At 53.6% G+C, this 57,671-nt stretch carries 54 protein-coding genes and 1 pseudogene (1 of these 55 running past the window's edge); 38 read left to right on the top strand and 17 right to left on the bottom strand.

Going from position 1 to position 57,671, the window contains the following annotated elements; genetic code table 11:
- From BFP99_RS15065 to BFP99_RS15040, 5 genes are all read right to left on the bottom strand, one after another.
- Window positions 1-421, bottom strand: the start of a protein-coding gene (locus BFP99_RS15065) for a phosphorylase family protein (RefSeq protein WP_065947587.1). 1,553 nt of this gene lie to the left of the window's left edge; 421 of the gene's 1,974 nt are visible here — the first part of the coding sequence; the start codon lies at window positions 419-421; the stop codon falls past the left edge of the window.
- A 196-nt stretch (window positions 422-617) separates the two neighbouring features.
- The gene (locus tag BFP99_RS15060; RefSeq protein ID WP_065947586.1) at window positions 618-947 is read right to left on the bottom strand and encodes a hypothetical protein; all 330 of its coding nucleotides are present in this window, start codon (window positions 945-947) and stop codon (window positions 618-620) included.
- A gap of 1,090 nt (window positions 948-2,037) precedes the next feature.
- Entirely contained in the window at window positions 2,038-2,883 is an 846-nt protein-coding gene (locus tag BFP99_RS15050) for a DNA/RNA non-specific endonuclease (RefSeq protein WP_065947584.1), read from the bottom strand.
- Between the two features lie 213 nt (window positions 2,884-3,096).
- A complete protein-coding gene (locus tag BFP99_RS15045) occupies window positions 3,097-3,828 on the bottom strand; it encodes a hypothetical protein (RefSeq protein WP_065947583.1) in 732 nt (243 codons plus the stop codon).
- Between the two features lie 130 nt (window positions 3,829-3,958).
- A complete protein-coding gene (locus BFP99_RS15040; protein WP_065947582.1) occupies window positions 3,959-4,240 on the bottom strand; it encodes a hypothetical protein in 282 nt (93 codons plus the stop codon).
- Between the two features lie 377 nt (window positions 4,241-4,617).
- On the opposite strand from BFP99_RS15040, the gene BFP99_RS32065 reads away from it, so the two are divergent.
- From BFP99_RS32065 to BFP99_RS15005, 9 genes are all read left to right on the top strand, one after another.
- Complete coding sequence (locus BFP99_RS32065) at window positions 4,618-5,058, top strand: PFGI-1 class ICE element type IV pilus protein PilL2 (protein WP_083221190.1); 441 nt, start codon at window positions 4,618-4,620, stop codon at window positions 5,056-5,058.
- Window positions 5,055-5,717, top strand: a complete 663-nt coding sequence (locus BFP99_RS15035; protein ID WP_065947581.1) for a hypothetical protein — start codon at window positions 5,055-5,057, stop codon at window positions 5,715-5,717. Before BFP99_RS32065 ends, BFP99_RS15035 begins: the two co-directional genes overlap by 4 nt.
- 16 nt (window positions 5,718-5,733) lie before the next feature.
- Window positions 5,734-6,453 (top strand): TIGR03759 family integrating conjugative element protein, encoded by a 720-nt coding sequence (locus tag BFP99_RS15030; protein ID WP_065947580.1) that lies wholly within the window; start codon window positions 5,734-5,736, stop codon window positions 6,451-6,453.
- Window positions 6,438-6,998 (top strand): lytic transglycosylase, encoded by a 561-nt coding sequence (locus BFP99_RS32060; protein ID WP_083221189.1) that lies wholly within the window; start codon window positions 6,438-6,440, stop codon window positions 6,996-6,998. Before BFP99_RS15030 ends, BFP99_RS32060 begins: the two co-directional genes overlap by 16 nt.
- Window positions 6,995-7,510, top strand: a complete 516-nt coding sequence (locus BFP99_RS15025) for an integrating conjugative element protein (protein WP_065947579.1) — start codon at window positions 6,995-6,997, stop codon at window positions 7,508-7,510. The genes BFP99_RS32060 and BFP99_RS15025 overlap by 4 nt, the downstream gene beginning before the upstream one ends.
- Window positions 7,511-7,512: 2 nt before the next feature.
- The gene (traD, locus tag BFP99_RS15020) at window positions 7,513-9,681 is read left to right on the top strand and encodes a type IV conjugative transfer system coupling protein TraD (protein ID WP_065947578.1); all 2,169 of its coding nucleotides are present in this window, start codon (window positions 7,513-7,515) and stop codon (window positions 9,679-9,681) included.
- Between the two features lie 14 nt (window positions 9,682-9,695).
- Window positions 9,696-9,938, top strand: coding sequence for a hypothetical protein (locus tag BFP99_RS15015; RefSeq protein ID WP_256098143.1), 243 nt, complete (start codon window positions 9,696-9,698; stop codon window positions 9,936-9,938).
- Window positions 9,939-9,951: 13 nt separating this feature from the next.
- A complete protein-coding gene (locus tag BFP99_RS15010; RefSeq protein WP_065947576.1) occupies window positions 9,952-10,701 on the top strand; it encodes a TIGR03747 family integrating conjugative element membrane protein in 750 nt (249 codons plus the stop codon).
- 406 nt (window positions 10,702-11,107) lie between these two features.
- A complete protein-coding gene (locus BFP99_RS15005; protein ID WP_065947575.1) occupies window positions 11,108-13,627 on the top strand; it encodes a DEAD/DEAH box helicase in 2,520 nt (839 codons plus the stop codon).
- Window positions 13,628-13,848: 221 nt separating this feature from the next.
- On the opposite strand, the gene BFP99_RS32830 is transcribed toward BFP99_RS15005, so the two are convergent.
- Together BFP99_RS32830 and BFP99_RS15000 are read right to left on the bottom strand one after the other, a co-directional pair.
- Complete coding sequence (locus BFP99_RS32830) at window positions 13,849-14,814, bottom strand: hypothetical protein (protein ID WP_141690777.1); 966 nt, start codon at window positions 14,812-14,814, stop codon at window positions 13,849-13,851.
- A gap of 493 nt (window positions 14,815-15,307) precedes the next feature.
- A complete protein-coding gene (locus BFP99_RS15000; protein ID WP_043205926.1) occupies window positions 15,308-16,330 on the bottom strand; it encodes an AraC family transcriptional regulator in 1,023 nt (340 codons plus the stop codon).
- 209 nt (window positions 16,331-16,539) lie between these two features.
- Here BFP99_RS15000 and BFP99_RS14995 point away from each other — a divergent pair, with 209 nt between their 5' ends.
- The 6 genes from BFP99_RS14995 to BFP99_RS33290 all read left to right on the top strand — a co-directional run bounded on the left by BFP99_RS14995 (window position 16,540) and on the right by BFP99_RS33290 (window position 23,200).
- The gene (locus BFP99_RS14995; RefSeq protein ID WP_065947574.1) at window positions 16,540-18,201 is read left to right on the top strand and encodes a GMC family oxidoreductase; all 1,662 of its coding nucleotides are present in this window, start codon (window positions 16,540-16,542) and stop codon (window positions 18,199-18,201) included.
- Complete coding sequence (locus tag BFP99_RS14990) at window positions 18,188-20,620, top strand: flavin-containing monooxygenase (RefSeq protein ID WP_065947573.1); 2,433 nt, start codon at window positions 18,188-18,190, stop codon at window positions 20,618-20,620. The genes BFP99_RS14995 and BFP99_RS14990 overlap by 14 nt, the downstream gene beginning before the upstream one ends.
- Complete coding sequence (locus tag BFP99_RS14985) at window positions 20,617-21,462, top strand: SDR family NAD(P)-dependent oxidoreductase (RefSeq protein WP_015371099.1); 846 nt, start codon at window positions 20,617-20,619, stop codon at window positions 21,460-21,462. The genes BFP99_RS14990 and BFP99_RS14985 overlap by 4 nt, the downstream gene beginning before the upstream one ends.
- Window positions 21,463-21,581: 119 nt before the next feature.
- A complete protein-coding gene (locus BFP99_RS14980) occupies window positions 21,582-22,202 on the top strand; it encodes a tyrosine-type recombinase/integrase (protein ID WP_065935688.1) in 621 nt (206 codons plus the stop codon).
- Window positions 22,203-22,399: 197 nt separating this feature from the next.
- Window positions 22,400-22,756, top strand: coding sequence for a hypothetical protein (locus BFP99_RS14975; protein ID WP_003192646.1), 357 nt, complete (start codon window positions 22,400-22,402; stop codon window positions 22,754-22,756).
- Window positions 22,757-22,915: 159 nt separating this feature from the next.
- A complete protein-coding gene (locus BFP99_RS33290) occupies window positions 22,916-23,200 on the top strand; it encodes a hypothetical protein (protein WP_032900782.1) in 285 nt (94 codons plus the stop codon).
- A gap of 802 nt (window positions 23,201-24,002) precedes the next feature.
- Here the strand turns inward: BFP99_RS33290 and BFP99_RS32045 are convergent.
- Together BFP99_RS32045 and BFP99_RS14965 are read right to left on the bottom strand one after the other, a co-directional pair.
- Window positions 24,003-24,611, bottom strand: a complete 609-nt coding sequence (locus tag BFP99_RS32045; protein WP_003192641.1) for an RBBP9/YdeN family alpha/beta hydrolase — start codon at window positions 24,609-24,611, stop codon at window positions 24,003-24,005.
- 836 nt (window positions 24,612-25,447) lie between these two features.
- Window positions 25,448-26,086 (bottom strand): TetR/AcrR family transcriptional regulator, encoded by a 639-nt coding sequence (locus BFP99_RS14965; protein WP_003192639.1) that lies wholly within the window; start codon window positions 26,084-26,086, stop codon window positions 25,448-25,450.
- A 116-nt stretch (window positions 26,087-26,202) separates the two neighbouring features.
- Here BFP99_RS14965 and BFP99_RS14960 point away from each other — a divergent pair, with 116 nt between their 5' ends.
- The 3 genes from BFP99_RS14960 (at window position 26,203) to BFP99_RS14950 (ending at window position 28,774) form a co-directional block, all read left to right on the top strand.
- Window positions 26,203-27,753, top strand: a complete 1,551-nt coding sequence (locus tag BFP99_RS14960) for an MFS transporter (protein WP_015885950.1) — start codon at window positions 26,203-26,205, stop codon at window positions 27,751-27,753.
- A gap of 80 nt (window positions 27,754-27,833) precedes the next feature.
- Window positions 27,834-28,436 carry a hypothetical protein gene (locus BFP99_RS14955; RefSeq protein WP_003192635.1) on the top strand — a complete coding sequence of 201 codons (603 nt, stop codon included), beginning with the start codon at window positions 27,834-27,836 and terminating at the stop codon, window positions 28,434-28,436.
- A gap of 29 nt (window positions 28,437-28,465) precedes the next feature.
- Window positions 28,466-28,774 (top strand): hypothetical protein, encoded by a 309-nt coding sequence (locus BFP99_RS14950; RefSeq protein WP_015885952.1) that lies wholly within the window; start codon window positions 28,466-28,468, stop codon window positions 28,772-28,774.
- Window positions 28,775-29,110: 336 nt separating this feature from the next.
- Here the strand turns inward: BFP99_RS14950 and BFP99_RS32040 are convergent.
- From BFP99_RS32040 to BFP99_RS14935, 4 genes and pseudogenes are all read right to left on the bottom strand, one after another.
- Window positions 29,111-29,320: pseudogene (locus BFP99_RS32040) on the bottom strand (tyrosine-type recombinase/integrase); the annotation flags it as partial.
- A 60-nt stretch (window positions 29,321-29,380) separates the two neighbouring features.
- Window positions 29,381-31,486, bottom strand: coding sequence for a hypothetical protein (locus tag BFP99_RS14945; RefSeq protein ID WP_218064740.1), 2,106 nt, complete (start codon window positions 31,484-31,486; stop codon window positions 29,381-29,383).
- 355 nt (window positions 31,487-31,841) lie between these two features.
- Window positions 31,842-32,255: a hypothetical protein gene (locus BFP99_RS14940; RefSeq protein WP_065947640.1), complete on the bottom strand. Its 414-nt coding sequence runs from the start codon at window positions 32,253-32,255 to the stop codon at window positions 31,842-31,844.
- A 100-nt stretch (window positions 32,256-32,355) separates the two neighbouring features.
- Window positions 32,356-32,784: a hypothetical protein gene (locus BFP99_RS14935; protein ID WP_065947571.1), complete on the bottom strand. Its 429-nt coding sequence runs from the start codon at window positions 32,782-32,784 to the stop codon at window positions 32,356-32,358.
- Between the two features lie 396 nt (window positions 32,785-33,180).
- On the opposite strand from BFP99_RS14935, the gene BFP99_RS14930 reads away from it, so the two are divergent.
- From BFP99_RS14930 to BFP99_RS14885, 10 genes are all read left to right on the top strand, one after another.
- A complete protein-coding gene (locus BFP99_RS14930; protein ID WP_083221188.1) occupies window positions 33,181-33,510 on the top strand; it encodes an integrative conjugative element protein, RAQPRD family in 330 nt (109 codons plus the stop codon).
- Complete coding sequence (locus BFP99_RS14925) at window positions 33,507-33,746, top strand: TIGR03758 family integrating conjugative element protein (RefSeq protein WP_065947570.1); 240 nt, start codon at window positions 33,507-33,509, stop codon at window positions 33,744-33,746. The genes BFP99_RS14930 and BFP99_RS14925 overlap by 4 nt, the downstream gene beginning before the upstream one ends.
- Window positions 33,747-33,785: 39 nt before the next feature.
- The gene (locus tag BFP99_RS14920) at window positions 33,786-34,148 is read left to right on the top strand and encodes a TIGR03745 family integrating conjugative element membrane protein (protein WP_065947569.1); all 363 of its coding nucleotides are present in this window, start codon (window positions 33,786-33,788) and stop codon (window positions 34,146-34,148) included.
- 12 nt (window positions 34,149-34,160) lie between these two features.
- Complete coding sequence (locus BFP99_RS14915) at window positions 34,161-34,562, top strand: TIGR03750 family conjugal transfer protein (RefSeq protein ID WP_065947568.1); 402 nt, start codon at window positions 34,161-34,163, stop codon at window positions 34,560-34,562.
- On the top strand, window positions 34,559-35,230 hold the full coding sequence (locus tag BFP99_RS14910; RefSeq protein WP_065947567.1) for a PFL_4703 family integrating conjugative element protein: 672 nt from the start codon (window positions 34,559-34,561) through the stop codon (window positions 35,228-35,230). The genes BFP99_RS14915 and BFP99_RS14910 overlap by 4 nt, the downstream gene beginning before the upstream one ends.
- The gene (locus tag BFP99_RS14905; RefSeq protein ID WP_065947566.1) at window positions 35,230-36,114 is read left to right on the top strand and encodes a TIGR03749 family integrating conjugative element protein; all 885 of its coding nucleotides are present in this window, start codon (window positions 35,230-35,232) and stop codon (window positions 36,112-36,114) included. Before BFP99_RS14910 ends, BFP99_RS14905 begins: the two co-directional genes overlap by 1 nt.
- A complete protein-coding gene (locus tag BFP99_RS14900; protein WP_065947565.1) occupies window positions 36,104-37,585 on the top strand; it encodes a TIGR03752 family integrating conjugative element protein in 1,482 nt (493 codons plus the stop codon). Before BFP99_RS14905 ends, BFP99_RS14900 begins: the two co-directional genes overlap by 11 nt.
- On the top strand, window positions 37,566-37,985 hold the full coding sequence (locus BFP99_RS14895; protein WP_065947564.1) for a TIGR03751 family conjugal transfer lipoprotein: 420 nt from the start codon (window positions 37,566-37,568) through the stop codon (window positions 37,983-37,985). The genes BFP99_RS14900 and BFP99_RS14895 overlap by 20 nt, the downstream gene beginning before the upstream one ends.
- Window positions 37,985-40,756 carry a conjugative transfer ATPase gene (locus BFP99_RS14890; protein ID WP_083221187.1) on the top strand — a complete coding sequence of 924 codons (2,772 nt, stop codon included), beginning with the start codon at window positions 37,985-37,987 and terminating at the stop codon, window positions 40,754-40,756. Before BFP99_RS14895 ends, BFP99_RS14890 begins: the two co-directional genes overlap by 1 nt.
- Before the next feature lie 139 nt (window positions 40,757-40,895).
- Window positions 40,896-42,377 (top strand): Hsp70 family protein, encoded by a 1,482-nt coding sequence (locus BFP99_RS14885; protein ID WP_065947562.1) that lies wholly within the window; start codon window positions 40,896-40,898, stop codon window positions 42,375-42,377.
- 91 nt (window positions 42,378-42,468) lie between these two features.
- Here BFP99_RS14885 and BFP99_RS14880 read toward each other — a convergent pair whose 3' ends face one another.
- From BFP99_RS14880 to BFP99_RS14870, 3 genes are all read right to left on the bottom strand, one after another.
- The gene (locus BFP99_RS14880; RefSeq protein WP_256098142.1) at window positions 42,469-43,776 is read right to left on the bottom strand and encodes a hypothetical protein; all 1,308 of its coding nucleotides are present in this window, start codon (window positions 43,774-43,776) and stop codon (window positions 42,469-42,471) included.
- A 787-nt stretch (window positions 43,777-44,563) separates the two neighbouring features.
- Window positions 44,564-45,544: a hypothetical protein gene (locus BFP99_RS14875; RefSeq protein ID WP_065947560.1), complete on the bottom strand. Its 981-nt coding sequence runs from the start codon at window positions 45,542-45,544 to the stop codon at window positions 44,564-44,566.
- 45 nt (window positions 45,545-45,589) lie between these two features.
- Complete coding sequence (locus BFP99_RS14870; RefSeq protein ID WP_065947559.1) at window positions 45,590-45,835, bottom strand: hypothetical protein; 246 nt, start codon at window positions 45,833-45,835, stop codon at window positions 45,590-45,592.
- Window positions 45,836-46,204: 369 nt separating this feature from the next.
- Here BFP99_RS14870 and BFP99_RS14865 point away from each other — a divergent pair, with 369 nt between their 5' ends.
- From BFP99_RS14865 to BFP99_RS14825, 9 genes are all read left to right on the top strand, one after another.
- A complete protein-coding gene (locus BFP99_RS14865; protein ID WP_065947558.1) occupies window positions 46,205-47,299 on the top strand; it encodes a hypothetical protein in 1,095 nt (364 codons plus the stop codon).
- A 12-nt stretch (window positions 47,300-47,311) separates the two neighbouring features.
- Window positions 47,312-48,895 carry a hypothetical protein gene (locus BFP99_RS14860; RefSeq protein WP_065947557.1) on the top strand — a complete coding sequence of 528 codons (1,584 nt, stop codon included), beginning with the start codon at window positions 47,312-47,314 and terminating at the stop codon, window positions 48,893-48,895.
- A gap of 124 nt (window positions 48,896-49,019) precedes the next feature.
- Entirely contained in the window at window positions 49,020-50,321 is a 1,302-nt protein-coding gene (locus tag BFP99_RS14855; RefSeq protein ID WP_065947556.1) for a hypothetical protein, read from the top strand.
- Between the two features lie 355 nt (window positions 50,322-50,676).
- Window positions 50,677-51,624, top strand: coding sequence for a TIGR03756 family integrating conjugative element protein (locus BFP99_RS14850; RefSeq protein WP_065947555.1), 948 nt, complete (start codon window positions 50,677-50,679; stop codon window positions 51,622-51,624).
- Window positions 51,625-51,710: 86 nt separating this feature from the next.
- Entirely contained in the window at window positions 51,711-53,048 is a 1,338-nt protein-coding gene (locus BFP99_RS14845) for an integrating conjugative element protein (RefSeq protein ID WP_256098147.1), read from the top strand.
- The gene (locus BFP99_RS33285) at window positions 53,045-53,389 is read left to right on the top strand and encodes a hypothetical protein (RefSeq protein ID WP_065947553.1); all 345 of its coding nucleotides are present in this window, start codon (window positions 53,045-53,047) and stop codon (window positions 53,387-53,389) included. The genes BFP99_RS14845 and BFP99_RS33285 overlap by 4 nt, the downstream gene beginning before the upstream one ends.
- Before the next feature lie 170 nt (window positions 53,390-53,559).
- Entirely contained in the window at window positions 53,560-53,892 is a 333-nt protein-coding gene (locus BFP99_RS32825) for an IS66-like element accessory protein TnpA (RefSeq protein WP_003173944.1), read from the top strand.
- Window positions 53,889-54,224: an IS66 family insertion sequence element accessory protein TnpB gene (gene tnpB, locus BFP99_RS33620; RefSeq protein WP_003177794.1), complete on the top strand. Its 336-nt coding sequence runs from the start codon at window positions 53,889-53,891 to the stop codon at window positions 54,222-54,224. The genes BFP99_RS32825 and tnpB overlap by 4 nt, the downstream gene beginning before the upstream one ends.
- A gap of 81 nt (window positions 54,225-54,305) precedes the next feature.
- On the top strand, window positions 54,306-55,835 hold the full coding sequence (locus BFP99_RS14825) for an IS66 family transposase (RefSeq protein WP_042944682.1): 1,530 nt from the start codon (window positions 54,306-54,308) through the stop codon (window positions 55,833-55,835).
- Between the two features lie 17 nt (window positions 55,836-55,852).
- Here the strand turns inward: BFP99_RS14825 and BFP99_RS14820 are convergent, their stop codons facing one another.
- On the bottom strand, window positions 55,853-56,311 hold the full coding sequence (locus BFP99_RS14820; protein WP_003429427.1) for a winged helix-turn-helix transcriptional regulator: 459 nt from the start codon (window positions 56,309-56,311) through the stop codon (window positions 55,853-55,855).
- A 96-nt stretch (window positions 56,312-56,407) separates the two neighbouring features.
- On the opposite strand from BFP99_RS14820, the gene BFP99_RS14815 reads away from it, so the two are divergent.
- Window positions 56,408-57,355, top strand: a complete 948-nt coding sequence (locus tag BFP99_RS14815; protein WP_065947525.1) for an aromatic alcohol reductase — start codon at window positions 56,408-56,410, stop codon at window positions 57,353-57,355.
- Window positions 57,356-57,671 lie beyond the last annotated feature (316 nt).

Below are 57,671 nucleotides of genomic sequence, written 5' to 3'. Positions count from 1 at the left end.
GTAGTCGCCGGGAAGTCAAAAAGTGATTTCCCGAAATTTGGAAGTTCCAACTGCCTTCTTCACCATGTGTAGCGGAGTTAGCGAGATATTCGTTGATGCTATCCGGGATAAAGACGTCCCCCGGCTCCATTTCGTTAGTGAGTGATCCCGCGATTCCGATTACAACTACGTCGGCAGGCTTAAATTCTTTGATCAGAAATGAGACCGTGCCAGCAGCGTGAGTGTTCCCCATCTTACCAGCGGGAACCATAGCCACGTTGAAGTCACGGCCTAGCGTCGGCGCATGGATCCCCCCGAAGAAAGCAGTAAGGTTGGCATCCTTGAGCTCCCTAGCTTCAAATTGGTCTCCCAGCACTTCAAGCACTGAATCAGCTTCTTCGCTGAGAGCTACATAGAGGAGAATATCAACGCGGTTAGTCATGTCTTTCGAGGGCCCGGAATAGATGGTTCTTCAACCAAGCAACCATGGAATATTAACAAACAAGCGAGAAGTTTTTCACGTCTCAGCCATATCGCGATCGAATTGCGAACTTTCACTTTGAGTCGATAGCGTTCAGCCAAGACCGGCAGCTATCGGAAAACAGCAGACCGGCTTGGAGCCTGCAGTGAAACATGATTTACATCGATTTGACCGATATCACTTCTACATATCGGAATTTTTTCCTGGCTGCTTTGGTGGCTTCCTGCTCTGCCAGCAGCGTACTCAGAGTGTCTGCCTCATGAACGACCTCAAGCGTCTTTCCTTCAAACTCATTGCTCACACGCAGAGTCACCAGAATCCTTGGGGTGAAGGCGTTTGGGACCTTCTTTTTCGGCACTTTTGATACGGGCACGGCTGCGACGTCTGGCTGGATTTCTTCCACCGGGGCGGCGCTCATTGGCGCAGTTACTATGGCATTGCCGAACAACGCTTTGCGCATCTCTTCTTCAGTCCATTCTTTGTTCATGCTGCTTCTCAAGGGTCTGATCACCAAACCAGTGCAATTCTAACAGCTAGTCTTGGCGAGGCGGTTTACAGCATCAAATGTGTTCTGAGCACTACTCTCCGGTGGAGAACAAGGCTGGTCAGTTTGCATCGGTACGCCCCACATCTCAAATGAACAGATGCAGCGAATCAGCCACAAACACTAACAAGTGTTGAATTGATAGCCAATAGGATCGACCACTGCTTTGTCAACGTAGGTAAAAGCCAGCTTTTGGCCGTCTTTTGCCTGCCGCCAAGGGCTGCAGTCAATTCTATAGGCGTTAATTCGTGATAGGAGGAAATCGGCCAACAGCAGGTGTTAAGAACAAAAAAATAGATGCTTCGTATTTCTTCCCGGTTTGACGATTTCTCGACGTCCGTGTCCCCTGGGCTGGCAAGTGGAGTCGACAAATCAACCAGTCCCTTTTTTCTTAAGTATGCGCAAATGGAATCTCCCATCGTTCTTCAGGATTTTGATGTTGGAGGGCTCGCTACTGACGCGGTCGGGCATGTTGCGCTCTTCACTACGGGTGATCGGGGGCCTATTACTGACTCCGCACTTCCCCCCGTCGAGAACTCCGAAGAATTTTTCCTTTCATTGCCGGAGGTGTCGGATGTAGATCTAGTCACTTCCACGCTTCCCGCGAACGCTTTCGTTGCATTTGCCAAGCGTGAATTCTTTGCATACGACTGGTCGCACGTTCATCGCGATACGTGCTAGGCCTTGAGGGGATATGAGCTGCAATACCGGCCAACGAGTCCACTGACGCTTACCAACGTGCCAGCACCCTTACGAGCATTGGCTGAGGTTACCCGGCTACCTGACGTAACGTTCGGAGCATCTATCATAGCGATAGGTGATAAGGTTTCTTAACCCTTATTCGGCGGCTAGGACGCTATTGGCCGTTTCGCCGATGAACGATAAGTACATGCTGGTCATATCCCATGCAATCGGTGGTCAGAGCGAACGCAAACGCCTGCTCGAGTGAAGTGTAATTTCGCCACGCCCTCCCCTCGTCGCAAGGCTGAAAAAAGGCTGCCAATACAGCAGCCAGCGATCGGATCAGACGCACTCACTTACATCCTATACGGCTAGGCAATTGCCCCTGCTTCGACTTCAGAACGTCCTGAACGGGCTGTGGCAGATTCCCCCAGAAGGTAAGTCCTGATCGTTCCTCGATCTGGGCAACCGTCACCTGATAGGCACAAAAGCTTGCGTCACGAGGGGTCTCTTGATTCATCACGAACGATGCATAAAGCCCATTTTCTGGTGAGCTGCCTACGAAGATGATCTTCCAGTATCCACTAGGGATCGTATGCACCTTGTTCGTTCCGGGTAGCGTCCCTACGAAATGTTCATAGAGCGGCCCCGTGACGACGTATACCTGGGCGATAGAAGGATCTTTGCTGAGATTTCTCTCCTGATCCTCAAGGCGTGCCCAAGGTCCTTGGTTAAGGTCGGATTTCTGAGGGGTGATGTTCGACTGGTAGTTCAGGGTTTGCCAGTCAGGAACACCGCCCATGGAAGCAAGGTTGGCTTGATGCCCGCGATCGATCTTGAGCGCAACATTGGCGCCGTTATAGTCCACGGGATCAAGCGTTTCGCCTGCAGGGACGTCGGGGTCTGTCTTCCAGTTACGTGGACGGCCGCTTGCTGGCGAGTCCTTCGTGATCTTGTACGACACCCAGTTTGCAAACTTGGTCGAGCCATTATTGTTGAGCGTATACGCCTGGCGGTTCAGCGTCAGAGGACTGCCGCCTGTAGGGCACCCCACTGAACAGTTATCAAACTGCAAAGGCTGCTCGGGCGCCATGCGGCTATAAACTTCAGACTCCCGCGACCTGTCAGGTGTAGTACAGGCAGCAAAAAGCGGTAAGAGCAGAAAAGCCAAGTGCCTCAGCTGTATATGTCCTTTCATGATGTTTCTCCTTGGTGTGAATGCGTGAGGCTAGCTAAGTGGAAAAATTCCCCATTCAGGTTCCATAAAGAACTGATCCCTTCACAGAACAAACTAGCGCTTCAGAATGACGATCGTAGCGTTTGAAGCGTTGAACCGCATGACTTGGAAAAGCTATCGTTGGGAAAGGGCCTCATGGCAGGGCGTCGCGCCCTCCCATGCTGCGTTGCCCCACTATCGAAGCGAAAGGTCAATCAACTCAACCTGGTACCTGTACCGGGCAGCAATGTGTTTGATAAGAACGGCGCCGAGCGAAAGTCCAAAAATCAAAGCCGCAGCGTAAAGCAGCACAGTGTCTCCAATATTGCTAAGTCCTGGGCCGGCACGAAGGGTTCTCTGGATCCAAGGAAAACCACCGAACTTTTCTGAGAATACGTAAGCCGTTGCGAACAAGCCTAGGGCAGCCGTCTTATCCCCAAAAAACCACGTCACACGCGCCTCAATGCGCTTGATCTTGAGCTCAAGCCACATTTTAGCTTCGGTGAGCGCATTGACGCCGTGTCGCCGCAAACGGTTTGCAATGCTTTGCTCATGAATAATGTCGCCCCGCAGGTTTTCATATGTCACTGCCTCCCATCGGAAGAGTACCCACGCTGAAGCAAAAATCGGAGCAACGAACGACAGCAGCGTGAGTGACATAGACAACGCTATCGCCACCAGAGCAGCATTCTGTACCACTTCCGACAACGCCTTTGCTGGATCCTTGAAATAGCCAAGCAACGCGGGCGGAGCCAACAACACCCCGGATAAAATCAGGCTCCATTTGGAAAGCAGTTCTGCTTTTTTCTCCAAGCCCGTACGCCGCTCTGATGCTCTTCGAGGCTTACAAGTACTGAGCTCTTTTAAGACGGCGAGCGTCTTCACCAATGTCGTTGAAGGCTTACCTTCAGCTTCCTTTTTTTTCATTATGCAATCCATGTTGATGAGGACTAAAGAGCAACAACAGCCGGTTCTTTAGCCCGGTGTGTTAGCGGGTTAAAATTTCTGACCACTACGTATTCACTGGGCCATCGTCTGCTTTTTTCGACAGCAATGCCTAACGCGTCAACCAGTTATTGCTGTGTCTCTCCAATCTCTGCACGCGCTTATATTGTTTCCAGAAAAGGTAAACACCACCGATAAGAATGGTTGTTGCTCCCGAGAGGACGAACCACCTCGGATAAAAAATAGGCTCGACCGCCCATTCCTGCGTCGCGGCCCAAGAGCGTACGAAGGTTTGTCCAACTCCGTCGAACGCGCCCTGGCTAAGGAAATACCCGAGCAACGTGCAGACGATGCCGGGGACCCAGTGGTTTAGAAACGTAATCAGCTTGGTCATTGGAAATGTCATCCGTGGCGGTGGGAGAATTCAACAGCATGTCACCCGGCCAATTTTGGTTCCACTCAACTGAATGCACTTTGATAGGCCTGACCGAAGCCGAAGTCAGAATCACAAAAATCGACTCATCCTCAAGGCTCGCCATCACCCGAAACCGCCCCTTGCCATACCAGTTTCCTTGCAGCACTCCTCCACCGCATTTGCAAAGGTAAGGCCTCGATTCTTATGAGGCCACAGGGATGCCCCTTCCGCGAAACAAGACAAACACAGCGAGTCTCCATCTCTCACTTTTCCTGGTCGTAGCCCTTCTTTCCGGCTGTACTTCAACGCCCTATAAAGATCCGGCTGTCATTGCATTGAACGTCAGGGAAATCCCCATGGCTGCTCAGCCCCCTGCAATTGCGTTACAGGTTGAGCACTCTTCAGATATTCGTCTTGGACGATACACGAAGGCCAGCACATCACCCCGACCAGACCAATTGGACCTGCTGAGCCAGGTGGTCAACATCCAAATACCTCAAAGCCTTACGCCAACCGTCCAGAACGCACTGACCTACGTATTACGCTACTCGGGCTACAGCTTGTGTCCAGCGACAAGCGAGTTACGCCAACTCTACGCACATCCCCTGCCTGCCTCGCACTATCGTCTGGGCCCCATCACCTTGCGCAGTGCATTGGTGACGTTAGCGGGATCGGCCTGGCAGCCAACGGTTGACGAGAAGGCGCGGCGCATCTGTTTTGTCTCGCGGATGGCACCTGCCATTCCCGCGCGTCTCATATCAAATCCAGAACGCTCGTTGACGGAGATGAAGCAATGAATCGGCCTTCCCTCGCGACTCTCCAAAATGGAGCGCTGGTGCTGCTCAGTGCGACGTCGCTGTACCTCATGAATGAAGTGGCCGGGCTCTCTACAGCCATAGGAGGACGTCCCTCAACAGACCAGCTTGAGGCCTTGCAACTTCAACTCGACAGACTGGACAGTGACGTTAACGACGCAAAACAGCCAGGCTTTGTGACACTGGAAGATTTTGAGCTCAATCAACAGACGCTCACCGAGCGTCTGGACGCCTTGGATCAAGCCCCTGACCATTGCGAAAGCATCGAGCAATTGCAGGAGGAGCTTGCAGCGTTATCGAAAGATGTCATGGGCGCGAAGACTCAGTTGCTCCGCCTAGAAACGGCTGTTGAGAACCGTACAGTCGCCGCGCCAAAACTTGTTGAGCCACACCTCACCAAACCAGCAGCCCCCCTTGCCGCTCGTAAACCAGCTTCTTTGCCTTTCAACATCCTAGGGGTCGACTCAAGAGGCACAGAGATTTTCCTGGCCGTTGCTGCCTTCGACCTATCCCACCTGGCCGATGTCGTCCTGATGCGGCCTTCCGCCTCATTCATGGGCTGGAGGCTGAACTCTCTCCTCCCAGATGAAGCCCACTTCATACGACCTGATGGTTCTTCACACCTCGTGACGATCAGATAGGCGAACGACATGAAAATTGATCACTAAAGTCGTTTTGCTTGGCGCCCCACTTCTGACGACCTGGCTGACAGCAGTTGCCGAAGATCATCAATCCGCACTCGAAAGAAGCCGTCTGCAAGAGCACCTCACCTCCTCCCTGGAAGAGTCAAAAGCCAGGGCATGGAATCTGCAACCGGAGGAATGGCAACGCTACAAGCTTTTGATGGAAGGACCTTTGGGCCTCTACTCACCAGGTATCGATCCACTGACGGCGTTAGGCATCGAAGCACGTACCCGCGAGGAGCAGAAGCGATTCACGGAGATGCAGGCGCATGCGGAATACAACCGCGTCACGAAGCTGTTCGCTTATCAGAACGCGTACAACGAAACCTTCGCCCGCCTTTATCCCAATCTGCTCCCGGTGGACCTACTCAGCGCCTCCCCCACCGTTCAGTCGCCACCCGTGACGCTGCCCGCAAGACTGGCCGTTTTCGTGTCTATCGACTGCAAGGGTTGTGTTGAACGGGTTCAACGCTTGCAGAGCGCCAACCATCCCTTTGATCTCTACGTTGTCGGTACGAAAGGCAAAGATGAGTTGATCCGCGGCTGGGCAGACAATGCCCGTATCGACATCCAGAAAGTCCGCAATCGCGACATCACCCTGAACCACGACGCGGGTCGCTGGAACAGTGTCGGCGATAAGGGCAGCTTTCCCGCCGTGATGCGCCAGGTGAATGGCCAATGGCAACGGCAGTGAACTTCAGCGGGATGCTGCTCAGTGGGTGTCTTGGCTTTACCTGCACCACTGCCGCTGAAATTCCTCCCCCTGCCTATCAGCTAGCGACCTATGGCAGTGATGTTCCAGCAGAGGTTCTTTATGCGCTTGCCGTGCAAGAGAGCGGAGTCCTATTACGCGGGACGCTGATTCCCTGGCCCTGGACCTTGAACGTCGCAGGCAAGCCCTATCGATTTGCACATCAAGATGACGCGTGCACCGCGCTTTTACAGGCCTTGAATCGGGTGGGCGCTAAAGCGGTTGATGCAGGCTTGGGCCAAATCAATCTCGGCTGGAACGGCAGTCATTTTGTTCATCCGTGCGAAGCGTTGAACCCGTATCGAAACCTCCAGGTCGCCGCCGCTCTCCTCCAGCAGCATAAGACCCCAGACACCACCTGGATCACCGCCGCCGGACGTTATCACCGCCCTGCGGGAGGTCCACCGGCCGCCCGCTATCGCACGTCTTTCGCCAATCACCTTAGTCGTATCACGCAACCATCCCTTCAAGGAACGAAGTCACCATGAAATGCACACTTTCACTGGGCGCCCTCTCGCTGGCGTTTTCAACCCTTTCCTGGGCAGCGCTGAATGGGGTCGAAGACTCGGATTGGAACTCGACTGTGCCCGACTACCGCATCCTGAATCCCCCAACTGAGCGCACGTCGACGAAAGCCACTGCGCTCCCACTGGTACGCCTGGATCCTTACAGTGAAGCGGACATGTTGCCGGTGAAGTCGGAGCGACTCAGCCCAGGCACGGTCGAAAGCCGAGTGACCAACCACCCAGGACTGGCTCCCATTTTCCTGATTGGGGACGACGACCTTTCGCGACGTTGGTTATCGTCACGCAAGGAGGTGCTGCTGAAACTCAATGCCGTGGGCCTGGTGGTCAACGTTCAACAGATAGGAGCCCTCACAGCGCTACGCGACCTCGGCACAGGATTGGAGATGGTGCCGGCATCCGCTGACGAGCTTGCAGAGCGCTTGGGCATTCAACACTACCCCCTGCTGATAACGGCATCCGGTATAGAGCAGTAGCCATGGCCAACTCTCATACCATCGAGGCACTACTGCGCCCTGCCGTTGAGCTTTTCACCGTGACCGTCTGCGCTATTGGGGCATTTTTAAGTCTCTTTGCCCCCTGGTCGTTAGCACTTACGCCATTGTTTGGAATGGCGGCAGCCGCCTTCTTTTTGATCTTTGGTTGGATACGCCTACAGCAAGCGCTATTCGTCCTGCGTTATCGCCGGAACATTCGCCGCCTGCCTCGCTACATCATGACCAGCAAAAACGTCCCCGTGAGCAACCGGCGTCTGTTCATAGGCATAGGCTTTAAGTGGGAGCAACGTCACACCCAGCGCCTGACACAAACCTATCGACCAGAGTTTCGCAGGTACGTGGAGCCCACAGCACTTTTCCAGGCTGCCAGACGCATGGAGGAGAGAATGGAATATGCCCGCTTTCCAATGAATGTGCTTCCCAAACTCACGTCTTGGGACAACCCACTCAACCCCGTACGCCCCCTGCCCCCCGTTGGTGGCTCTGCGCGTCTACATGGGGTTGAGCCAAACGAGGTTGAGGTGTCGCTGCCCCTCGGCGAACGCGTAGGTCATAGCCTGATTCTGGGTACTACCCGAGTGGGCAAAACCCGTTTGGCTGAACTGTTTATCACCCAGGATATTCGCCGAGTGAAGTCTGTTGGCGGTCTAAGAGAGTTCGAGCCGGTGATCGTATTTGACCCAAAGGGTGATGCTGATCTACTCAAACGCATGTATCTCGAAGCCCAACGAGCAGGTCGCGAGGGGGAGTTCTACGTCTTTCATCTGGGTTGGCCGGACTTCTCTTCTCGATACAACGCCATTGGGCGTTTCGGCAGAATCTCAGAGGTAGCCAGCCGGATTTCAGGACAGTTGTCGGGGGAAGGTAACAGCGCAGCCTTCCGTGAGTTCGCCTGGCGTTTCGTCAACATCATCGCACGTGCCCTGGTGGAGCTTGGCGTTCGGCCCGACTACCTGAAGATCCAGCAGCATGTGATCAACATCGATGCGTTGTTCATTGAATACAGCGGCCACTACTTCGCCAAGCACGACGCCAAAGCGTGGGAGGTGATCGTAACGATAGAGGGTGCGCTGAACGAGAAGAACACACCCTTCAACATGCGCGGTCGCCAAAAGCGTGTGGCCGCGATCGACCATTATCTCTCCAAAACCCGCGTGGCCGATCCCGTCATGGATGGGCTGCGTTCAGCAGTGCGGTACGACAAGACCTACTTCGACAAGATCGTTGCGTCCTTGCTGCCCCTTCTGGAAAAACTGACTACCGGCCGTATGGCAGAGCTGATATCGCCCAACTACACCGACCTGAATGACCCCCGTCCCATCTTTGATTGGATGCAGGTCATTCGCAAACGCGCGATCGTCTACGTTGGGCTCGACGCGCTGTCAGATCCAGAAGTCGCTGCGGCGGTGGGCAACTCAATGTTTTCCGATTTGGTGTCGGTCGCTGGCCACATCTACAAGTTCGGCATTGACGACGGTTTACCCGGGGCTTCGAGCGATCAGAAAATCCCGATCAACCTGCATGCTGATGAATTCAACGAGTTGATGGGGGATGAGTTCATCCCGATGATCAACAAGGGCGGTGGTGCCGGCATCCAGGTCAGCGCGTATACACAAACCATCAGTGACATCGAAGCGAAGATCGGCAACCGAGCCAAAGCAGGCCAAGTCGTCGGCAACTTCAACAACCTGTTCATGCTAAGGGTGCGAGAGACCGCAACGGCTGAATTGCTGACCAAACAATTGCCCAAGGTAGAGGTGTACTCAACCACCCTGGTGAGTGGTGCGACAGACAGTTCAGACCCCTCTGGCAACACAGACTTCACGAGCAACACACAAGACCGAGTGAGTTCTACGAGCGTGCCATTGATTGAGCCAGCTCATGTGGTGAGCCTACCCAAAGGGCAAGCCTTTGCACTCCTAGAAGGGGGAAATCTCTGGAAGATCCGGATGCCCTTACCCGCCCCTGACCCTGATGAGCTGATGCCCAAAGACTTACGAACCCTCGCCGAGAATATGCGCAACAGCTATGTAGATGGCGGCGGTGAATGGTGGACCAGTAGCGGAACTCGATCGCTGGATGAAACGTTACCTAGCGAGCTTCTCGACGATGAGGCTATCCCCGACGCGCTCGAGGCAACAGACTCATGAGATGGCCGTCGCGCATGGAGCTGCGTTTCATCACTCTAAGGGCGTTGGCACCGGCCGTTCGAGAGATATCAGGCGAGCTGGAGCTTCTGCTGGGCTACGCCAAGCTGGGGATCTACGACGGGCACGCACTTTTCGATCAGTTGCAAGACCAAGGTCTCAAACCGCATTGGAAGAGCCCAAGCCACATTCAAATCGAAGACCCTGTGGCGGGGTCCCTTCTGGTGTGCTTTCAACACTGCCACATGACCATTCACTGACCTGGACGAGACCATGGCAAGCACCGCTGAAACTGCCAAGCGCCAGCAGCAGTACCGTGAAAAGGGTTGGATCCGCAAAGCGTTGAGCGTGCCTTTCTCCCTGCTGGGCATCCTTCTGGTCTCACTGTTTTTTAGCATCGTGACGGAGTGGATTGGACTGTATTTCTTCTGGCGCGAAGAAGGCTGGCACCACTCGCGGGGTATGCTCAACAACGAGCTGGACTGGTTGTCCACCTCATTCACCCAGAGCCTGTTGATCCAAGATCCTGACCACTTCGTCCGGAACACGATTGGCTTGGCCTACGAATGGGGCTTCGAGAAAACAGGGATCGTCAACTGGATCAGGCTTGCATCTGAGCAAGCCAGGCAGAACAGCGCCAGTGGTGCAGATCTGCAGCACTACATCAGTGTTGCCTATGTGCAGATTGAGAATTTCGGCCTGACCGCCGTGTATGCAGCGCTGACGTTTCTGACCAGGCTGTTGATTCTGACGCTAAGCCTTCCACTTTTTTTGATGGCGGCACTCACAGGTCTGATAGATGGACTGGTGCGTCGCGACCTTCGCAGGTTTGGCGCTGGGCGCGAATCCGGGTTCATTTACCATCGGGCCAAGATGTTGATTGTGCCGTTACTGGTTTCGCCCTGGATAATTTATCCAGCACTTCCCATAAGCATCAGTCCGCTTCTAATTCTGCTCCCAATGGCAGCAACCTTCGGGATAACGGTTAGCATTTCAGCAGGCAGTTTCAAAAAGTACCTTTGAGTGACGATTTCGTCGGCGCTGAATGGAAATATCCGAGTGATCATCATCGAGAGCATTCGATGTTTTATCAAAAATTCTGGGTACCAGTTTTACGTAGTCGAAACGTAAAAACCTCCACCGACAAACGTGAATCGCCTTTGGTTTCGTAGACATGTCGAACGGCTTCGAAGGGTCGATTGATGCCTGTCATAAGGGGCAGAAATCGGCCAAAAGCAGACGGAAGTGATAGTGAGAAACCGCGAGAAAATTTCGTCGACGTAGGAATGAGGAACCGAGGTAGTTTTCAAGCAAGATTGGCAGTAATCTGCATATCACTCAACGGCTTTCGCCCTAAGGTTGCGCGAAAGTTTCATCCACAGATAAAGCCAAAATGCTTAAAAGTTTTATCAATTACAAGGAGCAGTAAATGGTCGACTTTAAGAAAAAGCTAAAAAACAAAACTATTGAAAAAAAGATAGATCCAACAGAAATATACGACTCACTGGATCGAAGAAGCGAAGCAGGCCCGCTACGCCCGTCTCAAGAAACGCTTTTAAAAGAATGGCATTACTCTCGAAGAAACTTGAAAGACAGTGTGGTGAAGCTTCACACGGGTGAGGGCAAGACCTTGATTGGGCTTTTGATACTTCAGTCGAAGCTAAATGAGTCCGGAAAACCATGTGTCTTTTTATGCCCCAACATATATTTAGCGAAACAAGTAACGTCTGAAGCTAAAAAATTTGGTATACCATTCTGCGAAATTGGTAAAGATCGCGAACTGCCCGACGAGTTTATCGCAGGGAAGACTCTTTTGATTACACACATTCAAAAGCTTTTCAATGGGAGAACGAAGTTTGGTCTTAATAACAAATCCGTTGAAGTCGGTTCCATTGTTTTAGATGATTCACATGCTTGCATCGACTCGATCAGAAATGCGCTCACTATAAAAATAGATCGAAAACATGCTCTTTACGAAAAAATCATCAGGCTTTTTGATCAGGATTTAAGAGCACAAGGGGAAGGTAGCTTCCTTGAAATCGAGAGTGGCAGTTACAATACCATGTTGCCAGTTCCCTACTGGTCTTGGATTGACCGAAAGGACGAACTGATTCAACTTCTGCTGAATCACAAAGATGATAAAGAAATTTTATTTGCGTGGGAGTTAATAAAGAACAATCTAGAAAACTGCCAGGCATTTATAGCCGGAACCTATCTCGAAATTTCGCCTATTTTGATTCCGATAAATGCATTCGGATCTTTCTCTCGAGCGGAACATCGAATTTTAATGTCGGCTACAACGCAAGATGATTCTTTCTCGATAAAAGGTCTTGGATTCGATATTGAAGCAATTAAAAGCCCTCTCACCAACTCTATATTGAAATGGTCGGGTGAGAAAATGATTTTAATTCCTACGTTGATTGATGCCTCTTTAGATAGGGAAAACATAGTAGATTGGCTTGCGAGGCCCGATAAAGATCGTCATTACGGGATCGTATTCCTTACTCCTGATTTTTCAAACAAAACCCAGTATCAACGTCTAGGGGCCGCTGTCGCCGAAACAGAAACTATTTTCGAGCACGTTCAACAACTGAAGACTGGAAAAACTGATACGTCAATAGTTTTTGCGAACAGATATGATGGAATTGACTTACCCGACGACGCTTGTCGAATTCTTATCCTAGACTCGAAGCCTTACTTCGACTCTCTTCTTGACCGTTACGAAGAGGATTGTCGTGCTGGTAGCGATATTATGAACGTAAAGATTGCACAGAAAGTGGAGCAGGGGCTAGGGCGAAGCGTAAGAGGGGAAAAAGATTACAGCGTAATTTTGATAGTTGGTGGTGATCTTACAAAATTTATTAAAAGCCAAGCCACTCACAAATACTTCTCCCCTCAAACAAAAAAGCAGATTGAAATCGGGCTCCAGATTGCAGATGACGCCAAAGCAGAACTAAAAACCAATCCAAACGAGTATGAGGTTTTGGTTAATCTCATGAAGCAGGCCCTCAGTCGGGATGAGGGCTGGAAAGAATATTATATTGAAGAAATGGACGAAATAGGAAAGGCAACGCAGAGCCCTTCTCTGTATGACGTATTGAAAATGGAGTTTGATGCTGAAGTAGCCTTTGCATCTGGAAACGAAAAGCGGGCATGTGAAATCATCCAAAAATTATCAGATAGATTCCAAGACGAACCCTCCGAAAAAGGTTGGTACATCCAGCAGCTTGCCCGCTACACGTACAGACTGAGCAAAGTTGATGCGAATACCATTCAAGGCACCGCCTTCAGGTTAAATACCCAGCTCTTAAAACCGAAAACTGGCGTTAACTACAAAAAAATATCTTTCATCAACGAAAACCGGATCTTGCGAATTCAGAACTGGCTGAAAACGTTTGCCACCCACGAAGAACTTCAACTTTCCGCCAATGGAATTCTAGACAACCTTGCCTTTGGTGTAGCCTCGGAGAAGTTTGAGTTAGCCCTTAAAGAACTTGGACTAGGCCTAGGTTTCGAAAGTCAGAGACCCGATAAGGAAATAAAGAAGGGGCCTGATAATCTATGGTGCATCGGGGTCAATCGTTATATATTTTTAGAGTGCAAAAATGAAGTTGAGTCAAATAGGGCAGAGATTAATAAAAATGAAGCCAGTCAAATGAATACACATTGCGGATGGTTTGAGGAAGTATATGGGGAAGCCGAATGTACAAGAATCCTGGTACACCCCACCAAAAAACTTTCATATGATGGAAACTTCACGCACGATGTCTCAATCATGCGAAAAGGTTCACTGAACAAATTGAAAGAGAACTTTAGGGCATTCATTATGGAGCTACAAAAATTTGACATCCATAATATTTCAACCGAACAAATTAATAAGCTACTCGATTTTCATAACTTAGACCCGAAAAATCTAACTAAAATATACTCGGAGCCTAATATAAAATAATTCAGCATAATTTGTAATGAATGTGGGGGAAGTCAAAAAGCCTCCACACCTCTCTGCTGTTGCGTCATCGAAATTAATCTAAGAGTAAAAAGGGGACTGATTTATATTGCAAAAAAATAAATCCCTCTTTTTCTTCAACAGGTTTATCTCGTAAAACCAGCCCTATATAAATCTCCTTAGTATAGCTTCCTGCAATGTCGTACAGCTGGAGTGGAAAAAGCCTATCGGTACCGACCAAGTTCTTTTTCTGGCGCCCATATTCTGCCGTTCCAAGTGATGGGTGCGATTCTAGGGCCGGCCTGCACAGCATAAGGACTTATGCGTACCTGATGACGGGCGTTAATAACTCTTGAATATCTCTTTAGCGTCCGATTGAACTCTTTCTGCAGCCAGATATATTTTTTTAAAACATGCTCATCACCTCCGTCAAAATTCAAATTCATCGAGTATCTCTCCTTCCAACAGCAAAACTGATCAAGCCGTCGTAATTCCGGTCCAAAGCCACCAACCCGAACATCAAATTTGTTCAAAAAATATAAAATTGAGACTTTCACTCTCAACAATGTATCAATCCAGTTTGAGTCAAAACCGGACTCATACCCAAATGGGTAATTAATAAGGTATTTTCTTCCATCATCATCAACTCTAATTGCATGGCCATTGAGAGGGAATTTTCCTAAATGCTCAGACAACACTTCACAAACAACATCATCGACCAATACCCTGGGATTAGAAGCGCCCGCCTCTAGCTCCAATGCTCTTTGATAAGCGGTACCAAAAAGTATGGGGCCATGATGATAAATCTTTCCGAAGGTTATGCCCCCTCTCATATAAATACCTGCGCAGGCACCTTGAATAGAGAACTTGGTCACTTTATTGCAAAGAGCTTTAAATCCATCAAAACTACCTTCAGCTGAAATTATGATGCAATCTGATATATAGTTTAACCTTGGATCGCCTAGCTCCTTTACTAAACAACCATCAGAAGTCAACTCATAGACATTCAGATCATGATGCCCATTTGACTCTTTGGACTCCTCATGTAAGAAATCTAAAGCCCATGCAACCCTTTCGTAATCTTTGCCACCCTCGCTCTCAGCCTCTATTTTATTTACCAAACCCTTAAAACCTAAAATATCCAAGAAAGCCACAAATCGCGTTTCAATCCCTTTCTTCATCACTTCCATAGACCCTGCTTCAACATTAATAATTTTATTCGAGCCATTCGTATGTAGTGGAGCTTTTTTGCAATAGTAAAAACCACTGAGCCTTAAAATATCACCTGATTAAAAAATCTTGAAATCTCACGTAAGCGAAACGACTAGCTAGCTTGCTTCGTTTCGTGCCATTCGCGCAAGGCCCCTCTTGGCCGATTGTTGCCGTCTCTGAAAGGCAGCTTTGGGTCGATAGCTGCCGGTGACGACTGGCAGTCATCGGCCAAAAGCATCCGGTCAGTCTGGTCCTAGCTGAGGAAGCTGACGCTTGGATCTGTCTATACAGCCATGGGCAGTTCATTATTTTGAGGGGGCCGAGCTTAAGTTTTGTGCAGCGGTGTGCCCAAAAGGTACTTTCAGCGGTTGGTATACCAATAGTTTATAAAACCAAAGTCTTCAACAAAATCGGTCAGAAGTGGGTATTCACTCTCGTGAAAGCGCTCTGGGGTGTTTACAGTTCGTCTGTCTAATAATTACCAAAGTTATTTTTTTGCTGTGAAAACTGACTTGGCGATATGCCATGCCAGCGCTTGAATGCCTGGGAGAAACTTGACAGGTCGCTGAAACCTAAGCGTTCAGCGATCTCAGTCAGGTTGTGACCGTCCTTTAGCAGATTGATGGCGTTGCGACTGCGGACGTCGGCGAGCAGTTTTCGGAATGTTGTCCCTTCCTCTTTTAATCTGCGTTTGAGTGTGCGCGGGCTCACATGTAGTAGTTCGGAAATGCTGGATAGATCGGGCATGCCATTATCCGGGGTGTTCAGGTAGTGCTGCACCAATGCCGTCATCCCGGCGTGTGCGATGCGACGTTGCATCAGTTGCGTGCACATCTGTTCGCACATCGAAACAGTCACCGCGTTGGCTTGAGGTAAAGGGAGACTGAGAAAAGAGCGATTAAAGGCCAAGCTGTTGCTATTAGCCGCGTACGAAGGGGCACACCCCAGCACTTTCACATTGTCAGGGATAGGCGGCGGCTGCTTGCTCAGGCAGAAGCGTGATAACGAGAAGTCATTGCCGCCCAGTTCCTTTAGCAACAGCGCAGCCGCTGACATGTCGCGGGTCAATAGAAATTCGCGTAGGTCCGGTGCTAATCCTAGAACGGCAAAGGTCAGCACTCCTTCATCGCCTTGTTCCTCATAGGCGACCACCGTGAACGCGTAGGTCAACGGCAAAAAGCGCAGCGCCAGGGCCAGCGCATCGCCGACGGTTGCACTGCTAATCAGACCGTAACCGAATAGGCCGTAGGTCGAGAAGTGATAGCGCGTGCCGACTTCGAAACCTAGCCCCGCAGCATGGCCTGATAAACGCAACAGGTTTTCGGCAACGCGCAGCTCCTGGTCGGCAGTTAACTCCAAATTCGGATCGGTCAATTGAGCCAACGTCAGTCCCGAGCCGAGCAAAATCTTTTCAGCCCGAAAACCTTTTTCATCGCCGAACTCAACCATCAGCAAGGTACTGGTCGGACCCCGAAGAAAATTCCTAAAGCTCATACCGAGGTGCCTTCGATGAAAACATTGGCCCAAATAATAAAGTAGTTGTCCCGTTGCAGCATTCGGATCTTTAACAAGGCGCGTCACCATTGAGTCGCACGGTTCGCCGTTCCAACAACAATAAAAGGTCACCGCAGCGCCTGGTCAAGCCAGGTCGCGCGTTTGCGAAACCGCAAACGCCGCTCTGCCTTGCCCAAGGAATAACAACCATGAAAAAGACTTTCGATTTCATTGTCGTCGGCGGAGGTTCCGCTGGTTGCGTGGCGGCCGGACGGTTGTCCGAAGATCCGGACACCAGCGTCTGCTTGCTGGAAGCGGGAGGGGAGGGACGGTCCAGTCTGGTCCGTATTCCTGCTGCGACAGTGGCCATGGTACCGACCAAGGTGAACAACTGGGCCTTCGACACTGTTGCGCAGGCCGCGCTGCTAGGACGTACGGGGTATCAGCCGCGAGGCAAGACGTTGGGCGGCTCTTCGTCGATCAACGCCATGATTTACGTGCGTGGGCATCAGTGGGATTACGACCATTGGGCTTCTCTGGGCAATCCTGGCTGGGGGTACAAGGACGTCTTGCCGTATTTCCTGCGCAGTGAGCATAACGAGCGCATTGATGATGCCTGGCACGGCAGAGACGGGCCGCTATGGGTCAGCGATTTGCGCTCCGACAACCCCTTTCAGCAACGTTTTCTGGAGGCTGCCCGCGAGACCGGGTTGCCGCTCAACGACGACTTTAATGGGGCAGAGCAGGAGGGGGTCGGTGCCTATCAAGTCACGCAAAAACATGGCGAGCGCTACAGTGCGGCACGCGCTTATCTGCTGCCCCACATTGGCGTGCGCGATAACCTGAGCGTTGAAACCCGCGCCCAAGTGCAACGCATTCTGTTCGAAGGTACTCGTGCTGTGGGTGTGGAGGTGTTGCAACACGGACAGGTTTACGTCCTTCGAGCTCGGCGTGAAGTGATCCTTGCCGCAGGTGCGTTCCAGACCCCGCAGTTATTGATGCTCTCCGGCGTGGGGCCGAAGGTGGAGTTGCAGCGCCATGGCATCCCGTTGTTGCACGAACTGCCGGGGGTCGGGCAAAACCTGCAGGATCATCCGGATTTTGTCTTCGTCTACAAGACAAACAGCCTCGACGCCATGGGCGTTTCCCTGGGCGGCTGCCTGAAAATATTGAAGGAGATCTGGAGATTTCGCCAAGAGCGTCGCGGCATGCTCACCTCTAACTTCGCTGAAGGGGGAGCGTTTCTCAAAACCTGCGACACATTAGACAAACCGGATATCCAATTGCATTTTGTCGTTGCCCCGGTCGAAGACCATGCGCGTACCTTGCGCATGGGGCACGGGTTATCGTGCCACGTCTGTCTATTACGCCCGCGTAGTCGCGGCAGCGTTACGTTGGCGAGTAACGATCCACAAGCGGCACCGCTGATCGATCCGGCGTTTCTGAAAGATCCGCAGGATCTCGAAGACATGGTCGCGGCATTCAAACTCACCCGTCGTCTGATGCAGGCTCCTTCACTGGCCAAGTGGATCACACGGACCCTGTACACCGAAGGGGTCGAAACCGATGAGCAGATTCGCACTCTGCTGCGTGAGCGCACCGATAGCGTCTATCACCCCGTGGGCACGTGCCGAATGGGCGATGATCCATTGGCCGTGGTCGACGCTCAACTGCGCGTACACGGCTTGCAAGCTCTGCGCATCGTCGACGCATCAATTATGCCGACCCTGATTGGCGGCAACACCAATGCGCCTACGATCATGATCGCCGAGAAGGCCGTGGACTTGATTCGTGGTCTCCCGCAGACGCATTCGTCCGCCCGTTTCGAAAACGCCGTCGCTGCTAAAGAGGTGCCTCATGTCACAGCCTGAAGCGCAAGTCGATAATCAAGCGGACAAGCCCCTGAGCGCCATTATCATCGGTACGGGGTTTGCCGGCATAGGTATGGCCGTGGCCCTTCAAAAGGCAGGGGTGAAGGACTTTCTGATCCTGGAGAAGAAACTCGATGTTGGCGGCGTCTGGAGGGACAACAGTTACCCCGGTGCCGCGTGTGATGTGCCTTCGCATTTGTACTCGTTCTCGTTCGAACCGAACCCGGAATGGAGCCGGGTGTTCGCACCCCAGGCCGAAATTCATGCCTATCTGCGTCGTTGCACAGAGAAGTACGGGTTGCATCCCTCCATTCGTTTTGGCGCTGAAGTGTTGTCCGCTGAATTCGATGAAGCCAACTCGCTCTGGCGTGTGATTCTAAAAGACGGCCAGGTGCTGAGTGCTTCCCTGTTGATCAGTGGTACCGGCCAGCTCAGCCGTCCGGCATTCCCCGCGCTGTCGGGTATGGAGCGCTTCAAGGGCCATGTGTTCCATTCAGCGACCTGGGACCATGATTATCCGTTGGCCGGTAAGCGGGTGGCGGTGGTCGGTACCGGTGCGTCGGCGATTCAGTTCGTACCGGCGATTGCCGCAACTGTCGGGCACCTGAAAGTCTTCCAGCGTTCGCCGGCGCACCTGATGCCACGGCCGGACCGCGCCTACTCCGAAAGGGAAAAGTCGCTTTTTCTCAGAATGCCGGGGTTTATGCGCGCCTACCGCGCTCTAATCTATCTGCGCTACGAATCACGCGCGCTGGCCTTCACCCGTTTCAAAGGCCTGATGAAGTGGGCGGTGGGGGTCCCGTTTCGTCGATTACTGGCCGAGCAAGTGCGCGATCCGTCGTTGCGACAGAAGTTGACACCGGATTATCCGTACGGCTGCAAACGTATTCTACTGTCCAGCGAGTACTTCAAGACCATGAGCCGGTCCAATGTGGAGCTGGTGACGCAGGGAATTGCGCGGGTCAACGAGAGCGGTATTGAGACCGTTGACGGTGAGCGACATGAGGTGGACGCGATCATCTACGGCACCGGTTTTGCGGCAACCAAGTTCCTGGCGCCGATGCGTATCGTCGGACGTGGGGGGGTGGACCTGAACTATGCCTGGCGCAATGGTACGCGTGCCTATCTTGGGTTGACTGTGCCCGAGTTTCCGAACTTCTTCATGTTGTACGGACCGAACACCAATTTGGGGCACAACTCAATCGTTTATATGCTGGAGAGTCAGATTTCTCATGTCATGCGTTGCTGGCGTATGCTCAAGGACACGGGTGCCAATACTGTCGAAGTTGATTCGAGCGTGTATCAACGCTTCCACAGGCGTACTCAGCAGCGCCTGGCCGCTACGGTATGGAGCGGCTGCAAAAGCTGGTACGTCGATGCCTCCGGTAATAACAGCACTAACTGGCCGGGTTTCACACTCAGCTATCGCGGGTTAACTCGTTTTTCAGGCTTGCACACCTATCGTTTCAGCCGTCCGTTCGACGGTGGTTCGACCATAGCAGCCCCCACGGGGCTAAAGGAAAAGCTGAGTGCTGGGTTCTTAAGGCTGTTTTTGCGCACCACATTCCGTTCACTGATCGGTCCGGGCTTGAGCGCTGCGGCGCAGCGTAAAGTGGTGCGCGTGTTGTCGGCATTGATGCCGGGTACGCAAGGTGTGTTTCAGTATCGTCAATTGGTCAATAACGTACCGGTGCAAGTAGTTGCTCCTAAGCAAGGCGAAAACGGTGGGGTGATCCTGTATTTGCACGGTGGGGCGTTTTGTGTGGGGTCGCCGCATACTCACTGGAGCATTACAAGCCGTCTTGCCAGGAGCTCGGGTATGTCGGTGTGGGTGGTTGATTATCGATTGGCACCGGAGAATCCGTGTCCTGCGGGGCTCGATGATGCGTTGCTCTGCTACGAGGCGCTGAGGGCTCAGGGCTATACACCCTCACGGATTTTCCTGGCGGGTGATTCAGCCGGAGCTTCGTTGGCGCTGTGCCTGGCGCTAAAACTACGCGACATATACGTTCGCTTTGCCGGCGCGCTGTTATTGATGTCGCCGATGGTCGACCCACGTCTTAGCGGCACCTCTATGTCCTCGCGCAAAAAGCAAGATCCGATGATCAGTCGAGGCTGGCTGGAGCAGGGGTTGAGGTGGTATGCCGGTGAGCTGATGGAGCAGCCGCTGCAGGTCAGCCTGAAAGGGCTACCGCCGATGATGGTTCAGGTCGGCGACGATGAGTTGCTGCTGTCCGACTCCACTCGCTTAGCCGAGCACGCCATCTGTAGCGGAGTCGATTGTCGTGTGGAGATCTACATGACGCGGTGGCACGTCTTTCAATTGCAAGCGTTCTACCTGCGTTCAGCGGTAAATGCGCTACAGGCCATAGGCAGTTTTGCGCAGGGGCAACTGCCCCGCTCAGGAGAGCAGCAATGAAACCCTACGTGCTCAACGGCCGCGTGGTGGCTATCACGGGCGGTGCCGGCGGCCTTGGGTTGGCTCTGGCCAAGGCGCTTCGCGCCAAAGGCGCCCGGATCGCGCTGCTTGACCTCGATGGCGCGGTTGTAGATGAGAAGGCTCGTGAGCTGGGCGGAACCGATGTCGCAGCTGGCTGGCAAGCAGATGTCTGTTCTCTGGATAGCGTCGAAACAGCCATGGCTTCGGTCGTTCAGCATTTTGGCGGAATCGATGTGGTGATTGCCGGCGCAGGCATCTACGTCGTCGACTCCATGGCCACTATGGAACCTCGTCTATTCGAGCGCCACACCGACATCAACCTCAATGGTGTCTTCCGTACGTTCCGTGCGGTGCTGCCTTACGTGAAGGAGCGTAAGGGCTATCTCATGGCGATCTCATCAATGGCTGCATTCATCCATGGCCCGCTCAGCGGTCACTATGCGGCTAGCAAGGCGGGGGTCTGGGCGCTGTGCGACAGTGTCCGACTTGAGGTACGTCATCTTGGGGTCGGCGTAGGATGCGTGCACCCGACATTTTTCAGGACCCCAATGATGGATGCTGTACAAGCTGATCCAGTCGGGAACAAGGTCTGGGGCGGAAACGAGAGGGGGCTATGGAAAATGATTGGACTCGATGATGTCATCGTCAGCATCGTCAAGGGTATCGAGCGTCGTTGTGACACTGTGATTATTCCCAAGCGCAATACTTTAGTTGCATGGTTGCCAGGCATATTTCGCCGTGTGGTCGAAGCAGTCGGCTTCAAGGATGCGGATATTGTCGAGACCATCCGACTCGCCCAGCAAGCACGCGGCGGAAAATAGGAAAGCTTAATTTCCTCTTGACCCCAACCAATATCTTGATACCAATGACTGCTGATGGCCGGTTAGCGACCGTTGCTCTGATTAGTCATCCTTGTCCTTCACCACGTGGAGGACTTGTCGTGAACATCATCGCTACCTGCAGCCGTCAGCCCTGGAACAAAGGAAAACTGGTCGGGCAGAAAACCCCACTCCGACTGAGCGATATCTGGGCCATCCGAGTAAGGCTTCAAATTGCGGAAAGAACCCGAGATCTGGCTCTCTTCGATCTGGCCATCGACAGCAAGCTTCGAGCCTGCGACTTAACCAAGCTCCGCGTGCGCGATGTCGCTCATGGCGAGCACGTATCATCACGAGCCATGGTGATGCAGCAGAAAACGCAGCGGCCTGTGCAGTTTGAGATCACTGAGCAAACACGGTCTGCTCTCGCGGCCTGGATACACCGGGCCCAGCTACACAGCGAGGACTGCCTTTTTCCTAGCCGGCTGCATACTTCAGACCATCTATCTACTCGTCAATACGCTCGTATCGTCAAAGGCTGGGTTAAAGCCGTAGGCCTTGATCCTGCGATGTATGGCACACACACAATGAGACGTACGAAAGCATCACTGATCTATCGCAGGACGAAGAACCTGCGGGCGGTTCAGTTGCTGCTCGGACATACAAAACTGGAGAGCACTGTGCGATACCTGGGGATTGAGGTCGATGACGCCCTGGAAATGGCGGAACAGACTGAGGTTTGACCATGTATAGCGACGGTCGAAGTCAGACCGTCGCGAACCGGCCAAAAGCTGACGTCACCCAAGCCGCTTCCGCTAACGTCGGACGGTCAGCCTGGGTGGCCGCGCTAACAAATGGTTATATGATCTGCCTACTAAATGAGAGCCGATTCAGGCCTATGCTTCTTCAACAACCACCTGTATGAAAAGAGCACGGCACGATGATAAATGATTCAGATTTGGCCGAAATGATTCCTTCCGCGCTAACAGGTGTAACTGTCGGGATCGGTTCGCAGATCCTGCTTTTTGGCGATATGGCTAGCGTGTTAATTCAGTGCCCATTCGCTTGTGATATCAATAGGGTATGCAAGTGGGGGCATGGTGAAGATGCTGCCACAAGCCCTTTACTTTTCGACTTTCTAAACCACGATGTAGAAGCTTTTTCAATTGATAGTTTTGGGGTTTTCACCATCACCTTCAGTACGCAAATGATCTTGCAAATCCATCCTGAGAAAAATGGATTGGAGTCTTATGTCGTGAGTACGCGGCACGATATATTTCCCATCTTGGTGTGGTAGCCAGGAACGCGATGGCTATACGACGCGAGCCCCGGCCTCCGCTCTGACTCTGGTTGCTGACACCTGTGGGTCGTCAGCTGCCGGTAGAGATAGGCTGCAACCGACCCTGTGCTGTCGCTTGTACCCCATGCACCACTTGAGCAGTGAAGGAGTCCCTATATGAAAAAGCCCCCCTTGTACCTCTTTGCCAAGGTGCGGTGCATTTGTGAGTATCGCCCCAGTGTTACGGCTATCGTGCTGTTTGGTCTCGAGGTTGAGGGTGAGGACGAACCACCGGTTTATATGGAGATTCGCTTCATTGATTACACCAGCCAGCAGATTGAAGGGGACCATCTGATGCTTTCGCTGGAGGAGGCACTTGAGTACGCTCAAGCTGATTACGGTATCCACCAGACTGATTGGCGTGCGATGAACCAAGAGGAAATTGATCGGATTACATGGTAGCTAGAGCAGCTACCGGGCCTGTTCCTGACTCGGCGTTAAAAGACGAGTGAGAACCGCAACTGATCAAGAGGAGCCCCTTCCGATGATCGCTCGCAAGACGTTGCAGCCCTCAAGGCCTCAGAAGGAATCCGTTTCGGACATTGTAGAGTTCGGTAATTTGACTGCTCGCCTGCCGCTATGAGTCGAATGCCAGATCGCAGCTCGACGTTGCACTTAAAGCTGTCAAGGTTGCCTAATGCCCTAGGCAGCGTCCGATCCGAAACTGCCATTGCGTCTTTTACACGCCGAGACCAGAACGGCTTGGGCTTGGATTCGTTCGAACCTTTCGTGGATGGTTCAGTGCAGAATTTGCGCGATGGTTTGCGCGACAAAAGCCGACCATGCAAAGAGATTCTCCGACGCTTGTTCGCTCTCGCTGAGCCAGTACGTCCTGGCACCCATAAAATATCCCCTGACATTGATCCGTAAGTGGCAGCCATCGGCTAGGCGTGAATCACACGCCCTTCAGTTAACATCGATGCCAGGATAAAGATCCGCAGGTGGGTGGTAATCGGGATCTTCAAAACGACTATTGTTGTAATGCATTTTGGCAGTAGGCCCCTCGCCTTCGTACGTCACCTCAGAATTGGGAGTCAGATGCCATCCGGTCCCATCTTTGTCGCGTTCGATCAGCGACGGATACAACGTACATGTCCCGCCCGAACCGGATGTCAGCATGAATTGGTAATAGCGTCCGGCTTGGAGCGTGAACTTCGCCGAGACATAGCAGTAACGAGTGCGTGTCCCGTGGATACGCCAGCGGCTAAATCTGTGTCTCGTGCCCAAGAAGCCTCGCAATAACCGTACATATTTCTGGAAACTGTACAAATCCCTCGCGGTCGAGAAAATGTCCCCCACCACTAACGACTTCTTGCTCGGCTTTGAGGTTGCGGGACAGTTCGATAGATGCTGCCGGCTCAACAATTGAATCGTTGTCGGAAAACAGCGAGATGATTTTCTGTGTACGACGGCAAACTTCCGCGTGGTCCAGCGGTGCATCTGTGAAGGCGTGTAGCTCTGGCAACGTAGACACCGTTCTATCGAAGCCGGAGACCAGCAAGACTCCGCCAGTTAGGGTGTGTGCGGGTAAGGACAACAAGTGCCGTAGAGCAGCGATGCATCCAAGACTATGCCCTATGAGGATCGTGTTTGTGTCAGCTGCTGGCAGTGATTGCTGCAACGCCAATGCCCATTTTATTGGATCAGGATTGAACGAATCAGGCATAGCTGGAATGCTAACTTGCGCGCCTTGCTCCCGTAGCACCTCCGCCAACCAAGGAAACCAGTTCACATTGGGCGAGGCAGTATAACCATGCACAATTACAACGTGTTTACCGTCATAGCGGTTCGATGTTCTGTTGGCTGCATGCATATTGGGTATCAGAGATCAGCGGATTGATCGGTCGCTGATACTACACTTTCTGCTTTCGGCCGGCGAGGATGTCACAGCTGATAAATTGAGCGATCTGGATGATTCCCTGCAACGCGTGTCGTGGTATGCGTCCAATCGCGGCCATCGGCAATGCGGTTGTAATCTAGGGCTGATGGCAATTCGTGGCCGTCAATGACCACGACTCGTGCTGGTCACTCCGTTGAAAATGGCTGGTCAAATGCGATGCAAACGAGTGGTCAAGTGAGGGCCAATTTCGCATGAGTGACACAAGGCCTGATTTCGGCAAACTCGCCCTGCCGCAAGAAGCGATGCAGTCGTGTTTTTTGCGGCACAGGCGGCAATGGCAATGGATCACTGATTTGGATGTGGCGGATGGCTCCTAGGTGACGTCTGCGCATAAGCAGCTTCCTTGGTATACCGTTGTCGTACGCTTTTCCGATCATGCGAAAATGTCAGCGTAACCGTCCACTTAAGTCAGTCGACCTACCTGTAAAGATCCTAACAAACCAAACCGTCGAGGGCGTGGGTGGCTCACAATCACACTGCGATTTATCGGGCTGGCGAGTTGGAGGGCTGATGGGTTTTCGCGAGCAAGCTCGCGCCTACAGGCGTGAGATGTCGGGGGGACGTATGCATAGCGCCAGGTCAGCGCCTTTCCAGCCAGGCAAGCCTGAGCATTTCATGTGCCCCGGTCGGTTACGAGGCACATGGTAGCTCCCTTCAGCCACCGATATCCTGAGGCAACGCCAAGTAGAACGATAAGGCACCAAAATATACTGGCGAGCGTCTGCTTCTGGCCGAAGCACCGCCTCCGATCAGGCTTGTTTGACGCCGTTGGGTAACATCAGCAGGCAAGCATCAGCAACGGCATGGGCAAACGGGGCGAAGTCCTCGGTATTAGCGGCGATGATGTTATCAGTCGCGCCATGGACGCCCGCATAAATGAGCAATGCCACAACGTTCGGATGTTCTGGCGCCCAATTGCCGGCCAGCTTGCCCCCTTCAATAATCGCAAGCAATTGCTCGAGAATAGCGTTCTTCGAGCCGTTGGCACGATCATGATGGTGGTGGTTCACGTAGACGATATCGTGGATACGATATGTCTTGACGTAGGTTTCGATGTTGGCGTGAATCCAGGCGCGAAGACGCTCTTCCCAGTCATCGGCAGCGCAGCGCGCCATTGCATTGTCCAGGCTGAGCATGAAGCGCTCGGTATAGCGCACGGCCAGAGCGTCAAGCATTTCGTTCTTGGAAGAAAAGTAGTGATAAAACGTGCCCTTGGCCACTTGAGCTGACTCAACGATCTCGTTGATCGTGGTGGCCTCGACCCCCTGAGCTAGAAAAAGCTTCTCGGCTGCCGCCATCAGTTCATCCAGACGTACTTCGGCGGGTTTGGTCCGGGGCTTGGGAGCACGTTCTGTCGCCGGAGCTTTTACGGGGGCTTTGGTTTTCATCGTCTCGTTTCAAACAATTCGTCAAAGGAAATCAGTGTAAAGGAGGGAACCAATCGAGGTGGGAAAAAGTTGGAATGATCCATTGACCGACGGTCAGTCGGCAAATATCATGAGGCATGAACATTGATCGCTCCGCCTCAGATAACCCGGTCACCCGCCGCTTTCCCCGCATAGCGGCGCTATGTGCAGCCTACCTCGGCACGTTTCTCGCTACGCTGGATATCAGCGTCGTGAACGTGGCACTACCGACACTGCAAGACGCGTTGCAAACGGATATTTCCGGTCTTCAATGGGTCGTCAATGCATACACGATCTGTTTGTCAGCCTTCATGCTGTCTTCGGGGCCAATCGCCGATCGTTATGGGCATAAGCGGGCCTGGCTGGCAGGTGTAGGGGTGTTTACTGTCGGCTCAGCAGTTTGCGCTATGGCATCCAACCTGGATTTACTGCTGTTCGGGAGGGCGGTGCAGGGGGTCGCCGGTGCGCTTCTGATCCCGGGTGCCCTGCCAATTCTCAGCCATGCATTTCCAGACGCTGAAGAGCGTGCTCACGTCATTGGTGGCTGGTCGGCGTTCAGCGCATTGGCGCTTATCCTGGGGCCATTGCTGGGTGGCTTGTTGCTCCATGGCATAGGTTGGCAGAGTATTTTTGTTATCAACCTGCCTCTTGGGATGATTGCCATAGGCCTGGGCATCTGGGGGATCAGGGAGCACAAACAGCAAGCGCGCACAGCGCTGGATCCGGCAGGGCAAGTGCTCAGCGTCGTGTGTCTTGCCAGCCTGACTTATGGGCTCATCAGTATCGGCCAGCCGGGCTTGAACTCTTTGATACCCATAGCGGCGCTGGCAGTTGCCCTGGTGGTGTTTATTTTGTTTATGTTTGTAGAGCGGTGTGTAGATCGACCGTTATTGCCACTTTCGCTGTTTCGCAGGCGTTCGTTTGCCGTGGTCAACCTGGCCTCTTTTACCCTGGGTTTTTCGTACTACAGCTGCCTGTTCTTCTTCTCGATCTATTTACAGACGATTCAAGGCTTGTCAGTGGTTGAAACGGGTTGGCGAATGATGCCGCAGTTTCTGGTCACCGGCTGCGTGTCGATTTTGTACGGGCGCTTGAGCGCAGTGATGACATCGCGAAGACTTCTGGTGGCCGGTTATGGCGTGACGGCGCTGGCGATGTCTACCATGGTGACCTTCACAGCACATACCCCTTATTGGATTGTGGGCACCCTGTTCGGGCTTCTGGGGCTCGGAGCCGGTCTCGCAGTACCTGCCACCAGCATGGCGGTTATGACCGCCGCACCGATTGATCGTATGGGGGTGGCCTCTACCACGATGAACGCGTTGCGTCAGATGGGCATGACAATCGGCGTCGCCTTTTTGGGCACGCTCATGAGCAGCGAGGCGTCACGAGTGCTAGCTGCCGCGCTGCGTGATCAAGGGGTAGCCAAAGCGCCTGAGATTGCGCGGTATGTGATTGCTCATGGTGTGGCATCAAGTGACTCGCTGATTGTTTCTACACTTTTTGTTCCCGCGATGGAGCACGGGTTTCATGTGGCAATGATGGTTTCCGGGCTCGCCTGTGCACTGGTGGCCCTGATGCTGTTAATCACCTCTTTTGAGGCCGACACCTTGCCATCGCCCCCACCGAAACACACAGATGGCGGCTGACTTTGCTTCAGAGTGGAGCCAGCCTTGAAATTCACCTGCAGTTCTGTGGTCTGTACAACAATCCCGTAAAGGACTGTTTTATGTCTATTCGCCGTACCCTCTGTTTCCTGACGCTGCCGTTGTTCGCAGGTTGCCAGTATTTGCCCCACACCAACTACTTCACCGCGCCCGAAAACGAGCCCAATCCTGCCTGGGTACGTATCGTCGACTACACGCAACATGCCGAAGTTTACCAATACGAAAACGGTAAACGTTCGGGCGGCGCTGTTCGCACCGGCCTCCTGCCGTTCACCCATACACAAGACGTGGGCATGCCCAAGGCAGGGCAAGACCTCACATGGGACTATTACGAAACGCGGATCCGACCCGGTATCGAAACGCAGGTGGATCTTTTCTGGGAGGGGTCACGCACTCGCTCCTGCCACATCTCGACGAAGTTTACTCCCCAAGCCGGACTCTATTACCAGTTCAGGCTGACATCCGGCTCATCAGGCAGCTGTAGGGTGTACGCATCGCTGATTGAGCGCGACACAGAAGGAAACGGTTGGCATCTCACGCCGAATCCGCAGGTGACCTACAACGGTGATGGACCGACGGCCCAAACCTATTACCAGAACAGTAGGTTTGAGGACCCCGATTATCATCCACCTGAAGCTCTGTATCCGGGGATGGACATTTACTAGACAGGTGCACGACTACAAGGAATCGTTAATTGGCTAGCGCGAAATACTTCCGAACGCTCGGCGAGCGAGCCTCAGAAGATGTGTTCGCATGGGCGGCATTTGTCGCGCAAACAGAATTCCAGTGGAAAGACACAGCGTCAGTCCAGGACGCCGTCGCCTGGCAGCGTATTTGGTTCGAGCTTGAAATACTCAACGGGCTTGCGTTGGCGCATTGGGAGGATGAGGGAAAGCCTATTAACTGGTCGAGCCGCTGGAATACCGACTATCGACAAGAAGCGGCGGCCCTGGCGAATGACTTGCTGGAGCTTTTGTGCGATGCAGAATCATCTGGAGGCTGAACCATCACGCTGGTCTCACGCAAAGTGCCCAGAAGTCGGATTGCGGCGAACAACGACCCGACGGTCAGCTCAATAGGCATCTAAACCGCTCTTCAGGGAGTTTCTCTGCAAAAATCGCGTCGGCTTTCAGCAGCACACCCTCAAATATGCCAGCTTATCCATCCCCATCCGCGCGCTTGTGCAATAGAGCATTTTATAAACCGCTCACACCGTATTGTTCCTCACTGCGTTGATGCTCTTTTGGCTGATACTGCGCGTAGAGGTTGTAGAGTGATCACGGGATGACTGCTTCTGGCCGGTTAGCGACGTTCTGACTTCGACCGTCGCTATAAATGGTCAAACCTCAGTCTGTTCCGCCATCTCCAGGGCGTCATCGACCTCAATCCCCAGGTATCGAACAGTGCTCTCCAGCTTCGTATGGCCGAGCAGCAACTGAACCGCCCGCAGGTTCTTCGTCCTGCGATAGATCAGCGATGCCTTCGTACGTCTCATTGAGTGGGTACCATACGTGGCTGGATCAGGGCCCACGGCTTTCACCCAGCCTTTGCGACAGCATGGACATCTCCGAATCCGTTGACGTGCGCGACGCCTCCACACCCAGCGCCATCATTCCGATGGGCGCCGGACCTCAATCTCGACAATGTGGCGAGGACTCAGTCCACGCCGGGCATCGCCGTTGGCGATGGCGACTATATCCTCGTCTTCATCTCCAGCCCAAAGACCTATTAGGCCGTACAGAAAAAAGTCCGCATAGGAGCAGCTAGCATCCCGAACCTGCCAGGCCACGACGGAAGTTTTGCTCGTGTTCAGTTGGGTCAAATTCCCAACGAGGCGGGCTGGAGCGACCCATAACGCCGAGCGAGGTGAGGGCGGAGTCGCGAAAAGGTAGTAGGCGTGCTCTGACTGCTTGAGCAAGTCGTCGCATTGTTCCAAGTCGATGCTTATCGTCGATCTGAAGCCATTTCCCGACGCCTTGCCGAAGCGCTTTTTCACCTGCACGAGGGTGGCTCGCTGGATCACCGTTTTGCCATCATCCACGATACGAGTCAGAAATAGAATATCCGCTCCAAGGCGAGCCCCGGCAGGGGTGATGGCCCCTTCCTCCCGCTTGCCGGGCTGACGAACGAGCACCGATAGGCTTGGATAACTGGCCCGCGTCATAGCATTGAGCTGATGTAACTGTTCGCTCGCCTTGCAAACCGCCTCCTGGGTAAGGGCTAAAAGACGTGCCGTATGAACTTCCTCGTCCTCCCCCCAAGTCCCTAGGTACTCGCGACAGTAAACATCCTCCATCTGACTGAGCGCCTTATGGATAACTCGCTCCAAGGATGGATCGCAAAGCCAGGTTTTGGCACCGATACCGGGAAGTGTGCTGGAATCCTCACCTTGGTCTAACGGCCCTTCAAAGTCCAGTGCACCCAGGCTTTGCCGCATCAGCCCATTGACCCTCAACTGCACTTGTCTTGGACCAGTGCTGACAAGATGTTTCGCAAAGACTAAGAGATCCTGATCAACCATCAACCGCAGGAGCACTGGCTCAACTTCGGCAAACGCTACCTGCGGAAGCCATAGACAGCAGAAAGCGAGGAGCCCATGGGCAAGCTCTTGGTTGTCCCTCACTTGGTCAAACAGATCCTGCCGCCATGCCTCGCGGGCCGCCGGGCCTAATTGGCTCCACGGTGTGCCTTGGCCCCACATCTCGGATGGCAGTTCTTTAAGGGCTTCAGCAACGCGTTTATGGGCGGACCAGGCTGGGTCCACTAACTCGTGCCAAGCAGCAGCAAGCGCTATGTCTGAGGGCATGGAATCCGGCAACAACTTGGCAAGCGACAAGCAGGCCTGGGCAAGGCACGCTTTGAAATCATCTTTCTTCCCTGCCTTAGGACGGGAGCGCCAACTCAGGAACATCCTGCGAACATCGTCCGCCGCAAGCGTTCGACAGTATTGAATCGACGCTGGAAAAACGTTTGGGTCGACTTGATCAAGAAGCAACTCACAGGCCCGGCGATCCTTTTGGACCGTCAGTGAATTCTCAAACAGCGACAGGACGAGATTGCGATCCAGATCCTTGGAATAACCCGAGGAGATATCAACACTCGTCTTCAGACAGCCAAGTAAGTGCCCCCAATGCTGCACGACCAACTGCTCGAAGGCCCAGCCATCCTGATTGCGACCGGGGGTGACTAACTTAAGGCTAACGATGCAATCGTCTTGAGATGTACGGTTAACAAGTGCCGACATGATCTGCCGATCCTTCAGAAAGTGAGCCCTCTCATTTGAATTGGTATCGAGTAGCCAGCTCACCCAACTCTGAAGAGGCGCGATCTCAGCCAAGATGGTTGCACGTAAAGCATGACAATCGACGTCCAGCACGTCCTTTCTAAAAGCCTGTAAGGCGGACGGGTAGGCATGTTGATCCAATATGGACGACGACCCCTTGCCCCCACTGTTTCCGCACCCTAGGAGTACCAAGGTCACTGCAATAGGGCTCTGATGTGCAGCGACCCTAAGATTGAATTCGAAGGCCTCACGCTCGTTATGCCCCCAATCATATAAGGCCTGACTGCCCTCACCAGCCAGATGAGCGTAGTCCAGCCGAAGCATGCCCTCTCGGACATCAAAATAGCGTCCTAGGTGTTCGACTAGCGGCGGAGCCCAGTCAGCCAATTCGATCTTGGCTACTGCAACTTCTTTGTCGAAGCTAAGTTCCACACTCAAATCCTTTCCCCTTCCGTGGCTGATACGTGCTGGTTGGATCGAGGGATTCTACCTACGGACTGAGCATCATGCGTATCCGAGCTGACGCATTTGACCGGTTGCGACGCTTCACGAGCGTCCGCTAAGGGTCAGTTGTGTTGAAAAAGTCGGTTTTCAGAAGACGCTTGAATATTGATGGATACCCCCCCCTGTTGCACACTGCTACGTCAAATCAGAGTCCTGAACCTTCTGCCCAAATTTCAGATCTCAATCTCCGACGCGTACTTTCCTGTCTTAAAAATCGCGACCGAATTTTTCAACAAAATCGCCCCTTAGCTGACGTTCAAAATCTCAGATTTTAGCTTAACGGTTAATCGCTCAAATGCTGCGCTTCAGCGCGCCAGTACTGTTCGTTCCACCAGACGACAAGTTCAGCATGTTGTTCATGAGTGATCCACGCCCCATTCGTTTCGTCCATTGGATCGCCCCCAAACACTAACGGTTTTACATGCCACTTGATCTTCCCTTTGAACTGCTCGTCAGGCTCAAGCGAAATTTGCTGGGGCATCGTAAACGGCGTAATACATTGCGCATCGAGTGGCAGCGTTGGCACCGTAAAAATCGCTCCGTAAGCGTTCATGACGATAAAGTAGTCCCAATTTCTTAGGCCCAGTAGCGTGTAACCCGGAAGGTAATGTTCAAATCGATAGGTTCTCATCGCAGAGAAGCTTTCATCCTGCGTCAGGATGCTGAGGTAATCGTCGTTTTGCCAACCTTCGTTCATAAAATACTGACTCAATTCCAGAATTCGGTTTCCCATCAGTTGCCCATGGCTGCAAAGCGCCTCTTGATACCTGTCATATAGCCCATTATCGCGGGGAGTCTCATCTGACCGTAATAGCAAGAACCGCCAAGTTTCCCACTATCCCAGCAACCACCCAAACAAACGCTCCCAGCGCCTTGAATACCTTCCGCGAGGGGCTGAATACAACGCTAAGCAATGCCCCGATGAGGATGCCTGGAAAGCTGAACAAGTAGAAAAGCCATCCCATAGCGTCTGTGACCCAGATGTCGAAAAGTAACAAGTACAGCGCCATTGCTATAGCCATTCCCCCCAGCAATTCTCGCGATGCTTTACACAGCAGCGATATGCAAAGCACTGCCGCTTGAGGAAACCACGTGTACGCAAAATTCTCCAGGAAGAAGGGGCCTTTCCCGGTTATGTAGATGGCAACGGCGAGACTCAGCCCGACGCCCATGGCTGCCAGCGGAATACGAGTGAACTGTGGAGGATTGCGTTCTATCGATCTCATTCCCTGTGACCTTTTTTGCGGGTGATTCGTTGAGGACTGCAGACTTTTACAGTGAGATGCCGCCGAATTAAGTGGTACGCGAAACTCCAGCTTTCCATCCGTAGAGACCGCTCGAGAGTGCCAGCCTTCGATAGTCCAGACCGGACACATTTGCTCCCAGAAGCCAAGCTGTCACCACATCTGAACCTGAGTAACGGATTGCAGAAACAGTTTAGAGCTAAGCCACTCAAATCAGAAAGAAGCGTGTTATCGGCCTTTTCAGCGGCATCACCGATATGGTGCTGATGAAACACCAGGCACCTCACGAAAGACTCTCGAACCAAACCAGTTTCCCAGCTGGCAAGGGAAAATCCATGCGAGACACTCAGAAAAACCTTCTGCGCATGGATGGCATCAATGCCCAACCTCTACAAACCTCTCGCTGCGGTAGCACTTATTGTGTGCTGTTTGGCACCTATTGCGTTCGCCGGACCTGCGGTAGACGAACATCAGCAGCTCAGCTTAATCCTTCGTCAGCTTGATGCTGCAGATCGTCTCTCAATAGAGAATCCCAACGCGGTAATAGACCCAAACGCCCGCTATACCTTCGACTATGCGCGCCTTTCAGCCGACATCGACCTGATCCGTCAAGGCATCAATGGCTACCTCACCCCTTCCCGCGCCCAACCGAGAAATCCACCCGAGCTAACCGGGCACTACACCCGATCCGGGCAAACACAACCATGAGTATGAGCCCTCAACAGCTCACTGCCTTCAAGGCCATGGGCGGTTTCACGCCCCAGCAGAGCACCACCTTGTTCATAGGTTTGGTGCTGGCCAGTGCGCTGGTCTTTGCCGCCTGGGCGCTTGGCAGCGGCTATCGAGGTTGGGCAACCGGCCAGATCTCTCAAGCCAAGTTCGTAGGACTGACGCTGAAAGTCACCCTCATCTACATCCTGCTCACCTTCCTGCTGCTGCACTGACGCGGCCTTAACACTCAATCACCGCCATTGGAGGCAACCATGTCCACTCGCCTGCATTTCAACAACCTCACTCACCGCCTGTCGCTCTACGTCCTGACCCTTTCGACTGTCATGTCTTCCGGCACTCATGCGGCATTGCCTCAGATGGAGGCGCCAAGCCGAGGCGAAGGCAGCGGCATCATCCAGACCTTGCAAAACCACGGCTTCGATATCGTCGGGCTCATCGCCTTGGCCATTGCTGCCGCTGCGTTCTGTGGTGTTGCCTACCACGCCTATGGCTCTTACTCCGAGGTGCAAAGCGGTAAAAAGACGTGGGGACAATTCGGCCTCACCTGTGGCGTGGGCGCTCTGCTTCTCGTGATCATCATCTGGCTGCTGACTAAGGGCACCGGCGTGCTGTGAGGTGATATCTCAATGAAAGACCCAGATCAGTACCTTGCCGACGGCACGTTGCGCTTCCTACCAACCCGGCTCAACCGCCAGCCCGTTATTGTCCTGGGTCTGACGGCCGATGAAATGTGGGTCACTGTGGCCTTCTCAGGGCTGCTAGGTATCGGCCTTGGAATTGCTGCTGCGGTGCTTTTTCAAAGCATTGCGTTGGCCCCCACGATGATGATGCTCAGCATAGGGCTGGGGCTTTTCGTCGGAGGAAAGCTGCTACGCCGTCATAAGCGTGGCAAGCCAGAGACATGGCTCTATCGACACCTGCAGTGGTTGATCGCGACCCGTTGGCCTCTATTGACGGCGTGGACAGGCGGGGCTGACCTGATCATTCGCTCAGGCCGCTGGAGTACCCGCAGGAGCGAGCGGCCATGAGTCGCTTCAAGAATGAAGTGGTTCGGCTTGAATCCCACATCAAGACCTTACGTGCCGGCTGCGGTGTGCTGTTCGGGATTGCCGTACTGGCGGGGCTTGGATGGTGGGATGCTCCAAGGAACCTGACCATCCATAACCCACCTGACCTGCGCTCGGGCAGCACGCGTAAGTGGTGGGAGATACCGCCTGAGTCTGTCTATACGTTTACGTTCTACATCTTCCAGCAGCTCAACCGCTGGCCGACTGACGGTGAGAAAGACTACCCCCGCGTCATCCACAAACTCAGCGCTTACCTGACCCCACACTGCAAATCAGAGCTGGAAAGCGATTTTCACAAGCGACAAACCGCCAGTGAGCTGCGCAGTCGCACGCGCAGCGTTTTCGAAATACCGGAGCGTGGCTATGGTGATGCCCCTGAGCTTCGCGTCCAGGTCCAAGGACGAGATCAGTGGCTCGTCACCTTGGACCTGGCAACTGAGGAGTTCTACGGCTCTGAGCGGGTGAAGCAAGCCTTTGTACGCTACCCGCTTAAGGTCGTGCGACAGGACATCGACCCTGAAAAGAACCCGTTCGGCCTTGCACTGGATTGCTTCGACTCGCTTCCGCAACGCATCGCTCCTCTCCCCTCTTCAAGCGCCAAAACTTCAACCAATCAAGGAGGCCAGTAATGCGCCGTCTGCGTTTTGCTCTGCCGTTGTGGCTGGGCTGTGCGGTCGCTCATGCCGTCGAAATCATGCCTTGGGAGCGGCTGCCGCTGGCCGTCCCTCTGCAGGTTGGCCAAGAGCGCATTATCTTCATCGATCAGAACGTCCGTGTGGGCGTACCGCGCTCACTTACCGATACGTTGCGCATTCAGAGCACGGGGGGCGCCTTGTACTTAAGGGCATCTGCGCCCATCGCCGCCACTCGCTTGCAACTGCAGGATGTGCAGACGGGAGAAATCATCTTGATCGACATCGCCGCGTCGGACGCTGAAGATCAACCGCCTCTTGAACCTGTGAGGATTGTGAAGGCGGTTGCCGCTCCCAAACACCGCGGTGATGACGCGTCCCACGCCAGAGGTGCTGACTCAACTGACGGCAACCTTGCGCAGTCCCCCTCTGAGCGCCGTGGCACGCCACTACCTGTAATTCTCACGCGGTATGCCGCTCAGAGCCTATACGCCCCGCTTCGCACCGTAGAGCCACTCGCAAGCGTTTTTCAGATCAAGCAACGACGGACGATTGATCTGAGCCATTGGCTCCCAACGCTACCCGTCGAAGCATCACCACTGGGTGCCTGGCAATTGGACGATCACATCGTCACGGCCATCAAGCTGCGTAATACCTCAAGTACCCCCCTCCATTTGGACCCTCGTGCGCTGCAAGGTGATTTCCTCACCGCGACCTTTCAGCACAACAACCTGGGGCCAAGTGGATTGGCAACAGACACCACCGTCGTGTACTTGGTGACCCGAGGGAAAAACCTGACACAAGCACTGCCGCCTGCTATCAGCCAAATCGATGCCAGCCCCCCTCACAAGTCCCGCCAAGGAGATGCCCATGCAAAGTAATGGCCTGCTCAAGTGGCTAGTCCTGGTAGTGGTACTGCTGGTGGTCTTGGGAACCTTCAAGGCCTGTTCAAACAAAGAGCCGGCAGCATCGTCCGGCAAACCCTCCGATCCACAATTGACCCAAGACGAAATGAAACAGTTGGGCATCGAAGGCGACACGCCACATGACACCGTGGCCACCTTGGTTGCTCAGACCAAGGCCATGCGCAATGAACTCAAATCGCTGCTCTCCGACAACAAGAGCCAACAGGAAGAAAATGCCCGTCTGCGCCAACGAGACAGCGAGATCGACCAACGCATTCAGCAGGCACTGAACATCGAGTTGGACAAGACTCACTCGAAAGAGCCACGCCGATTAAACGAGCTAGAAACACAAAGCCTACTCGACGATCTCAAGCAACGTCTCTCCACAGAGTTCCTGCCAAACCGCAATGCCGACCTTCCGATCGGCCTGGGTTTACAACCTGGTGATGGTGAACACTTTTCCAAGAGTGAAGGCGATCTGATCTGGATCGATCCTCAGGACGCAACGGCGGTCGACGCTCAGGGTAAACCGTTGCCTACCGGTTCAAAGAAACCCGCCACAGGGTTCAATTTCCCCGAAGCCTTCAATGATGAGATCAACCGTGGTCAACGGGAGCTAAAAGCCAGAACCGGTGCGATCGGACAAAACATCACCACCACGGACAGCAAAGACACCGCGACACCGGTTTATACCCTGCCGGAAAACAGCACGCTCAGCGGCTCCATTGCCATGACCGCATTGATCGGCCGCGTTCCGGTGGATGGTGTCGTCAACGATCCCTACCCCTTCAAAGTGCTCATCGGTCCCGACAACCTCACCGCCAATGGCATTGATCTGCCTGATGTCGCGGGGGCAGTGATCAGCGGTACCGCTGCAGGTGACTGGACGCTCTCCTGCGTGCGGGGACAAATCTCCAGCATCACGTTCGTGTTCAACGACGGCCGCATCCGCACCGTGCCCACACCACAGAAACTGACCAACCGCCAAAGTACAGGGCAAGGCAGCAGCGCCCAATTGGACAAGATCCAAGGCGGGATTGGCTGGCTCAGTGATCCTTACGGTATTCCCTGCATCTCGGGGGAACGACGCTCCAATGCCGAGCAGTACCTGGGTACCAAAACGCTGATCACCGCTGCCGGCGCCGGCGTTGCCAAGTTGCTGGACGCGGGCCAACAGAACTCAAGCACGCTGTTCAGCGCCAACGGTACACCGGTTGGCGCAGGCGCAGCGGGTACCGATGCGGTGAACACCATCCTGTCTGGTGGTGTGAAAGATATCGGCGACTGGGTCAACAAACTGTACGGCCAGGCCTTTGCGGCCATCTACGTGCAACCCGGCGCCCAAGTGGCGGTGCACCTGGACCGCCAGCTGGAAATTGACTACGAAACCCTCGGCCGCAAAGTACGGCATGTCTCCGGAGGTGCTGATGTTTCTGCGCTCGATTAACCCCCTGCATTGGATTCTGCTCAGCGCGCTGGCTATCAGTGGATGCACGACCGACAAGGATCGACTGCTTCCCCATGGTCAGCAGACCATGTTGGAGATTTGGGATGCCAACTCCCACTCGGCCACACAAAGCCTTACCGACAGGCCGTTGCTTCAGGCGCGCTCAACGCTGTATCGCACCCTGAATGAGCCTCCCCAGGATCATACGGCCTACACCCGAACAGCTCAGAACGAGATTTACAGCCAATTCAAACGCCTCCCCAATCCAGACCTGGTGATGTACGTATTCCCCCATCTTGCGGGTTCTGATCCAGTCCCTGTCCCCGGTTACAGCACCGTCTTCACCTTCTATCAGCGTGTGCAATACGCCATGCCAGGTGAACGTACGGAGGATTATTGATGGAGCAGATACATAAGGATCAGTACCCAGCACAGCCAGCAAAGAGGGTTCCCGAAGTCAGCAGTGCCTTTGCGGCCAGACACTGCACACACGCCGATGAACAAGCGCTCTATGCCAAGACACCAAGCTTTGTCGATATGCTGCCGTGGGTTGAGTTTCTCCCCGACTCTCAATGCATGTTGCTCGAGGACGGCGAGTCCCTGGCTGCTTTTTTTGAGCTGACACCCGTCGGAACCGAGGGCCGTGAAGCGAGCTGGCTGAAAACCGTCAGAGATGCGTTGGAGAACGCATTGCAGGACAGCTTCGACGAGCTGGAAGACCAGCCCTGGGTCGTTCAGCTCTATGCCCAGGACGAAACCGACTGGGCCAGCTACCTAAGCAAGCTGAAGGCGTACATACAGCCTCGTGCTCAAGGCACCGCCTTCACCGAGTATTACCTGCAGATGTTCGAACAACATCTGCAGGCCATTTCCAAGCCCGGTGGCTTGTTCGAAGACACCGCGGTGACGAAGCTCCCCTGGCGCGGGCAGACACGCAAAGTACGGTTGGTTGTGTATCGCCGTAGCAAAAGCACGCCCTCTCGGCGCGGCCAGTCCAGCGAGCAAGCCCTCAACAGCATTTGCGATCGACTCGCCGCAGGTCTTGGCAACGCTGGGGTCAAGTCATGCCGTATGAACGAGGGGAGCATTCACAACTGGCTGCTGCGATGGTTCAACCCCAATCCTCACCTCTTGGGCGACACACCAGAAGCGCGCAAAACCTTCTACCAACTGGTTGCATTGCCAGAGAACGAATCCTGCGATGAGCTGGAGTTAGCCAGTGGAACAGACTTTGCGCAGCGCCTGTTCTTCGAGCAACCACGCTCCGAAGTTAGCCAAGGGCATTGGTACCTGGACGAGATGCCACACCGTGTGATCGTGCTGGACCGCCTGCGCTCGCCACCCGCGACTGGGCACCTGACAGGAGAGACCTCCAAAGGCAGTGATGCGACCAACGCCCTCTTCGATCAGATGCCAGAAGACACCACCCTCTGTATTACTCTGGTGATCACCCCTCAGGACATGCTCGAAGCCCACCTCAACCATCTGGCCAGCAAGTCTGTCGGCGACACCTTGGCCTCCGAACAAACCCGCGAAGACGTGCAACGGGCCCGCTCGCACATTGGCAGTGCCCATAAACTCTACCGCGGTGCAGTCGCCTTCTACCTGCGAGCAAAGGACGTCGAGCAGTTGGAGGAGCGGACCCTGCAACTTCACAACGTGATGCTCAATGCAGGACTTCAGCCCGTACGTGATGAGCATGAGGTGGCACCGCTGAATAGCTATCTGCGTTGGCTGCCCTGTGTGTTTAACCCAGGCATGCACAACAGTGAGTGGTACGCACAACTGATGTTCGCGCAGCACATCGCCAACCTCGCGCCGGTATGGGGTCGGAGCGAAGGTACGGGCCATCCGGGAATCACATTCTTCAATCGCGGCGGCGGGACGATCACGATCGATCCCCTGAACAGCCTTGACCGGCAGATGAATGCCCACCTGTTTTTGTTCGGCCCCACCGGTGCCGGCAAGTCAGCCACCCTGAACAACATCCTCAATCAAGTCACTGCGGTGTACCGGCCGCGCATCTTTGTTGTCGAAGCAGGAAATAGCTTCGGATTGTTTGCTGACTTCGCCAAAGGCCTGGGCTTAACGGTCAATCGAGTCAAATTGGCACCTGGTTCAGGTGTCAGCCTGGCCCCTTTCGCTGATGCCAATCGCCTGATTGATTCGCCCACGCGGGTTAAAACGCTGGATGCAGAAGAGCTGGATGACACAGAACACACCGAAGACGATGAACGCGATGTCCTGGGTGAGTTGGAAATCACTGCACGCCTAATGATTACGGGTGGCGAGGAGAAAGAAGAACAGCGTTTAACCCGTGCCGATCGCAGCATGATTCGTCAGTGCATCATCAACGCAGCGAGAGCCTGCTCCGAGCAGAGCAGGACGGTTCTGACTGAAGATCTGCGGGACGCGCTAAGAGCCTCTGGTGATGACGCCAACCTGCCAGAGCAAAGGCGCATTCGTATGCTTGAAATGGCGGACGCCATGGATATGTTTTGTCAGGGGGCTGACGGGGACCTATTCAACAGCGAGGGAACGCCTTGGCCGGAAGCGGATATCACCATCATCGACCTCGCCACCTATGCCCGAGAGGGCTACAACGCCCAGCTGTCTATCGCCTATATCTCGCTGATCAACGCCGTAAACAACATCGCAGAACGCGACCAGATGCTTGGCAGGCCCATCATCAACGTGACCGATGAGGGGCACATCATCGCCAAGAACCCGCTGCTGTGTTCTTACGCACTCAAGATCATCAAGATGTGGCGAAAACTGGGAGCCTGGTTCTGGTTTGCCACCCAGAATATTGACGACCTACCAAGAGCGGCAGAGCCGATGCTGAACATGATTGAGTGGTGGATTTGCTTGAATATGCCGCCGGATGAGGTCAACAAAATAGCGAGGTTCCGGGAGCTTAATGATGCTCAGAAAAAATTGATGCTGTCGGCGCGCAAGGAGTCGGGGAAATTCACGGAGGGTGTCATCCTATCTAAATCCACCGAGGTATTGTTTAGGGCGGTACCGCCAAGCTTGTACCTTGCGATGGCCATGACTGAGCCTGAGGAAAAAGCTGAGCGATTCAGGCTGATGAATGAGCACGGGATCAGTGAGTTGGACGCTGCGATGTCCATGGCGAAAGCCATTGACCGAAGGCGCGGAATCAACTGAAGAGGAGTCTCATCTGTAGCGTGTCCACATGGCTACCATCAAATACAATTCAAAGTAGCATTTTGCCATTACCTCGAAGACAAACACATCACTCTTCTGTAAATTCCCTGCCATTGCACCTCCAAGGTAGGAAACGCACGTGAAGATCGGAATTGATTTTGGTACCAGCTATTCCAGCGCAGCAGTTTTTCGCAACGGCCGTGTCGAACACGTCTTGTTTGATGGACAGCCTCAATTCAGAACGTCTGTCTTCTTTCCCAGCCGAGCTGTCGACTTCTCGACTTTCGAACTCACGGCTCTTCATGAGCAAGAAATAAGCGACAGCATTCATTCAGCAAAATCCGCGTTTGCAGGACGGCTTCTTCATTACAGAAAGGACATGTCGGCGCTTGAAATGCGAATTAGAGCCGCAGCCCGCCTCCATACAGCGTTGACCTCGGTTGAGAAAGCAGAGCGTCGCAAAATGATTGCGAAGCCGCATTTGAGTAGTGATGACGATCTCCGGGCCGCAGCGATCAACTCGATTAAACGTCAGTGGCTGGCTGATCAAATAAAACAGGCTAACGAAGCTGACATTCGCCTCGACGCTGCAATTTTCGGTGAGGATGCAATTGACGCCCTTTTCATATATGAGTCTGGGCGCTTAATTCAATCACCAAAGTCTATGCTGGGTTTTCAATTAGCAGAGACTCAACGTCGGGACATAACAGGGATCATCACGCGTATCCTTAAGCACATCCGGGAGCAAGCCAGTCTTCAGTTTGGTCAGGAAGTCACTGAGGCCACACTGGGTCGGCCAGTGAAATTTCGCAGTTCAATAGGTCCTCAAGGTGAACACCAGGCTATCGAAATTCTAAGTGAAGCCGCCAAGGCAGCAGGCTTCAAGAAAGTCGACTTTGTGTATGAGCCTTCCGCAGCTGCGGTTAGCTACCATACCAACTCAAACAATACACACCATGCCCTTATCATTGATGTTGGCGGAGGGACAACTGACGTTGCGTTGGCAAAAGTCGGTACAGATAGCGCGCAACCTCACATTTTGAATACGTGGGGCAACCCAAAGGGTGGGACAGATGTGGACCTCGGGTTATCGCTACGCTCCGTAATGCCGTTGTTCGGTAAAGGTATTTGCGCTGAATTACTAGCACCAGTATTCGTGGATGCTGCCTCGGTAAGTGATCTTAACCGTCAAAAACTGTTTAGTGATCGACGTTTTCCAGGGACCTCACCGCCCTATTCTTCTCGATTGGCTGAGCTGCAACAACCAGGAATACCGGTACGACTGAACCGAGATGTGGAGAAGCTAAAAATCGAGCTTAGTGAATCCACACACAGCGAACGCCCACTGGATTATATCGAGCCAAACCTTGTAGCCCGTGCACAGAAAGCCGACTTAGCGCTCGGAGCAGAACGCTTCATGCGTACATTTCAAGAGCTTCTTGGAGAGGTACGGAATGAAACCCAAAACTATTCCCCAGTGCTGTTCTTGACTGGGGGCATGTCCCGAGCGCCCTACGTGATCGATGCGATCAAAGAGGCATTCCCGGAATGTAATTTTGCCCCGAGTGATGCATCACTCGGAGTCGTGGACGGTTTATCAGTGTACGCATCGCTGACATGATGGTTTGTCCCTCAAGCGGTTTGAACATCGAACGCCGAATTTGGTGAGTTTGTAGAGCCTAAATATTCAAGCCTAAGTGAGGGTAGGCAAATTACAGATGCGTGTATTGCATCTGTGACAGCCCCAAGACAATGAATGCTTTACGAATGTTTGCGTCAGTGGGTCCTCTATCCCGTAACCACCTCACAGGCAGGTCGAGATAGCTAGCCCACAGCGCCCCTTGCTTGAAGTCCAGCCACCGATTGGTTTTTGCCATTACCTCCAAGTATTGATTCACCAGCAAGTACTGAAGATCCCCAGCTGAATACTTAGCCAACTTGAATGCTTGGGTGTAGTGAACGGAGGAAGCGGCGTAATCGGCTGACCTGTAGAAAACGATCCCCTTAAGCCATTCCACAAGCCATGGCAAACGCCCTGCTACGGAGGCGCAGCTCATCTCTTCGTGGTAAGAATTTACGTCCTCCAAGGTTAAATCTTGGAGGTTCCTCATCACCATGCCCTGCTGTACATACCTGTCAAAATCAGCGGGTTTGTCCAACCTCCATCGAGAAATAACGTCTGCGCGGATCCTGGCTGCATAGGCGCCGTAGCGCTTCTCCACCCAAATAATTACGCTCTCTGGTACACGCCCATCAGCGCCTCTGTACTTCACTATGAGGTCGTGTGCAGTTTGACATTTGGCTTCAAAAAAAGCCCAAAAGTCAGGTGCCATTTTGATACCTAGACTGACTCTCTTCTTCAGGCGGATTGAAGCTTGGCTCACTAGCTCAAACGTTGTTCCACTCTCGCTGAGTGGCTCAATTTCCGGTGTTTGTTTGACTAGGTGTCGATTCAGATTGGCAAGGTATTCATTGATTTCTGCGGCCATCCATCCAGCGTAAAGCCTTGTCTGGCTCAGTGTCTCCTTCAGAAAGTCCCTGCCAAAGACCTTTTGAACATCCTGCGTAATGAAGGTGGTGATTCGTGCAATTACAGCGCAGGTAACAATACCGTCCTGGAGCCGTTGCTCAACTGGATTTCCAATCAATGCTTGCGCATTGAAAGAGTCCTCCAAGTTTTTCACCAGCGCAGGAAGTGAAGGTAAATGCTTGCCAGCTTTCCAGCTCCGGGCAACCCTCTCGTTTCGCTCATATCGACCTGTTTCGTCCTGCGTCCCTAGAGGATCATGGAACGTGGAAAGGCTAAGGCCGCAGGCTGCATAGGCCCACGCCATTACCTTACTGAGGGGCGTTGAAATTTCTCCATCAACGTTCGATGGCAGATACCAACAAGGCTCCATAGGCTGAGGAGCGGCGTAGATATACCCTTGCATCACGATCCAAGTACGAGCCGCAGAGCGCACCGCTATTTCAATTGCATAGCTCGTAAGAAAATATCGTGCGGTGTCGGTCTTGGTCATGTACGTACCCACCTGTTTAATCAGGGAGGCGTACGACTCGTGCAGGTCATTGAGTAACTCGCGGATTTGCTCTGCTCGGAATCCACATCGGACATACCGCCCTAACGTGCTTGTTAGGAGCTTCGCGATCTCCTCAAATGTGCTCTGTAAATGGCAGTCTTCCTTTGCCAGTCGCTGCATACGCTTTTGGTAAGTCTTCGCCATGCTTTGATCGAACTCGGTCTCGTCGAGACGATCGTGGGCCTTTCGTGGCATCACGCCAGACGCCGCAACCGCATACTTAACCACGTCGCCGAGAGTGGGTGATGTGTACACTCTTTCCATGATGTGTTTCCCCGAAGTGCCCGTGTGGCTTACTGCTGGTTAGGATTCAGTTGCTTGCCTCGATTTCCGTGCACATGGGAGTTGGTGGTATTCGACCCATTAGTGCCTCGGTTCGTGTTTAACGAGTCAGAACGGTGATTGTTCTGAACGCGTTGGTGGTTGGATGGTTGCTGATTCGACGGTTGGTTCGACATGGTGTTACTCCTGAGTAATGGAGGCGCAGCGTGATTGAGCGCGCTCCTTGGGTGACACCCCGCAGATTACTCAGTGCCCCCTTATCACTCCACGTCGAAACTGGCGACGTCCTTTTTAGACGTTTGGGAAAACTTACGGAACGTCAAGCCCCGTATTATTTGTCTTCAGGGCTAGCAGCCGAACAATCAGGTCTGTCTGAGCGGCATAGTCATCACACCCACAAAGCGCGGCACACTGAATCAGAAACGAATCAATCTATGGATAATCTTCACTGAGCGCTTGCCGCGCGCCAAGAAGACTCTAGCTGAGTAATTGCAGCATCTTTCACTTTTTGAAGACGATTATGGGTCTCATGCAGCGGCGCCTTTATCGCTTCAAAACGCCAAGCGGCTGCTATAAGTCCTTTGCATGGCCCCATGTCTGGAATGATGTCCCCCGGGCGGACCAAGGACTTGCCCCCCAAACAGATGCCGTTGAATGCCGTCATCCGAACGTTGAGCGAGGCTGTCTCCCTGACCATCTCATCAATGGCACCATCAATCGACTCGCTAGTATTGCGAATACCGGACTCTGAGCCTTCTACCTGAAGAAACAAGCCTCTTGCTTGAGCTCGGTGTTGGTCGTTCCCAGAGGCAAGCCTCTGAGCAAACTGAAGCTTAGCGCCAATGTCTTTGCTCGCTTGAGCAAAGAAAGACAAAAACCGCGGCGTGTCGTTGATCTGTTTGTTTGCTCGTTTCACATAGGCATCCAGTGCGTCTGCCAAAGCAGACGCAGACCGATTTAACGTTTCGACTTGCTCGCCTTTCAATCTCCCGACCTTGATGACATGGCCGGCTCGCGTAAGCCTTTGCGCCTCAAAATTGAAGTTCTCGACGCTGCTTCGGACAAAATGAACAATGGAAACCTGACCACCGTTGCCTGAAAGGTTGAGATCCAGGCCTGTATCGGAGAGGACGCCGTTGTAGTTCAACTCAGTCGAGCGCCTAGGTGCTGAGATCGCCAGTGTTAGCCTCTCTTCATCCACGATGCCTCTCACATTGGATATCAACGTGCTGATCTCGCCAACCGCGGAGAGCTCAATAGATCGAAGGATTCCGACAATTTCGCCACTTCGCGACTGGGTAAGCTCCAAGAGCTCAACTCCGCCTGTACGACTGGCAACGTAAGTGCCAGAAACTTTTGGGTCTGAACATGCCGACAGCATGAAGGCGGCAGAAACGACTGCAAACACGTTTGATAGGCTTCCCATCCTACACCCCCAATCCTGAGAATCTGAGTATAGGATGGCATCACATCATCGTCCTGAAATGGCTTTCAGGTCAGCTAGACGTTGCACTTCTGCATCAGCCAAATCTTTTATGAGCTGACAATGCTCAGCAACGCTGACAGCCTCCAGCTCATAAATTCCCTGGATATATCCCAAAGCCAACCACCCCCTTTCGTTAACCTGCCCAGGGGTACTTGCCTCTCGAATATGACTTATTTCAGCGTTGCAAATATGACGCGCTTTAGCTCTATCTTCCTCTGTGTACAGCGGCATTGTTGCTCTCCATACGCGTGATCATCTGTCCATTCATGATTCCTGCAGCATTTGACAATCTCAAGCTCGCGCCAGTGGGCCTGCTCAAAACTCACAATGCATGCAGCAGCCCACCATGATCTGGGAAAGCGATCGAACGTGAAAACAGGAAAGTGTCACCGAATGAAAACTACCTAATGAGGTACCGCACCTCTCCTTGCGCATGGCCCGAACAGGCAGAAGAAACCCAATAGTGGCACATCGCCAAAAAACGCTACACAAATTCAACTTCTTGCCGATACACTCGAAATCATGCACGCCGACTCTGCTTTCAGAGGCGCCCTTTCTGACTCTTCGCCAGACTGCGCATTTTTCGCAAGGACGTGACTTATGTTTAGAAAATTTGATGCACCCGAGGAAGGTTACTACTCCCACATCCGGGAATTTGACACCTCTCCTATGAATCGCTTTCCGATAGCGTCTACTCTGATTTTTTCATCCATCAGCGACGCACTATCAAAAGCTTACGACTCGGCTCGCGAGACTCTGGTGGAGGCCGCTGACACCGTTGCGGACAAAGTTTCTGATGCCTACGACTCGACCTTAGAAACCGTATCTGAAGCAGCCGATGTTGTGTCAGACGCATACACCTCCACTCGAAACGTCGTATCTGAAACGGCAGAGAGAATCTCCGACGTTGCGTCTGACGCTTTCACCGCTACCACCGAAACGATCTCCACTGCAGCTCAAACTGTCGCGTATGCAGCGTCGGACGCGTTCGACGCCTCGCAGGAATACGTAAACGAATTAGGCGAAAAATTCACTGATGCCGATGGTTCGACTAACTATTGGGCGATAGCGGGTGGCGCAGCTATCGGTGTCGGAGCTGTCGCTGCGGTTCCATTTACAGGAGGCGGCTCATTACTGGGGGCGGCGACTCTGATGGGCTCCTTAGCTGGAGGTGCAACAGTTGCTGCAGCAGTTGGAGCTGGAGTGGCTGGCGCCATAGCGGGGGTGCACCTGGGTGACAACAGCGCCGCGCAGGAAAAAGGTTACAACAAAGGATTTGCTGAGGGTAAAGCTGAAAACGTTGTTGAGATTGAAAAACTATCCGAGAAATTCGCAGCCCTGCGCGATCAACTTAAAGAAACTGGGAAGTTCTTCGATGGCGTGATTGCCATGCACGCGGTCGCGATTGCAGCAGCAAATTGCGACGGAGCAATCTCCGAAGTAGAAAGGCAAACAATCGAAATGTTCATCTCAGGCCTTGCCGCTGACTCAATGCCTACCGCTGCGCTCGAAAAAATTGAATCGCAGTATCGAACACCTCCTTCGATTCGCGATGCTTACGAGCTAGCCAAAGCGTCCAATGTAGACATGAACACGTTCCGCGAAATCATCACCATTGTCATGGAGTCAGACGGTCTCGCTCACGTAGCCAAGGACACATTCATGCAAGCATGGAATGAGCTAAGAGCCGCCTAAGGAAGGGATGCAATGAGCAAGCTAGAGATTTTTAGAAAACAGCAAGCCTTACGAGTCTCTGTGGGTAACAGACCTCTAATTCACAGCGCTGCTTCCCCTGAGGCAGTTGCGCAGCTACTCAGCGTAGAGCCTGATTATGCAAGGCTCTCGACCTTCAGTTACTTCGAAGCCATATCGCTCACTGCATCAGACAACTCTGACGAAGCCCTTCGACTGCTCAATCAGCTTGAGCAGAGCTTTGACACCGCTCGACTTGATGACATGCTGCAAAAATGCCAGCGGGACGTGATAGGGGCTATAGCTGGGCCGCTTGGACTGGGTAAAGTACTCGCTGTCCACGACAAGATCGGTGGGAATGTCACCACAATCCACAACGCAAGACAGGACATCTACGCCCGCGAGATGGACGAATACAACAGGGCGGCATACACAGATGCCCCTAACAGCCAAGGGAAAAGGTTTTCCGGTGATGGTAAAAAATCTGTAGGTAGCAAATTCACTCAATCTCAATTGGACGGTGATGACCATCTCATCGACGGTTATACCCTAGACCGCATCAAGGGCAGTGAAAGCAGCCCCGATCACATTATCTCAACTAGCGCCTTCCATAAGGATGGCGGCTTTATGCTACCCGCAGACCGAAAAGCCGACTTTGGCACGGACACCGATAACCTAATTTCCACTCGCAGGGACATCAACATTTCGATGAGTGATGATGATAAACGTGAATGGGTGGATCGCAAATCAAACGGCCGGAAAATCACAAACGAAGATCACTTCAACATTAAAAAACCTCAACTCGAAGCCGCCGTTCAGCGTGGGGAAAAGGCAGCAGAAAAGCACGAGCCGTCTTTGAGTGAAAAAGCTGAGTTCTACACCAAAAACGCAGCGACGACAGGCGTGAACGAAGGCTTGAAGATGGGTACCCAGCAGGCCTTTGGCTTGTTGATGGTTGAGATATTTTCAAGCGCTCTTGAGGAAATCAAAGACGTTTACAAAAACGGTCAGCAGAGTGATTCCGTCTTGGACGAGCTGTCCCTACGGTTGAAACGCGTAGGCGTGAGGATGGCATCTAAGTGGAAAAACCTGATCGAGGGTTTCAGCGGCGGCTTCATTTCCGGTTTCATCTCGAATGCACTCACTATGCTCATCAACATGTTCGTAACTACTGGTAAACGTGCTGTACGCATGATTCGCGAGGGTGTGTTCTCTCTTTTGAAAGCAATGAAAATGATGGTTCTGCCTCCAGAAAACCTGACCTTTTCCCAAGTTGCTCATGAAGCCTTGAAGCTCTTGGCAGTAGGTGGCGTAGTCATTGGTGGTGTCGCTCTCGAGGAGATGGTGGAGAAGCTGATCATGAGCGTTCCTCTGCTGGTACCCATCGCTTCTGTCCTAACCGCCGTGCTCGTAGGCGCTATGACGGCTTTGTGTATGACTTTTGTTTGCTACTTGATCGACAAAATGGATCTACTCGGCGTGATCCAAGCCGAGCGAAACAAGGCGATATTAGCGGGGCTCAATACTCAGCTTGATGAAAAGGTTACGAGGTCGTACGCCATCATCGAAGATATCGAAAAGTATTTGCTTGAAGCTTGAATCGCGAAGCTATAGAAATCGCCGCCCTATTTGGACATCGCGGCGATCCAATGGCGCTCGACAAACCATGCCGCGCAGTATCGACAATAAGTCATCGTGAAAATTTTCTAGGAGCTGTAACGCAGTGAAAGGACTCAAGGTGTTGTACCACTTCCACCCCGTGGGGCAAGGCGTATTCTCGAGCGGGATGCTGGCCCCAGAAGATGGCAGCAACAAGCGCTTCTGGTGGGTGTTCGATTGTGGCACCCATATGAAGGACCATTTCTACCGCCGCGATGAGGAGATCGAAAACCTGGCCGCCATGGTTGGTGGTACCTCCGCCGGAAGACGCCCCCGGATCGATCTGGTCTTTATCTCGCACTTCGATAGAGACCACGTCAACGGCCTGCTCAAATTGCTTGAACAGTTCGAAGTTGACCGGTTGGTGCTTCCTTTCATCCCGCTTCACGAACGGCTGCTCATCGCGTTTCCTAACAATTCGGCACAGCCCCCACACCCTTGGCAACTGTTCATAACTGCCCCCTCACGCTATATCCAGCGTACTGAAGGCATACAGGTTGATCGACTGACCGTCGTCCCGCCGTCCGGTTCGGAGGGGCCGCGCGAGGACAACGACGGCGACCCGCAGCCTTGGGAGGAGGATCCTGTCGAGATCGTTCCGCCGCCCTCCGAACTGCCAGAAGAGATCAACGAGTTCGATAACCTTGGCGGCGCAGGCATCCGGATCGAGTGGTTGGCGCAGGGGGCGTCCCTGAAGGTGGGCAACGCTTGGGAGTTCGTCCCTTACAACGATCCATCAACGGTCGGGCGGGCCACGCAGCCCTTCAAACAGCACGCCAAACATCTTGCTGATCAACTGATCAATGCCACCTGCGAAGCGACCCGAAAAAAGTTCAAGGACGATATCGTCAAGTGGTACGGCGCAAACCATGGCACTACCGCGCCGGAGAAAAACCTAATATCGCTATTCGTGTACGGAGGGCCACTGTTCACCGCGGATAGGGTGAGCTTTGGTAAGCTCAGCCACCGTTGCTTTAATAAATTTTGGCAGTACAACGCACCGTATTTACACTATCGCCCCCTCTCGTATCTCAATTTCCAGAAATTCGCTCACGCCATCCTGTATACCGGTGATGGTTTTTTGAAGAAACGAGAGCAGCTCTCGGACATGCTTAGCTATTTCGGACCTGGAAGGATCGAGCAGCCAAAGGTTGTGCAGGTCATGCATCATGGTGCTAGATCCAGTTGGCATCTAGGTGTCGCAGATGCACTCGCACCGACCTTCAGCATTTTTTGCTCATATAAACACGGACTGTACTTACATCCACACGACGATGTCTGGGATGACTTTGACGGCTACGGACGATGGATCTGTGGGGCCGATGAGTCTGAAGGTTTTCGGTTCTACCAACGACTGACGATCTGAAACGGGAGCGTTCACAATGAACCATGGCCGTGCAATCAAGACACTTGCACAGTGTCATCCCATGCATTGCACGGCCCCTTTCATTGTCAGCAGCTCAGCAGGTAATCAAATACAAGGAATTGGCGAACCAGTTTTCGTAATGTTCTCTACGCGCGCTGCGTAGAGGATCCAGGAAATACTTCTCTGGATCCACGCGATGAAACTCAAACGCTTAGTCAGACCCGCTGACCTTGCGGCGCTCTACAAGGCTCGCTTCAACGCAACAACTTCGGTTTTTGCTGGTTACCTCTCCCCCAGCCATGCATCACGTCGAACGAGTCACATAAAAGACTCTGCAAGGCTCCGAAGAGCGACTATGAGTTGCTACAGCAAACGGCGCGGCCTCCTATCTTTAGCGACGGCCATCGCGATCCTTCCTTGCTCAGCTCTGAGCTTCGCCCTCGATACCGTCACCATTATTCCGTCAGTAGCATCACCCAACTGCATGGATTACCAAGTCGTTGGTGCATGCTATTGGCTTCGATGCACCAACTTCGGATGCAAGGTCAAAACCTCCACGAAGGTTCGCCACTACGTCCCCGATGCGGTTGTCTCAAGCTACTCCTCAACCGGAGAGAATCCCTGGACTGAAGTTCGGGCATTGAGCGGACCGATCTCCCAGGCGAAAGGTGGCGGCAGCGGCACCACAAACGATCAACACGAAAACAATCTGTCCATCTTCAAGAACGTCGACATCATCGGCCACCCTGGTATAGCCGCCTTCAATGCGTTCGCCAGTGGATCGGGATACACCTGCGCTGGCGCCGGCACCCCCTATGTGCCGTACATGCTCAGCACCCTGGACTACATTGGATGGCGGCACGGTATCCCTGAAAGCGTCTATCCCCAGTCCCTCATTCCCGGAATGCGTGAGATCGGCAGCAGGCTCTCACTGAACCTTTGGGGGAACGTGTACCCACGCAGCGGCTTTCTACATCAGGTTGACGATTACAAGGCCTCCGCGGTCATGGCCCAACGCGCAGGAGATATCGTCACACGCCCCGGCCAAGTCCACGTTTACCAGCCTCTTCTCGCTTCACCCAGCCCCGGCTATTGGCCTGCAGGCGAGCTGCGCGAATCCGATCCTTCAACAGGAAAATGGCAGCAACTCACGCCAAGGCTAACGAACGCCTGCTCCGTCTTCCCCAACGCGGGCCCTCATACCCAAGCCATCGACGGTGGTTATGCCTGGTCGCTCTGGCGCCCCTACACCTGCTGCAAACGTGAAGGGCAAACCTTCCTCGGCAGCACCGGCCCTCATTAATTCACTAGCCTGCACGGAGCCACTCCATGACTCGGACGTCCGTTTTCACATTCCCCTTCAACTGCGCATGGCTACTCATCGCCACGATGCTGGGCAGCTCCCCATCGACGCTAGCCGCACCGGGTTACAGCAGTGCTGGCAGCGTGATCGGTGATGACGTCCTGTACAGCATCGGCGGCGGAAATGCGGTCTCTATGGGACGTGCCGGCAACATGCAAAGCATCGGTGTAGGCATTGGCTGGAACAGCAACCTGATGTGCGGAAACATGGACCTGTCGACCACGCTGCACAACCAGCTCAACGGACTGACTGGCGGCTTCCAGAGCATCATGGGTAGCGTGATTCAAAACGCGACGGGCGCCGTTGCGTCACTTCCCGCCCTGATCATTCAACGTGCAGATCCAGGCCTATACAACCTGCTCACCAACGGCATTCTTCAGGCTCGTCTCGACTTCGATCGCTCCAAGGCAAGCTGCCGTGCAATGGCAGAACGTATGGCAAACATTGCAGGTAACCAGACCGGTTGGGGCTCCCTTGCAGAGGCTCAGGCTCTCAAGGAGGCCATAGGCCAAAACAAAGATGCCGTAGCCGTTACCGCTCGAGCCGAATCCGACAACGGAAATACCGGCGTACCGTGGGTGGGTGGGAACAAAGCAGGCGGTCGAGGGCAACCGCCTATTCGCGTGGTCAGCGAGGTCACCAAAGCAGGCTTCAACCTGTTGAATAATCGCTCCGCCTCAGACGCCTCCACCGTCGCTCCAAACGACTGCAACAGCGGCATGCTCTGTGGCACCTGGCGCTCACCTGACGAGGCGGCAGCATTCGCCAACCGTGTGTTGGGCGAGGTACAGCAACAGACCTGTGAGACGTGCACCAAGAGCACCACCACTGCCGGCGTTGGCCTAACTCCATTAATCCATGAAGAGTACAAGGCAAAACTGGAAGCACTCCATGAGCTCATCTCGGGCTCCAAGCCGCCAAGCACAGAAAACTTGAATTTGGCTGGTAGCAATTCAATGCCCATCACCCGGGGCGTCATCACTGCGCTACGCGACGAACCAGACCAAGAGATCCTGGCACAGCGCCTGGCGTCAGAGATCGCGGTCACCAGCGTGCTGGAAAAAGCCCTCCTGCTCCAACGCGCCCTCCTCGCCGGCAACAAAGAACCCAATGTCGCGGCGAACGAAATTGCTACAGCAGCAGTGAATACCGAGCGTCAATCTCTCCAACAAGAAATCACCAACCTCAAAACCGAGCTGGAGCTGCGCAGATCCCTGACTAGCAACTCCCCAGCCGCGATCATCGCTCGCCACAGAGAACGCAAAGACAACTCACGGGCCATTTACGAAGGGGATCCAGAAACCAATCGTCTTGAGCAAGCGGAAAAAGACAGCTCCGCCAGTGGCCGGAGACCAAAGCCATGACGCAGAAGCATCAACGACGACTCACCACAATGAGCCTTTGGGCGCCCACCGTTGTCGCAGGCCTAGTTGTCTTGATTGCCCTCACTTTCAACGTGCTGGGCGTTCACGTCATGAGCGGCTTGTCTGCATGGCAGGAGTGGAGAACCCATTCGTACTGGCATTTTTTTGCGTGGCGAATAGCGCTTTACTGCGTCGCCTTATGGGCATGGCTGCTCTATCGCAATCAACTGCTTCAGAGCGAATCGGCCTCCAAAAAAGGTGTGCGCAGGATAGAGATGGGTGTGTTTCTGTCGCTGCTGCTGATAGAGCTGCTCCGCGCCCTACTGCGGCAAGGAGTCTGATATGACGCTCTATACCAACGACTACCTTGAGTACTACCTGACCCTCGTAGGCTGGCTTGTCAGCAACGTAACCGTCCGAGCAACACATCTTCCTGATGCCATCGGTTAAGGCGATGGTGTCCACCTAAATTTAAGTGGACACCATTTTTAGCCTTTTTAAGCGGACGCCCATGCCACAAGAACGCCGTTCCTATTCCAAGTCCTTCAAGGCCCAGGTCATTACTGAGTGCGCCCATCCTGACACTTCAATTGCCAATGTCGCCTTGACCCACAACCTCAATGCAAACCTCGTCCATAAATGGATTCGGGTGCATGCGCAGAAAAACCTGGCACTGCAAACTGCCTTCATCCCGGTCAAGACTTCGCCGCCGGTGCCGATGCATCAGGCCCTTCCTGCCACGATCCGAATCGAAGTGCCGCATCCAAAAGGTGTAGTCGTGGTGAGTTGGCCAGCAGAAAATGCAGCGGCGTGTTCTGCTTTCCTACGAGACCTGCTGCGATGATCCGCGTCGATTCCATCTGGCTCGCCACCGAGCCCATGGACATGCGCGCCGGCACTGAAACCGCGCTCGCACGAGTCGTGGCGGTGTTCGGTGCGGCGAAGCCGCACTGTGCCTATCTGTTCGCCAACCGCCGCGCCAATCGAATGAAAGTGCTGGTGCATGACGGCGTGGGGATTTGGCTTGCCGCCCGGCGTTTGAATCAAGGACGCTTCTTCTGGCCGGGTGTGCGACACGGCTCCGAAGTTGAGTTGGATGCCGAGCAACTTCAGGCCCTGGTGCTCGGTTTACCTTGGCAGCGCGTCGGTGCAGGCGGAATCATCTCGATGCTTTAACATCTGCCATGGCGTGCTTGCCAGCGCAATTGGCCCATCAGTCTATCGTCGCCATCAGCCCTCTCTGGCAAAATCGGCGGCATGACTTTGCATCCAAATCTCGATCAATTAAACCCTGAACAGCTGCGTGCCCTGGCGGCGCAGTTGATCCAGCGCGTCGAGACAATGGACAAGCAAATCACTCATCACAAGTCGGTCAACGAGAAACTGGCCCACGAGATCGCGCTGCTCAAACGCTTCAAGTTTGCCAAGCGCAGCGAGCAGTTGAGCCCGGATCAAGCCAGCCTGCTCGACGACTTGATCGATACGGATATCGCCGCTATCGAAGCCGAACTTGAGGCGCTGCAACCGGCACCTGTCGAAGCCAAAGTGCGCCAGCAACCCAAGCGCGCACCGCTGCCACCGCAGTTTCCTCGCACACTGATCCATCACGAACCGGACAACAGCCACTGCCAGTGCGGCTGCGCCCTCAAGCGCATCGGCGAAGACGCCAGCGAAAAGCTCGACTACACGCCCGGCGTATTCACCGTCGAGCGTCACATCCGTGGAAAGTGGGCCTGCGAGCAGTGTGAAACGCTAATCCAGGCGCCGGTACCGGCGCACGTCATCGACAAAGGCGTCCCGACCGCAGGCCTGCTGGCCCACATCATGGTGGCCAAGTTCGCCGACCATCTGCCGCTGTATCGCCAAGAGAAAATCTTCGGCCGCGCCGGGCTGCCCATCGCCCGTTCGACACTGGCGCAGTGGGTGGGTCAAACCGGCGTACAACTGCAACCGCTCGTGGAAGCACTGCGCGAGGCAGTGCTGGCCCAGCGAGTCGTCCATGCCGATGAAACACCCGTGCAGATGCTGGCACCGGGTGAAAAGAAAACGCACCGAGCGTATGTCTGGGCCTACTGCACGACACCATTCTCGGCACTGAAGGCGGTAGTCTACGACTTCAGCCCGAGCCGTGCTGGCGAACATGCGCGCAACTTCCTGGGCACTTGGAACGGCAAGCTGGTCTGCGATGGCTTCGCAGGCTACAAGGCCGGCTTCGAAGGGGGCATCACCGAAATCGGCTGCATGGCCCATGCTCGCCGCAAGTTCTTCGACCTGCATGTGGCGAACAAAAGCCAACTGGCCGAACAGGCGCTGCACTCAATCGGCGGCCTATACGAGGTTGAACGAAAGGCCAAAGAGATGAGCGATGAAGATCGCTGGCGATTACGTCAAGAAATGGCGATTCCTATCGCGGAGAAGTTGCATGAGTGGATGCTGGCTCAGCGCGAACTTGTGCCCGAGGGCTCGGCCACAGCCAAGGCTCTGGATTACAGCCTGAAACGCTGGGTAGCGCTGACGCGCTACCTCAATGATGGTGCTGTGCCCATCGACAACAATCGGGTCGAAAATACGATCCGGCCTTGGGCCCTTGGCCGTTCGAATTGGCTCTTCGCCGGATCACTGCGCAGCGGTAAACGAGCGGCGGCAATTATGAGCTTGATTCAATCGGCACGCATGAATGGGCATGATCCGTTCGCGTATCTCAAGGATGTACTGACGCGGTTGCCGACACAGAGGGCCAGTGCAATTGACCAATTACTACCGCATCAATGGGCACAGGGCTCCTAACACGCTATGAGCTACATTCAGTCCGACGCGTCTGAATCTAATGGTGTCGATGGAGGTATTTGCCATGCGGGTTTTTTGTCATCCTGACTGTCGAAAATACGCCGCGCCTTGCGGAAATCCTCAACGTTCTCGACAACCCAAGTCCAGATAGGTGACATGCGGATCAACAGTCCCATACCCAGCGGCGTCAGCTCATACTCGACACGTGGCGGAATCTCACCGAACTCCCGCCGAACCACTAGCCCATCCCGCTCCATGGAGCGTAGCGTCTTGGTTAACATCCGCTGAGTCACCCCAGTCATCTGCCTTTTTATTTCGGCATGGCGCATCGTGCCGTAAACCCCCAGGGCATGCAGAATACCTAACGACCAGCGGCTACCTGCGTGAGCAAGCACTTCTCGTCTGACGCCATCATCGTCTTCTCTAAGCGTTCGGCAAATTGTTTCTGCCTGGCTGAGAGCCTCCTGATCGGTCATTTCATTCTCTGGTATCACAGGTGTGCCTTCTTACGAACGTTGCCTAATCGTGCAAGCATTTGTTCATCTTACAGGCAACAGGTCTCAGGAGAAATCATGACCGAAGTGACCCAGCTTTCCCCCCAATCCATTCTCGTTCTAGGCGCCGGTGAGCTTGGGCTGCCGGTTCTGCGCAATCTTGCGCGAGTAGCAAAGCGCGCGCCCGGCTCCACAATCAGCGTCCTGCTCAGGGATTCGACCATCAACACTCAGGTGCCCGAGAAAAAGGTCGAAATCGATGAGCTTCGAGGTCTTGGCATCCAGATGGTGGCCGCAGATCTCGTGAATAATTCAATCGATCAGTTGGCTGAAGTGTTCGCACGGTTCGATACCGTAATAGGCTGCGCAGGCATGGTTGCAGGCCGGGAAACCCCGATGAAGCTGGCTACAGCAGCTCTCAAGTCCGGTGTGAAGCGCTACTTTCCTTGGCAGTTTGGTGTCGACTTCGAGGTAATCGGTCGGGGCAGTCCTCAAGATCTGTTCGATGCTCAGCTTGATGTACGCGAATTGCTTCGCGCCCAGGATAAAACTGAATGGGTAATCATCTCGACGGGTATGTTCACCAGCTTTCTATTCGAGCCAGTATTCGAGGTGGTTGACTTCGAAAACGATACCGTGAACGCGCTAGGCAGTCTTGAGACCAGCGTGACGCTCACGACTCCAGAAGACATTGGTGCGTTGACAGCGGAAATTGTTTTCTTCGAACCTCGCTTCCGCGATCAGATTGTGTACCTCTCGGGAGATACAGTGACGTACGGAGAGGTTGCGAGCCTCCTCGAACGTGTACTGGGTCGCCCGTTCAAACGTAACGTGTGGACTGTTCCGTACTTGCTCCAAGAATTGGAGAGAGACCCAACGCATCACATCAAGAAGTACCGCGCTGTGTTCGCCCAGGGCAGAGGCGTGGCCTGGCCTAAAGCAGGCACTTTCAACGCGCAGCAGTCGACTCAAGTCACGACCGCTGAGGAGTGGGCCCGTGCAAATCTGGCAACCTCATCAGCATAAGGGCAGTAGCTGAACGAACGTTCTCGCGCTCGGAGTTGACCTGCTAAAAAGCTCCTCAGTCTGATAATGGGCGCTGATAACCGAAGCTAAGGCGCGGAGAATGGGTCTGGTAATCCAAGACGACCGAATCTTTATCTTATCCGCACCATCTGCCGAGGTCTGAGGCGTCCCACTTCACTATCTATTGAGTTTTCTAAGCGCGAATTCCGAACCACGGTGACTTAACCAAGCGCTTACTAAAGCCTTGCAAATGAGCGTGGTTTTGAGGAGCACGGGGGAGAATGGTGTGGTCAAGGTGTGTCTGCCGGACGCTTAC

The organism is Pseudomonas sp. 1 R 17 (assembly GCF_900067035.1).
In the GTDB taxonomy this organism is placed as follows: domain Bacteria; phylum Pseudomonadota; class Gammaproteobacteria; order Pseudomonadales; family Pseudomonadaceae; genus Aquipseudomonas; species Aquipseudomonas marginalis.
This window is presented reverse-complemented; position numbering and strand designations above follow the sequence as displayed.

Bases quoted from the DNA above. Each gene is read 5' to 3' on its own strand.
- BFP99_RS14955 (WP_003192635.1), top strand. From the start codon at position 27,834: ATGTCTATTCGCCGTACCCTCTGTTTCCTGACGCTGCCGTTGTTCGCA.
- BFP99_RS14995 (WP_065947574.1), top strand. From the start codon at position 16,540: ATGAAAAAGACTTTCGATTTCATTGTCGTCGGCGGAGGTTCCGCTGGT.
- BFP99_RS14895 (WP_065947564.1), top strand. From the start codon at position 37,566: ATGTTTCTGCGCTCGATTAACCCCCTGCATTGGATTCTGCTCAGCGCG.
- BFP99_RS14910 (WP_065947567.1), top strand. From the start codon at position 34,559: ATGAGTCGCTTCAAGAATGAAGTGGTTCGGCTTGAATCCCACATCAAG.
- BFP99_RS14825 (WP_042944682.1), top strand. From the start codon at position 54,306: ATGACTTTGCATCCAAATCTCGATCAATTAAACCCTGAACAGCTGCGT.
- BFP99_RS14905 (WP_065947566.1), top strand. From the start codon at position 35,230: ATGCGCCGTCTGCGTTTTGCTCTGCCGTTGTGGCTGGGCTGTGCGGTC.
- BFP99_RS15045 (WP_065947583.1), bottom strand. From the start codon at position 3,828: ATGAAAAAAAAGGAAGCTGAAGGTAAGCCTTCAACGACATTGGTGAAG.
- BFP99_RS15005 (WP_065947575.1), top strand. From the start codon at position 11,108: ATGGTCGACTTTAAGAAAAAGCTAAAAAACAAAACTATTGAAAAAAAG.
- BFP99_RS14990 (WP_065947573.1), top strand. From the start codon at position 18,188: ATGTCACAGCCTGAAGCGCAAGTCGATAATCAAGCGGACAAGCCCCTG.
- BFP99_RS15050 (WP_065947584.1), bottom strand. From the start codon at position 2,883: ATGAAAGGACATATACAGCTGAGGCACTTGGCTTTTCTGCTCTTACCG.
- BFP99_RS14860 (WP_065947557.1), top strand. From the start codon at position 47,312: ATGAGCAAGCTAGAGATTTTTAGAAAACAGCAAGCCTTACGAGTCTCT.
- BFP99_RS15060 (WP_065947586.1), bottom strand. From the start codon at position 947: ATGAACAAAGAATGGACTGAAGAAGAGATGCGCAAAGCGTTGTTCGGC.
- BFP99_RS14935 (WP_065947571.1), bottom strand. From the start codon at position 32,784: ATGAGATCGATAGAACGCAATCCTCCACAGTTCACTCGTATTCCGCTG.
- tnpB (WP_003177794.1), top strand. From the start codon at position 53,889: ATGATCCGCGTCGATTCCATCTGGCTCGCCACCGAGCCCATGGACATG.
- BFP99_RS32830 (WP_141690777.1), bottom strand. From the start codon at position 14,814: ATGGAAGTGATGAAGAAAGGGATTGAAACGCGATTTGTGGCTTTCTTG.
- BFP99_RS14815 (WP_065947525.1), top strand. From the start codon at position 56,408: ATGACCGAAGTGACCCAGCTTTCCCCCCAATCCATTCTCGTTCTAGGC.
- BFP99_RS32045 (WP_003192641.1), bottom strand. From the start codon at position 24,611: ATGCATGCAGCCAACAGAACATCGAACCGCTATGACGGTAAACACGTT.
- BFP99_RS14915 (WP_065947568.1), top strand. From the start codon at position 34,161: ATGAAAGACCCAGATCAGTACCTTGCCGACGGCACGTTGCGCTTCCTA.
- BFP99_RS14870 (WP_065947559.1), bottom strand. From the start codon at position 45,835: ATGCCGCTGTACACAGAGGAAGATAGAGCTAAAGCGCGTCATATTTGC.
- BFP99_RS14960 (WP_015885950.1), top strand. From the start codon at position 26,203: ATGAACATTGATCGCTCCGCCTCAGATAACCCGGTCACCCGCCGCTTT.
- BFP99_RS15015 (WP_256098143.1), top strand. From the start codon at position 9,696: ATGGAGCTGCGTTTCATCACTCTAAGGGCGTTGGCACCGGCCGTTCGA.
- BFP99_RS14900 (WP_065947565.1), top strand. From the start codon at position 36,104: ATGCAAAGTAATGGCCTGCTCAAGTGGCTAGTCCTGGTAGTGGTACTG.
- BFP99_RS33290 (WP_032900782.1), top strand. From the start codon at position 22,916: ATGAAAAAGCCCCCCTTGTACCTCTTTGCCAAGGTGCGGTGCATTTGT.
- BFP99_RS14975 (WP_003192646.1), top strand. From the start codon at position 22,400: ATGATAAATGATTCAGATTTGGCCGAAATGATTCCTTCCGCGCTAACA.
- BFP99_RS14890 (WP_083221187.1), top strand. From the start codon at position 37,985: ATGGAGCAGATACATAAGGATCAGTACCCAGCACAGCCAGCAAAGAGG.
- BFP99_RS14845 (WP_256098147.1), top strand. From the start codon at position 51,711: ATGCTGGGCAGCTCCCCATCGACGCTAGCCGCACCGGGTTACAGCAGT.
- BFP99_RS15000 (WP_043205926.1), bottom strand. From the start codon at position 16,330: ATGAGCTTTAGGAATTTTCTTCGGGGTCCGACCAGTACCTTGCTGATG.
- BFP99_RS14965 (WP_003192639.1), bottom strand. From the start codon at position 26,086: ATGAAAACCAAAGCCCCCGTAAAAGCTCCGGCGACAGAACGTGCTCCC.
- BFP99_RS14940 (WP_065947640.1), bottom strand. From the start codon at position 32,255: ATGAACGAAGGTTGGCAAAACGACGATTACCTCAGCATCCTGACGCAG.
- BFP99_RS14850 (WP_065947555.1), top strand. From the start codon at position 50,677: ATGAGTTGCTACAGCAAACGGCGCGGCCTCCTATCTTTAGCGACGGCC.
- BFP99_RS14930 (WP_083221188.1), top strand. From the start codon at position 33,181: ATGCCCAACCTCTACAAACCTCTCGCTGCGGTAGCACTTATTGTGTGC.
- BFP99_RS32065 (WP_083221190.1), top strand. From the start codon at position 4,618: ATGGCTGCTCAGCCCCCTGCAATTGCGTTACAGGTTGAGCACTCTTCA.
- BFP99_RS14880 (WP_256098142.1), bottom strand. From the start codon at position 43,776: ATGACCAAGACCGACACCGCACGATATTTTCTTACGAGCTATGCAATT.
- BFP99_RS14985 (WP_015371099.1), top strand. From the start codon at position 20,617: ATGAAACCCTACGTGCTCAACGGCCGCGTGGTGGCTATCACGGGCGGT.
- BFP99_RS14865 (WP_065947558.1), top strand. From the start codon at position 46,205: ATGTTTAGAAAATTTGATGCACCCGAGGAAGGTTACTACTCCCACATC.
- BFP99_RS14925 (WP_065947570.1), top strand. From the start codon at position 33,507: ATGAGTATGAGCCCTCAACAGCTCACTGCCTTCAAGGCCATGGGCGGT.
- BFP99_RS15040 (WP_065947582.1), bottom strand. From the start codon at position 4,240: ATGACCAAGCTGATTACGTTTCTAAACCACTGGGTCCCCGGCATCGTC.
- BFP99_RS14920 (WP_065947569.1), top strand. From the start codon at position 33,786: ATGTCCACTCGCCTGCATTTCAACAACCTCACTCACCGCCTGTCGCTC.
- BFP99_RS15010 (WP_065947576.1), top strand. From the start codon at position 9,952: ATGGCAAGCACCGCTGAAACTGCCAAGCGCCAGCAGCAGTACCGTGAA.
- BFP99_RS33285 (WP_065947553.1), top strand. From the start codon at position 53,045: ATGACGCAGAAGCATCAACGACGACTCACCACAATGAGCCTTTGGGCG.
- BFP99_RS32825 (WP_003173944.1), top strand. From the start codon at position 53,560: ATGCCACAAGAACGCCGTTCCTATTCCAAGTCCTTCAAGGCCCAGGTC.
- traD (WP_065947578.1), top strand. From the start codon at position 7,513: ATGGCCAACTCTCATACCATCGAGGCACTACTGCGCCCTGCCGTTGAG.
- BFP99_RS15035 (WP_065947581.1), top strand. From the start codon at position 5,055: ATGAATCGGCCTTCCCTCGCGACTCTCCAAAATGGAGCGCTGGTGCTG.
- BFP99_RS14875 (WP_065947560.1), bottom strand. From the start codon at position 45,544: ATGGGAAGCCTATCAAACGTGTTTGCAGTCGTTTCTGCCGCCTTCATG.
- BFP99_RS14820 (WP_003429427.1), bottom strand. From the start codon at position 56,311: ATGACCGATCAGGAGGCTCTCAGCCAGGCAGAAACAATTTGCCGAACG.
- BFP99_RS32060 (WP_083221189.1), top strand. From the start codon at position 6,438: ATGGCAACGGCAGTGAACTTCAGCGGGATGCTGCTCAGTGGGTGTCTT.
- BFP99_RS15025 (WP_065947579.1), top strand. From the start codon at position 6,995: ATGAAATGCACACTTTCACTGGGCGCCCTCTCGCTGGCGTTTTCAACC.